Genomic DNA, 57,671 nt, shown 5'->3' on the forward strand with positions numbered 1-57,671 from the left:
TAGTTTTTCATGATGGCTTCCAATTTGTTAAACCGCTCATCCCACATTTCGCGGAATGGCTCGATAAAGTCTGCTATTTCTATCATTTTCTTTGCGTTGATGTGGTAGAAAACTTCCCTCCCGTTTTGCTCTTGTTTTAGCAATTCGCACTCGGTAAGTATTTGTAAGTGCTTTGAAACGGTTGGCCTGGCGGTGTCAAAATTTGAGGCAATTGCTCCTGCGGTGAGGGATTGCGAAGCAACCAATAACAAGATGGCCCTTCTTGTCGGATCGGCGATGGCTTGAAATACGTCTCTTCTTAAATTCATTATGTAGTTATTTGACTACAAATATACATGTAGTCATTTAACTACGCAAATTTTTATTCATTTTTTTTAGAGAACTAAAAATGCAGCCCCAGATTTCACACTGGAATAATCCGGAAACAGGGCTTGATATTGATAAAAAGACATCATTTAATGGCAAAAAAGCATTATATATTGACAAAAAAACATCATTAATATCCAGTCAAGTTTAGGAACTTGGCCCATTAAAATCATTAAAAATTAAGTATAAACGGTAACGCATGAATTGCAAAAGTTCTTTTTTCAGAGTTGTATTTCTCTTATTCATATTTGGTACAACGGGTTTCAGGCAGGTAATTGCACAAAGTAAGTCTATCCTAAGAATGGGTTCATTGAATACCGCCTCATTTGACCAGGGATGGTCATTCGCCCGTTACGGCTTACAGCCGGATGGAACAAGGAAAGCGGAACCCGAATCTATGGAAGCCCCGGCATATCATGATGCTACCTGGCAAAAACTGCGACTTCCGCACGACTGGGCCATTACCGGTCCATTCAGAATTGAACTGGAAGGCTCAACCGGTAAATTGCCCTGGAAAGGAATTGGTTGGTACCGAAAACATTTTAATGTACCGCAAACAGATGCAGGCAAGCAAATTTTCGTAGACTTTGATGGCGCAATGGCCAATGCAAAAATCTGGCTCAATGGAAAATATGTTGGCACATGGCCCTATGGCTACACTTCTTTCCGCATGGACCTGACGCCCTATATCCAGCCAGGAAAAGAAAATGTGCTGGCTGTTCGTCTTGATACAGAAAACTGGGATTCACGATGGTATCCCGGAGCAGGTATTTACCGTCATGTATGGTTGGTAAAAACAAATGCGGTGCATGTAGATCATTGGGGAACATACATTACCACACCAGAAATAACTGCTCAAAAAGCTGCAGTAAATATTGCCGTAACGGTAAACAATCAATCGAAAAAAAACGTCAGGGCTATCGTACGCACGACCTTATTTGAATTGGATGCTAACAATAAGCCAGTCACAAAAATAACAACCATGAAAGATGCTGTTATTGTCCTAAAAGCCGGCGAAAAGACAGTTACTGAATCAAGGACAAACATCAGCAATCCAAAACGTTGGGATATTGAAACGCCAAACCGGTATGTGGCACAAACAAATATCATTGTAAATGGCAAAATTATAGACACTTATCATACTCCTTTTGGCATACGTACCATAGAATTTACTGCCCGAAATGGCTTTTTATTAAATGGCAAACGACTGGAAATTCAGGGCACCTGTAATCACCATGACCTGGGCGCATTGGGCGCAGCGATGAACCTAAGTGCATTAAAACGCCAGTTAAAAATGCTGAAAGAAATGGGGTGTAATTCGTTGCGGACCTCACACAACCCGCCTGCACCAGAATTACTGGAGTTGGCTGATAAAATGGGATTTCTCGTTTGGGATGAGGCTTTTGATGCCTGGAAAAAAGGAAAACGTAAAAACGATTACAACAAATTGTTTGACGAATGGCATGATAAAGACCTTACCGCGTTAATCCGTCGTGACCGCAATCATCCTTCTGTTTTTATCTGGTCGATTGGCAATGAGGTAATGGAGCAACAGGATGTTCAACTCACCAAACATCTGGTAGACATTATGCACAGGGAAGATCCTACACGTCCGGTCTCTAATGGTTATAACGATCCGGATGGAGGTCGTAATTCAGGCGCTGCAGTAGCATTGGACATCATGGGTGTGAATTACTTCTTTAATCAGCAACCAAAATGGGATGCTGATCCCCGTTATGCCAACAAACCTACGCTTGGCAGCGAAACTTCTTCTTGTGTGACTTCCCGCGGAGAATATTTCTTTGGAGGAGAGGAATACAAGAACTGGCAGATTTCCTCTTATGATTATGCAAAACCAGGCTGGGGCTGTTCGCCTGATGAACAATTCAGAACACAAGCAAAATACCCACATTTGCTGGGTGAATATGTATGGACTGGTTTTGATTATCTGGGAGAACCAACACCCTATAACTCGGATGAAACCAATTTGCTTAATTTCAGAACAGATCCGAACAAACAAGCCGAACTGGAAAAACAACTGAAACTGATCTCTGAAAAAAGCCCGCCTTCAAGAAGCAGCTATTTTGGTATTATTGATTTAGCGGGATTTAAGAAGGACCGCTTTTATAGCTACCAGTCCCACTGGCGCCCTGATTTCCCGGTTGCACATATCTTTCCTCACTGGAACTGGCCGGAACGCATCGATTCCATCACCCCTGTGCATGTGTATACCTCAGGGGATGAAGCTGAATTGTTTTTGAATGGAAAAAGCCTCGGTCGTAAAACAAAAATTGCCGGTCAGGATTTCCGGCTGATTTGGGACCAGGTAAAATACAGCCCCGGCGAACTCAAAGTGGTTTGTTATAAAAATGGAAAGCAATGGGCAACAGATGTGGTAAAAACAACTGAAGAAATGGCAAAGCTTAAACTTTCCAACGATCGTTCTATGATTAAAGCCAATGAAGATGAGTTTTGCTTTGTTACGCTGAAAGTAACAGACAAAAATGGATTAATGGTACCGCGTTCCAATCCTGTGATACATTTTTCGGTTGAAGGAGATGGAGAAATCGTAGCAACAGATAACGGAGATGCCACCAGCTTTGTTTCTTTTCAAAGTCATGATCGTCCTGCATTTAACGGTATGGCATTGGTCATCGTAAAAGCGAAACAGGGTGCCAAAGGTACGATCACCGTTAAGGCCATGAGCAATGGTTTAACAGCAGCGAGTACCAGAATACAAGTTCAATAAACAAACTACATTAGAGAAGGCCCTGTCACAAAACGATGTGATAGGGCCTTTCTCATTTAGCACGAATTGTTCAAAGACGACTATTTTCGTTCAAACCCATCCAAATTAGTTCACAACATACAGACATACAAATAGTTAATATTATCGACTTATGTTTGTCGTGTAATAGTTCAGCGATGATTTAAATCTTCCTGTCGGCGGGAAAGGATAAAGAAAAGCAGCTTGCAAGCGAACTTACAATAAACAGAATTTTTAACATTTTAAATATTACCGTAATGGGAAAATATAAAAAAGGGATCCTCGGCCCTTTCCGCGGAATTATCGGAACTGTTGTGGGCAGTATCTGGAATGGGATGCAATACATGAGAAGTTTACCAGAAACAAGCAGTAATACCCCATCTACCGAACAGTTGAACATCAGGTTTCGCTTTAGTTTAATCGGATCCTTCGTAAAAGTAATGCAAAACCGCATTGCAGTGGGTTATCAATCCTTTAAAGATGGAATGACACCTGCCAATGTGGCAACTGGTTATCATCTGAAAAATGCAATAACAGGTATTGCACCGGATTATAAAATTGACTTCTCAAAAGTGATTTTGAGCGTAGGTAAGCTGAACGAAGCCAATAAGAGTAAAGCCGTTCCAGCTGCCAACGTAGAGATCAACTGTGAATGGGAAGCCAGCAGTTCAACCGAGTACAATGACAAGCTGGACCTGGCTACCATTGTAGTGTAGCATCCGGAACGAAATTTGATTTTGCCGGAGATGAGGTCCATTGCTGGATCTACTTTGTATCTCCAACAGGTAAAGCATTAAGTAACAGTAGTTATCTCGGAAAACACACTGTATTGTAATACCTCAAAAATCCCCTGCTAAAGCAGGGATTTTATTTCAGTTTTTAAACTTGGACGCGCAGCTTTGATTCTTATTATAATTTTACCGGGTACTCGAACTGATAGGTTCCCGAGCCAATATTGAACTGGAGATCCTTACCTTGACTGGAAATCTTAGCAAATCCTTTAACCGCGTTTAATACCTTTCCACTTTCAGTAACAACCGCATTGGCAGCACCCGGTAGTCTGACCTCTCCGCTCGTATTTGCAGGAATCACCACTTTCAATTTAAAAATCCCCTTTTCTATCTTCCAGTCGCTCACAGCCAGGCCATATAACGTTTCAAGTTCTGCCGCAGCATGGCTGATGTCTCCACCTGGCCTGGGTGAGATGATTATTTTTTTGTAGCCCGGTGCGGACTCATCGGTATCCAGACCTGCCATCACCCTATACATCCAGTCACCGATTGCACCATAAGCATAATGGTTAAACGAATTCATATCGGTAGTTTGGAAACTGCCGTCCTGTTTGATCCCATCCCAGCGCTCCCAAATGGTAGTTGCCCCCATTTTAACAGGGTACAACCAGGAAGGATAACTTTCCTGCAGCAAAAGCCGGTAAGCCACATCCGTACGACCGAAACGGCTCAACACATGACAAAGATAGGGAGTGCCCAAAAAGCCCGTTGTTAAATGGTTGCCGTAGCTTTCTATATTTCTGACCAGGAAATCTACCGCCTGGGCTCTTAAATTTTCCGGCAGCATATCAAAATTCAGGGCAAGAACATAGGCGGTCTGAGATCCTGATACCATCCGGCCATTGGGCGTAATGTATTCTTTCAGGAATGCCTTTTTAACGCGTTCCAATAATTCGGTATACTTCTCTTCGTCTGATTTTTTGCCCAGGACCTTTGCCGTATTCAGTAGTAGCTGAGTAGAGTGCGCATAAAAAGCCTGTGCAATCAGGTATTTATCGGTAATTGCCGAACGACCGTCATTGTCGTCATTCGGGCGGTAAAACAACCAGTCGCCAAAATGAAAACCTGTATTCCAAAGGTCATCTTTACTTTTACTGGTCATAAAATCAACCCAGCCCTTCATACTTGGATACTGCGTTTTTAAGATTTCTTTATCCCCATAGGCGATATACATATTCCATGGAATGATCGTCGCCACATCCCCCCAACCTGTTGAACCGGCATCGTTACTGCCAAGTACATTGGGCACGACAAAAGGGATACTTCCATTGCTCAGCTGGTCTGAAGCCACATCTTTCATCCATTTGGTAAAGAAACCGGCTACATCCATATTAAAAGCCGCAGTACGGAAAAAGACTTGCGCATCGCCCGTCCATCCCAGGCGTTCATCACGCTGAGGACAATCTGTCGGCACGTCCATAAAATTACCTTTCTGACCCCATTGGATATTGTGCTGTAATTGATTTAGCAAAGGATTTGAAGTATTAAATGTCCCTGTCGGAGCCATATCGGAATACACAGCGATCGCCTTAAAAGACGAAGGATCAATCTGAGTAAGATTGCCCGTTACCTTTACATAACGGAATCCCTGATAGGTAAAATGGGGTTCATAACTTTCCGGACCGCCCCCTTTAAAAATATATTTCACATGCTGTTTGGCATGTCTGAGATTGGCGTCGTAAAAATTGCCTGCTTTATCCAGCACTTCGCCGTGTTCCAGCTGAATCCAGGCGCCCGCTTTCGCAGTCAGCTTAAAGGAGACCCAGCCTACCAGATTTTGTCCAAAGTCGAGCACGGTCTCTCCTTTCGGTGTTTTGATGATTTTAACGACATTAAATTGTTCATGTTTTTGGGCAAGCGGACTGATGCTGCTCTCCAGCACGTCTTTATCCGACTGGATGGTCAGGGCTTTTTTCCAGCCTGCATCGTCATAATCCGGGTTTGTCCAATCTCCCTTTTCCAATCTCGCATCGTAAATTTCCCCATTGTACAAGTCTGAGAAAAGAATCGGTCCTGTACTGTATTTCCAGCTGTCGTCGCTATTGATCGTTTCCTTTGTCCCATTCGTATATTCAATCTCCAGTTGTACCAGAGCGCTCAGTCGCTTACCATAAAAGTCACGTCTGCGGTCAAAGGCCAGATACCCGCGGTACCATCCATCACCCAGGCTAAACCCTATGGCATTCTGCCCCTTGTTTAACAGGGAAGTCACGTCATAGCTTTGGTACAGCAGGCGTTTATGATAACTCGTCCATCCGGGGGCGAGCTGATCATTCCCGATCCGCTTTCCGTTTAAATGTGCCTCGTATAAACCATGTGCGGTGATATAAAGGACCGCAGATTTCACCTTTGCACCAGTAGCAAAGACCTTTCTAAAAAAAGGACTTGGGCCAGCAACTGTATCTGCAAGAGCAGTTGTGATCCATTGAGCAGACCATTCCGCAGCGCTCCGCAGACCAGTATGCCATGAATTGATGGCGCTCCATGCCGAGCTATTTTCCTGATTGTCTTTTATTCTTACCTGCCAGTAATAGCGGATACCGGATTTTAAAAGTGCCCCTCCATAACGCACAAAAACAGAAGCATCACTTTTCTGATTTCCGGTATCCCACACAACAGCTTTGCCGGCAGATAAGCCTGCAGAATCTGTACCTACCCTGATCTGATAGGCACTTTGCAACACATTACGCTGTGAAGAGATGACCTTCCAGCTCAAACGAGGTTCAGCGGCAGTGATCCCCATTGGGTTTTTACGATATTCCGTTCTTAAACCATTAACGCTTAACGGTTGTGCAAAACCTGGTAAATTAAGCATCGCGCAAAATAGTACAATTCCTATCCGGTAATTTCTCATAGCTGTTTGTTGAATATTTGGTGTTCAGGGTTCATTTCTTTTAAGGAAACAACCGAAGATAAACCAATGATTTACAGTCGGCAACCTGCACCATCCTGTACACAGTTTTATTGAATATCCTCCTAAAATAACGCAATATTCTCCGTTGATCCCGCAGATTTGACTCAATATTTCAGCATTTTGTCTCAATCTCTCTGAGATACTAAAAGCAATGTTATCTTTAATATATTTGAACAACGAGCCAAATAACTTTGAAAATAACCGCCTTCATTTTTTTGCTGCTATTCGCGGAAATCTTACACGCGCAACCCTATTATTTTAAACACTATCAGGTAGAAAACGGGCTGTCCAACAACAGTGTTTTTGCCAGTGTTCAGGATGATAAAGGTTTCATGTGGTTTGGTACAAAAGACGGGCTGAACAGGTTCGACGGCTATTCATTCAAAACGTATCGTCATGATCCGGCAGATCCGGAAAGTCTGGGAAATGACAAGATCTATTCCCTGCTGAGCGACAAAACTGCGGGGCTCTGGGTTGGTACAGACCTCGGGCTTTACCAGTACCATCCTGAAAAAGAAACCTTCAGCGCCGTAAAGGAGACCCTGCGCATTGGCATTCGCAGCATACACATTGACAAGACCGGTAACCTGTGGCTCCTTTCCAACAGCAAGGTCTATCGCTATAACCCGGTAAAAAAAGAGTTTTCAGGAGTGCCCATTGACGACTCGTTTGAGGTTGGTTCTATCTATTGTCAGTCGGACGGGGCAATTCTGATCACAAGTTCTGATGGTAAGATTGCAGTCTATAACCCGCTCAGCAGGTCTTTTAAGACCCGTTATCAAATGAATAAAAAAGGCGCTGTTAACATTGGCTGGGTGCCCGTATTTACAGAAACCAGGGACCATCAGCTTTTGCTTGGTTCCAGTAGTCAGGGCATCAAGCTGTTTAACCCTAAAACAAATGTATTAAAGGACCTCATTACCCAGAACAAGGATAAAACACACATTTATGTAAGAGACATCCAATCTATAAATGAAGATGAATTCTGGATCGGTACCGAGTCGGGACTATACATCTATAACCATCGGGATGGCCGTATTTCCCATCAGCAAAAACAGTACAGCAATCCTTACACCCTTTCAGACAATGCCATTTACTCGGTATGCAGGGACAGGGACGGGGGCATGTGGATGGGAACCTATTTTGGCGGGACAAACTATTACGCACCCTCCTCTTCTATTTTCAGTAAATACTTTCCGGAACAGCAGCAGCACGCCATCAGCGGAAGCGATGTCCGTGAAATCTGTAAAGATAAAAACGGCAACTTCTGGATTGGTACTGAGGATGCCGGCCTGAATAAACTGGATCCAAAAACAGGCCGCTTTACCTCCTTTTTCCCTACCGGAAACAAGACCACCATTGCACATTCCAATATTCATGGTTTAGTGATCGACGACAACCACCTGTGGATCGGGACCTTCGAGCATGGCCTGGATGTGATGGACATCAACACAGGCATCGTCATCAAACATTATATCCCCGGAAAAGGAAATTTATTAAGGTCCAGTTTTGTGCTGAGTATGTTTAAGACCAGGACCGGCGATATACTCCTGGCAACGACAGTAGGGCTCTATAAGTACAACCGCAAGAAAGATGACTTTGATCCGATTCCCGGCATTCCTTTTTATTTCTACAACAATATACTCGAAGATAGCGAAGGCAACATATGGGCCGGAACCTACGACAAAGGGCTTTTTCGCTTCAGGCTGGGCGAGAACAAGTATACTAATTTCGAACACGAACAAGGCAATCAAAACAGCCTGAGCAGCAATACCATCAACGGCATCTTTGAGGACAGCAGGAAGAACATCTGGATCGTCACCGATGGAGGTGGTTTATCCCTGCTGGACAAGAAAAAATCAAGCTTTAAATCTTACAATACCAACCAGGGGCTTCCGAGTAATTTTCTTTTCAGAATTCTGGAAGACCATGACCATAAACTCTGGATCAGCAGTACGCGGGGGCTGTTCCGCTTTGATCCGCAGACGGCTGAAGTGAAAACCTATACCAGGGCGGATGGCCTGCTCACCGATCAGTTCAATTACAATTCTTCGTATAAAGATACGGATGGCAGGATGTATTTCGGGAGCCTGAAGGGAATGATCAGTTTCCTCCCGGAGCAACTCAATACGACCTCTAAAACAGCCCCTGTATTTCTAACCGGTTTTCAGATTGACAATACAGAAAGTACGGATCCCACAGCGGATAAGATCCTGAGCAAATCTGTTCTTTATACAGATCAGATTACTTTAAAGCACAACCAATCTTCCTTTAGTATAGATTTCGCCGGACTCAGCTATGCTTCCCCGGTAACGACGGAGTACGCTTATAAGATGACCGGACTATACAACAGCTGGGAATACCTAAAGACCAACAGAAAGGTGTATTTTACCAAGCTTGCACCAGGGACCTATGTTTTTGAGGCCAAGGCGATGATTAACGGAAGCAACGAATGGAGTAAAAACAACATCAAATTACGCATCGTGATTCTGCCCCCTTTCTGGAAAACCTCATTGGCCTATGCGCTCTATTCCATTCTGTTTTTAGGGATAATTACAGCCGCAATCCTACAGTATCATCAAAGAACAGACCTTAAAAACAAAAGAAGGATGAAGCTCTTTGAGCATCAGAAAGAAAAGGAGATCTATCAGGCGAAGATTGAGTTTTTCACCAATGTAGCGCATGAGATCCGGACACCCCTCACACTGATCAAAGGGCCGATGGAAAAGATCATGAAACTTTCAAAAGAGGTCCCTGTCATTGAGAAGAATCTGAAAACGATGAACAGAAATACGGATCGTTTACTGAACCTCACCAATCAGTTGCTGGACTTCAGAAAAACAGAGGTTCAGGGCTATTCTTTAAATTTTGTGAAAGTCGACATCTCTGAACTTATCGAGGACATCAAAATGCAGTTTCAGGATGCTGCCGAAAGCAAACAGATCAGTTTTGAAACACAATTGCCTTCCGTACATTTTTTCGCTTATGTAGATACGGAGGCTTTATACAAGATCATGAGTAATCTGGTAGACAATGCCATCAAGTATGGTAAATCAAAAGTAAAGATCGTACTTAGTATAGATCCCGGGGAAGACCAGTTCAGCATTCAGACCTTTAACGACGGGCTTAAGATTGCCCCGGAGATAAAGAATAAAATTTTTGAGCCTTTTTTCAGGTCCAGGGAAACAGAAATGCAGCGGGGTACCGGCATTGGCCTATCCATATCCAGGTCACTGGCAGAGTTGCACCAGGGCCGCCTGTATCTGGAAGAAAGTGGCCCGGAAGGCAATGTATTTATAGCAGTATTCCCGATTCATCAGGCAATGGAATTTAATTTAGACGGAAAATGGAAAAAGAGATAACGATCTTACTCGTAGACGACAACGAAGAAATTTTAGAGTTCATCGCTGATGACCTGGGCGAAAAGTTTCAGATCCTCACGGCAACGAACGGCCTGGAAGCCCTTGCCATTTTGGAAACAGCGCTGGTCCATTTAATCATCAGCGACATCATGATGCCAGAAATGGATGGTTTTGAGTTTTGTATGAAGGTGAAGTCGAGCATTGAATTTAGCCATATCCCCTTAATTCTTTTGACAGCAAAGGATACCCTGGACTCCAAAATCCAGGGACTGGAACTGGGTGCCGATGTCTACGTTGAAAAACCGTTTTCTCCGGAGTTCCTGCAGGTACAGGTAAGCAGTCTGATCGCTAACAGGAATAAGATCAAAGCTTATTTCTCCAGCTCGCCACTGCTGCACCTGAAAGGAATTGCCCATTCCAAAGCGGACGAACAATTCCTGGAGAAGATCCAGTACATCATTGACAAAGACATCAGCAACCCTGATCTGGATGTGGAGCATCTGGCCAATCACATGAACATGAGCAGGCCTACTTTGTATAGAAAAATTAAATCTATTTCCAATCTCAGTCCCAATGAACTGATCAATATCTCCCGTTTAAAAAGGGGTGCAGAGCTCTTGCAACAGGGTGCCTTAAAGATCTACGAGATTTCCGAATTGGTTGGATACAGCTCTCAAACTCATTTTGGGAGAGTTTTCTCCAAGCAATTCGGAATGTCGCCTACTGAATATGCAAATCATAAATCATGACATCTGCTTTATTTACCCATGCCTGAACCAGCACCGCTGCTTAAAGAAAATGGCTGATCTGCTTCGGCCAGCCCTCTGCTCCGTTCCGGCTGGTCTGACATTTCCAGTTTTAAGACTCCACCTTTTAAAATGTCGCTGTGGCGGATAAAATTGGCGTCGTATTTCTTCCCGTTTAAGGTGGCAGATTTGATATATACATTTTTTGGGCTGTTCGCCGGCGCATCTATAATGAACTGTTTTCCGTTCTCCAGATTGATGGTCGTTTTCTTAAACACCGGACTGCCCATCACATACTGATCTGTACCGGGAGTGACACTATAGAATCCCAGGGCACTCAACACATACCATGAAGAGGTTTGGCCCTGATCTTCATCTCCGGGATAACCGTTTTCTGTTGCATCATAGAGTTTGCTCATCACATTCCTTGCATGAAACTGAGATTTCCAGGGTTGGCCCCCATAATTATAAAGATAAACCATATGCTGAATGGGTTGGTTGCCATGTGCATATTGCCCCATGTTTGCCATCACCATTTCCGTCATCTCATGAATCATTCCACCATAGGTACCTACATTCACGGTATTGGGTTCAGAAAACACAGAATCCAGTTTGGCCGTAAAGTTTTGCTTCCCCCCCATTAAACCGATCAGGCCATTGATGTCCTGAAAGACCGACCATTGATAATGCCAGGCATTCCCTTCCGTGTATGGGCCTCCCCATTCAAAAGGATCAAACTTTGGTGTCCATTGTCCTTCGGCATTCTTTCCCCTCATAAATTTTGTTGAAGGATCGTATACATTTTTATAATTGTACATCTGTCTTTCGAAAATTCCGGCATAAAAATCGTTTCCGGTCATTTTTGCCAGGGTCCATGCGCAATAATCATCATAGGCATATTCCAGCGTTTTTGCAGTCGCCTCTCGGTACTTAGGATAAGGCACATAGCCCAGTTCAAAGTATTCTTTCCAGCCATCTCTGCCATTTGCAGGACCCCATGGGCCCTTATTGGTGGCTTCATGTAAATAAGCGGTCAGGGCTTCTTTAGGGTCAAATGTACGGATGCCTTTTGCCCATGCATCTGCAAGCAGCGAAATCGCGTGGTTCCCGATCATGCTCCCGGCCTCACTTGGAAAAGACCAGGAGGGCAGCCAGCCACATTGTTTGTAAGCATCGATTAAAGCCTGCATGTAACGGCCATGCATCTCCGGATGCATGAGGGTATTTAAAGGGAACTGGGCACGGAAAGTATCCCAGAAACCGGTATCGGTAAACATATAGCCCGGATGCACTTTTCCATCATAGGGACTGAAATAATAAGGCTGTCCTTTTGCATCGAGTTCATAGAATTTCCTCGAGAAAATACTCGCCCTGAAAAAGCAGGAATAAAAGGTCGCTTTATCCGCTTCGCTTCCACCCTCCACCATCACTTTCGACAAGGATTTGTTCCATACTTCAGCCGCTTTGGCTTTGGTCTGTTCCAGATTTTTATCCCCGCCCAGTTCCCTGCTCAGGTTCAGCTCTGCCTGTTCCATGCTGATGTAAGAAGAGGCGGTTTTAACCTGAACCTTTGCCCCCTCTTTAAACTGAACATAGGCACCCTTGCCTATACCTTCTGCTTCCCGTTCATCTTTGTTAATGGTGTTATTTTTATTTTCCCAGGTACCGTAAGCGGTAAAGGGCTGGTCAAAACGGATGACAAAGAAACTCCTGAAACCTTCTTTGAATCCCTCGCCGTTGTTCACAAAACCGGTGATCTTGTTTTCCTTCGGATAAATTTTAACCCCGCTGATCCCGGTATATCCATCCAGAACCAGGAAGCTTTTCTTACCTGCCGGATAGCTGAACCGCAAATGAGCACCCCGTTCTGAAGGGGAGATCTCCGTACTGATCTGGTTTTCAAACTGAACTTTGTAGTAATTGGGTTTGGCAATTTCATTGCTATGGCTAAACTTCGTTTCCCTGTCATTTTCATTGACGACCAGATGGTCTGTCATGGGCATCAAAGAGAATACCGCATAGTCCCTGGACCAGGAACTGCATTGATGCGCCTGTTGAAATCCCCTGATTTTATCTTTAAAATACTGGTACTTCCAGCCATCTCCGTTTCTTCCGGTTTGAGGTGTCCAGGTGTGCATTCCAAAGGGCAAAGCGGTGGTGGGATAGGTATTTCCTCTGGTCAGTTCATGTTTTGAATTGGTTCCCTGCAAGGTATTTACATATTTTACGAGGTCGGCCTGTTGGGCCGAACCTCGCATACTTACCTGCAGGGAAATCAAAAAAATAATCAATCTGAGTTTCATTTGTTGTGCTGAAAATTTAGGGTAAAATGATCGTTCCCTGCTGATCCTCATCAGGGATTAAAGTATTTCTTTTCCTTTCCAGCACCATTGATCCGACAAAGCGGTAATCAATGGGAAATGCCGGATTCGAAATGTCGCTATATTGATATTCCAGCACAACGGTGGTATAGGTACGCTCCAGATAGGGCAGCACGCCATCCTTTTCTTTCTTGACAGAGAAAGTCCCGCGTTGCTGGCTAAATTTAATGGCCGGATTTTCCGAGCTTAAGGTAACGGTTTTATTGTCCGCATTAAAGGAAGCCTTGATCTTATATTCCCGGCGGTCCAGTGCTTCTTCTTCCGTTACCCCTGCAAAGAAAAAGACGGTTTTTTCATCTACCACATAAGCATTTCTGTTGGGTACTGTCAATGGTTTTTGCTCATTCTGAGGGCGGTTCCTGTCCCATACCTCGCCGGCAATGGAATACCGTCCCGAATAATCATTAAATGGAACGATCCGCATCAGGGATTTTTTATAGCCCCTGCCTGTAGCGATGGCCAATGACGAGGTGGAAATGATCTGCACAGGTAAAATGTACTTGTTGCTAAAATCCAAACCTGCCAATTTCAGGTTCAGGTTAAAAGAACCCATATTACTACCCGCCGGGATTGTGGCATTCATGGAGCTAAATTGATAATATTCTTTGGGAAGCTCATTGAAATACAAATCATTCCTCAACCTGAACCGTTCGAAATTAAGGTTTTTAAGGGTATCCACATCCGTATTTATCGTCACCGTTACATCGCCGCTGTTCTCTGTAGAGCCGCTCACAATGACCGGAACCTTAACCGGGATGGAACCACCTGTAGCATTATATTTCACATGGACTTCCACCACTCCGTTATTCACGAAAGACACCGATTTCCGGAACAGTTCTTCCTTCCACTCTTTATTACAGGAGCTGATGAGCATGCAGCCGATTAAGGCCAATATATATCCTCTTTTCATAAAATTTTAGTTAAAAGTAGTCCAACCTGGGTTTTGGGTCAATTTTCTGTTTTTTCTCAGTTCGCTATGGGAGATGGGCCATAAGTACATTTTATCGACAAAAATGGTGGGCAGGGAAGGGATTGGCACCGGCGTATCAAATAGCTCCCGCTGGCTTTCCGTCATGTTCATATTGCAGCCTACCACCGGGGTTGCTTCTTCTACCGGAGCATCTTTCCAGCGTCTAAGGTCAAAATAACGCTGCCCTTCCGCGAACAATTCAATCTGCCGCTCTCTTTTTAAAGTCTTTCTTAGCAGCTCCGGACTTCCATACACCTCATTTCCATAATCAGGCACACCGGCCCGGATGCGTACTTCGCTGATGTATTTACTCATTTCCAGCAGGTCTCTGCTTACGGTAATCGTCTCTGTGCCGGTATAGCTCGGGATGGAATAACTACCCGTCAGTTCGTTCAGGGCTTCGGCATAAATCAGTAAAATATCTGCATACCTCATTGCCGGCTCCACCTTTGGCACAATAAAACCGCCCTCCATATAGGAATCAATAGGGTTGTAATATTTCTTGATGCCCAAACCAGTCCTGATGTAGAAATCCGGTGAAGAAGCCTGTTTTCCATTGGAATGATCCCGATAGTAAAACACCTGTATGTGGCGGTCGTCCGGCCTCAAAGCACTGATGTTCTCCCAGATACTTCCATTATAGGCCACCGAAGCATAAAAACGGGGTTCTCTCTCGGCATACTGCAAAGAGACTTTGGCAGGTAATGGTAAATGAGAACTCGCATCGGTGGTATAGCCCTGGCGGCGGGGAGATGTGGCGATATTCGTTCCGTCGTTCATGTAATAGGCATCCGCTTGTTTCTGTGTGATGCCATGGGTATTCCATCCTTTCATAGAAAAGGGCATCTGGTGCAGGACCATTTGATCGATCCCTTCGCTGCTTTGTTCTGTAACCCTGGAAAAGATCAGTTCCGGGTTGTCTGAATAAGAAATGGCGCCATTGAACAACTGGCGGTAAGATTCAAAAGGATCGATATTTTTCCATCCCATCGGGAAGTTCTGATCAGAATACTTTGCATTGTAGGGAGGCACAATAGTTTTAGCCTGTCCTGGCCCCTGATCTGCAGCTTTAAAAGGAGCAGTGAAAAGGCGGTATACGTTCATATTGATCACATCCTTTGCCGCTGCTGCTGCCCTCGCCCATTTTTCATTGCTATACTGTTGTGACACCAGTTGCCTGCCTTCATGATCAACCAATCCGGCAAGCCCCAGGTTACCGTTAAATAAAGGACTGGCGGCAAAAAGATAAACTTTTGCCCTTGCTGCCAGCGCCGCACCTCTGGATGCACGTCCTTTATCGCGGTTGGTATTGGAGAGCGGGAGATATTTTGCAGCTTCCGCAAACTCGGAAGTGATGAATGCCACACATTCATCATAAGAGCTTCTCGGTCTTGCGATCTCCTGATAACTTTTGGTATAGTCTTCCCCTTCATCAGGCAACAGTGGAACCGGCCCATATTTCCTCAGCAGTAGCCAGTAATAATAAGCCCTGAGAAAACGTGCCTGTGCTTTCGTGTCGGCCACTTCATTGGCCGTCATTTCCTTGTTCAGGTCTATGTTATGGATAAAGATTGAAGCATTACGGATTCCCTCGTAGCAGGATCCCCAGCTCCCCTGTTCATCTCCTTCGGTATACTCTCCATTTTTAAAGGTTTTGTATTTATTACTCCGGTCGCCAAAGAACATGTCATCAGAGATGAAATTAAATGGGGTAAGCCCCTTACTGGCCACTTCTGCATTTGACCCCCTAAGGTTCGTATAGACATCGGCAAGCCACTGATTGGAATACACTTTACTCGTAAATACCTTGTCCAGGTTCAGGCGGTCATCTTTAAAATAATGTTCTGTGTTGAGGTATTTTTTGCATGCGCCCAATGACAGCAGTAAAGCTGCGAGCGTCACTATATAAATATATCTTTTCATAAGTTTATATTGTTCTTTAAAGGTGATGAAGCTATCCTGAGCGCATTGATAGCAATTGTAAGATGGTATGCTTTGGATGCTTTCATTTCTAAATTTTCTAGAAGTTTACATTTAGTCCCAGGGTGATTGTTTTCGAGATCGGATATTTCATCCCATCACCGCTCCCCAATTCCGGGTCCCAGATTTTCAGGCTGTCCCAAACGGCAAGGTTATAGCCCATAACATATACCCTGGCCTTATTGACATGAATGGAAGACATCAGTTTTGAAGGCAAGGTATAGCCCAGCTCCACATTTTTCAGTCGCAGGTAAGCACCATCTCTGAGCCAGTAGGTAGAGGTCCTGTAGTTGTTGCCGCTTCCACCATAACTTAGTCGCGGGTACTTGGCATTGGGATTTTCTGTTGCCGGGTTACCTGAAATCTCTTTCGAAATCCAGCGGTTTTTAGGATCGCCAAGGTCGGTCAGTACATTTCCCCAGGCGCCATCTGCGAAGGGATAAACACTTGGCCCATTAATGAAATAAGAAGAGCTTCCGGCACCTTGTAAATGAACGTTGATGTCAAAGCCTTTCCATACGACAGAAAAACCAAATCCATAGATCATGCTCGGCACCCTTGATGCCCCAATGGGCACCACATCGTCATCGTTGATGATCCCGTCGCCGTTCACATCTTTGTATTTGACATCGCCCGGCATGTATTCGCCAAACATCTGTTTAGGGCTGTTTCTGATTTCTTCATAAGATTGAAATAAACCTAAGTCGATCAGTCCCCTCGCCTGTTCATAACGGAATCCCTGTGTCATGCGATAAGGTAAGTTGTTGGCCTCTTCATCAAATTCCAGCACTTTATTTTTGGAGTAAGTGACCGTACCACGCAAAGTAAAATCGACTTTATTCATGCGTTTGAAAAAATTAAACTGTCCGTCGAAACCTCTGGACTCCATCTTTCCAACATTTGCCCAGGGCCTGCTTGGCACGCCTACCATTTCCGACAAATGGTCCCTTCTTTTGAAGATTTTCTCCCGGGTATCTTTAAACACATCTAACCTGAAAGAGAACAGGTTGCCCAGCACGTTCATGTCAACACCTAAATTGTGTTTTTTGGCTACTTCCCATGTCAGCTGATCAGATGCGACCTGGGCGTAATATAGTCCTGCGTAATAATTAGGGCTGATGCTCTCTCCGAAATTGTATCCTCCTCTTTCTTTGATCTCACTCAGGTAAGGAAAACGAATGGGACCAAAATTATCGTTGCCGACTTCCCCATAAGAATAACGCACTTTAAAAAGGTCCAGCCATTTTGCATTTTTCTTCAGAAAGGCTTCTTCAGAGATGTTCCATCCTACAGAAACAGCAGGGAAGAATCCAAACTGGTGTCCTGCTTTAAAGTTCTCTGAACCGGTATAACCGAAGTTAAACTCGGCCATATAGCGGTCGCGGTAACCATACATCAGTCGGCCGGATACGCCCATATTACGTCTGGCGATCCCCTTGATGATGTCTCCGCCAACGTTGGAGGTTTCCCTTTGTTCGCGTTGGTTGTACTTGATTAAAGCACCTATATTGTGTCTTTCATTGATTACGGTATTGTAGATCAGGTCAGTTTCAAGTACATTGATCCTTTCGCCCCAGGCATTTGATTCCTGGAACATCAGTCTTTCCGGCGTGATGCGTTTCATGATCAGGTTTCCATCTCTGTCCCTTCTCCGTTCTACATTGTATTGTTCCGGCCATTTTAAGCGGTTGATGTTATTGTCGTTATTGGTATCATAGGCAAAACGGCCAATTGCCTGCAAACCTTTGGTGATAAAATCCAGCTTTTGCTCCAGGGTAACATTGATCTCATTTTTATTTTTCCAAAACTCCCGGTATCCGGTTTGTGTGGCCATCACCCATGGATTGGTGCGGTCGCCGGTACCATATGCGGGAACCAGTCCATTGGAGTACAAAATCGGTGTGGATATCGGCGACTGCCCTATCAATGATTTCCAGATGTCAGCAGTGAGCCCCGGAAAATTCTGCTTTTCCAGAAATCCGGAAACACCGAGTTTCAACAGGGTGGTTTTGGTGATGTCCATATCGATATTGGCCCTGTAATTTGACCTCGTCATATTCGCATTGGTATTGTAGTCTTTCAATGACTGGTCTGATTTATACATCCCTCCTTCGTTGAAATAACTGCCCGACACATAATAGCGCACTGTTGATCCCCCACCGTCCAGGTTGACTGCGGCACGATAGGTATTGGCCCCATCGCGCAACATCACGTCCTGCCAGTTTACATTCGGATATAGATCAGGGTCAAGACCGCTTTTAAAAAGCTTCAGCTCGATGTCTGAATACATTGGTTCCTGGTTCCGGGTGGTCTTTGCCTCATTCACCAGGGCCGCATAGGTTGGTCCATCCACAAATTCGGGTGTCCTCGTCCGGGTCATGTAACCGAATTCGGATTTGCCATTGATGTTTATTTTCCCGGCATGTCCTTTCTTGGTGGTAATGAGCACCACTCCGTTTGCCCCTTTTGAACCATAAATTGCGGTTGCAGAAGCATCCTTAAGAATGGAAAAGGACTCGATATCCTCGACATTAATTTCATTAAATGCCCGTTCAAATCCGTCCACTAAAACCAGGGCGGCCGTATTGGCACCAAAGGTGGAAATTCCGCGGATCCAGAATTCGGACCTGTTGTTTCCCGGTTCTCCAGATCCCTGCATGGCGATCACACCGGCCACATTTCCGGCCAGTGCATTGGTGATATTCCCTGTTGGTGTGCGGAGGTCTTTCACGTTCACTGTGGTAATTGCTCCGGTTACCGTTACCTTTTTCTGGATTCCCGTACCGGTCACCACCACATCTGTCAGGACATTGGCTTCGCTCTCTTTTAGCAGGATTGAAATGACGGTTTTTCCTGCCACCTGAACTTCCTGTTTTTCGAAACCCAGATAAGAAAAAATCAGGGTGCTGTACATTCCGGTTTTGATTTTATATTTCCCGGTTTCGGTAGTCATTGTTCCCAATCCGGGACGGTCTTTTACGACTACCGTTACGCCCGGAATAGGTTTATTGTTGAGGTCTCTTACGGTTCCTGTGACCTCTATGTCGCCCTGCGCATAAGAGCCGATGCCGCAGAATAGCAGCAGTAATGTGATATAATATAGTTTCATTTTAAGGCGTTTTTAGGTTATTCGATGGAAATGGTTCGTATGCGACGGTTAACGAGATCAGCAACATAGAAGGTCCCTGTTGCAGAATCGTAGATGATCCCATAGGGCTGATCAAATTGTGCATCTCTAAGTGCCCCATCTGCATAACCTGCACTCCGTGGCCTGCCCGCAAAAGTGCTGACCACCCCCTCCGGGGTTATTTTACGGATACACTGGTTAAAAATATCGGCCACATAGAAATTGTCATTTTCATCGAATGCGCCCTGATGGGGCTGATCGAACCTGGCATCTGTTCCCACACCATCATTGTGCCCCGGACGTCCTCTGCCCCCCACAAAATGTACGGGAGCTTCCAGCTTTCTCGTCTGGCGGTTGTACCTTGATTTCAGGATGTAATTTTGATTGACCACAACGATATAGGCAAAATCCCCGCTTGGTGCGAACTGGATATTAAACTCCCAGTTATTGTCGTCCACCCGGAACAACAACTCCGAAGAATTGCCTTCTTTGTTCCATTTAAAGACCTCGCCTTTGACATAGCTGTTGTAAAAATAATCACCGGTCTGCGGGTGCGCAGCACCTCCATTGGTGGTTCTGTTATAAATCAGGGAGTTCCATTCGGTAAAACCGGTAGCGGGCGTCAAAGCAGCGGTGCTCAGGCCCCTTTCATCCCACTGGTCGTTGGTCACATATAAGGTATTCCAATCCGGGCTGAAGGAAAGTGTTCTGGGGCGGTCCATTCCTTTACCCGTCCTGAACAAGGTTTTCACCTGCTTCTTTGCCATATCGATGAAACGCAGTCCCCTGCGCTGTTCCAGCAGATAGATGTTTTTGTTCTGATCAAAGGTCATCCAGTAAGGTTCTTCAAACTGGGCTTTATCAAAAGGCCCGTCTACAATTGCAGTCCTTCCATCTTTATCTGTAAAGCCAACCAGGGTGCTTACCGCTGGTCTGAAAAGGTATTTGAATTGATTCTTTGAAATGCTTTCCTTCATCTGATCTCCCTTACCCACCTGTACTTTTACAAGGCCATTGTTGGCACGGGAAGGAACCAGCACGTACAACGCGGAATTACTGGCACCCACCAATGCAGCGCGCTTATTGTTGACAAACACTTTAATCATCGAGGTATCGTTTCCGAAATTGCTTCCTTCGATCAGCATTTGTGTCCCCACTCCTCCGCTGTCCGGGAGAAACCGCGTCATTTCAATGGGTTTATTCGGATCGTAGACCTGTTTGGTCTGTCCGGTTTCTTTCTTGCATCCCCAGAGGAAAAAAAGGAATGCAAGAAAAAAAATGCATATCCTGATATGCACTTTTAGGCAGGTAAAATTTTTATTCATAATTGTTTATTTGGTTAGTGATTTAGCTCGTCAACTGACGACCCATTCAAGCTCAGATTTTGTGCAATACAATCCCTGGCAACCCGAAAAAGGTCGTCGGTTAAACATTTAATAAAAACGTGCAGAAGCTTTTCTGCAGGAGTTAACGAAGGGTTAACCTGCTAAGTTGAGTTCCCGAAATAACAGTTGCTGTTCATGGTTTGGCTTGGTTTAATATATTGGGGTTATTCTTTTGAATTCAACTTAATTTTTCTCAACACAAGGGCTAAACTTCTTCCGTTTCATCACCTCATTTAAACAATTATGAATTGGAGCAGCTTTTCAGGGCTACTTCTTTGTATTGGTATTTCCTTCTTTATGCTGGTTCCATTTACTTTCCAGCAGTTTTATAAAATATCCGCCTACCACACTCCTTGCAGTAAAATTCTGACGAACCGCATCTTTTGTTTCATGCCAGTCGCTGATGGGCGAACGGGATGGTGTTTCTATGGCATATAAATAAATCGGATCTATAAAGGCATCGAAATCTGCGCGGTTGTCTGCCAGTACTGAAGTCCAGAGGACCCAATCCGATTTGGTATAGGATTTACGGCTGTCCAGGGGTAAGCCATATTTATTCTGTTTACCTAAATAATACTTCACTTCTTTATCATAAACCGTTTTAGTAAACAGTCCAAGATTTAGCAGTTTATCCCATACCAGATTATACTTCTGGCTCCATGTTCCTTTCTGACCGAAAGCCAGGCTATAATGATCGCCATCATCCGCCAGTTCCGCCCATTTCTTAGCCATTTCTTTCGCCATATTGGTATACTTTGCAGCGGTTTCTGTTTCTCCAAGTTGGGCTGCCATCCAGCCATAGGCACCCAGTGCAACAATCGCTTTTACGGATAGATTGGCATTTCTGTTCAGGTGTCCGGCAAAATCATCGGTACACAATTGATTTCCGGGATCAAATCCCTCTTTGCTCAGGTATTCCGCCCATGTAGTTAAGGTAGACCAGTGTTTTTTAGCATAAGCCGCATTGCCTTCTGCTTTGACCGTTGCCGCGGTAGTGATGATCATATTTCCCGATTCCTCTACCGGCATATCTTCTCCGTAAGTCTGTCCGTTTGCGACAGGATACGTTCCCAAATCATGGGCTGGATATGGCTTTTTCCATCTTCCACTTTCACTGTACTCGAATATTCCGTTCATCAGGCCTTTCACCAGTTCGGGGTTATAAGCCAGGAACAGCGGAGCAGATGGATAGGTGATATCTACGGTATGGATCGAGCCGTTGCTATAGTTCTCTTTCGACATAAACAGCAATTCTCCTTTTGGGCTCTTCACTAATTTATGCGCAGAAATGGCCTGTCTGTAAGCGATGACACATAAACCTGCGTATTTCTTTCCTCCGGACTGTACCGCAGCAGCATACATTTGGGCATCGAAAGCATTACATTTTTCGATGATCTGAGGGTATTCCTCCGCAGCTTGCTGCAGCAGGGAGCTAAAGGTTCTTGTGCCGCCATTGGTCCACCAGGCTTTCAGGTTTTCACCAAAGTATTGTATAGATTCCAGGTCCTCATAAGCCAGCATCACGAACTGCTGTTTGGTCTTATCGCCTACCTGACCAAAGTCCAGTAGGGTATTCAGGGCGTATTTTGTTCCTTTAGCTTTTCCAGTGTTTATTTCTCCGGCCTGAGCGGTATTTTTTTCTTTGGCATTATTTATTCCTTTATCAGTTTTCAGCCTCTTATTTCCCGATCGGAACAGTGCCGGACTGATGCTTGCTGCTGCAATAAACTGGGAGCTTTGTGCTGATTTCGGCACCGCTACATAGGCATATCCCCAATCTATACGCACATTGTCGCCGGTTTTTTGCAGGATCGGCTGGGCAGTTGTTCCGGCTTTTAAGACCGACAACCCCGGCACATTTACCGGTTCTGCTACAATTTCCTGAGTAGGTGTATTTACAGCGAGATCCGATGAGGCATTAAAAAGAATGCTGACCTGGTGTTTCCTTTTATCATTGGATTTAACCTGATAAGTAAGGTAAGAAACAGGCCTGGAAATGAGCTCCAGGTCATTCATCAGCAAAGGAGAAGTAAAAGTAAGTGCCAGATCAATACCTCCGCATTTAAATGAATAATCCGTCTGCGTCGCCTTGATCATCCGGCTGGTCTGCACTGCCTGGGCAATTTTGCCGTTATTTTCGGGATCATCTGTCACCAAACCTGCATCCAGCCACTGGCCGCCGCCGGTATTTTCAATATGAATGGCCAGGACATTATTTCCTTTTTTCAGGCTTTTCAGGGCCGCTCCTTTTATTGGAACATAATCGTATTTATGTTCGGTGAATCCTTTTTTACTCAGAATCTGCAGGCCGTTTAAATACACCTGAACATTGTCGTCATGACTGATCTTAAGGTATAAAACCTCCGGAATCCGGTCATTCAGCTGAAAACTTCTGATGGCCCAAAGCTGTTTGCTTTTCCACTCTGTGCCCGCCTGAGCCCAGAGATCGCCAAAAGGTGCAGCTCCTGATTTCCATGCAGAAGCATTAAAATCAAGCGCATGCCATTCCTGTTTTGGAGCGGTCTCTGTAAAGCGGAACTGATAGGCTTTTTCATCTGCAGCAGGCAATATGGTTTTATACACCTGCTCAGACTGTCCCATGAACCGGTACGTTTTGCCATCGACCTGGATCAATCCGTTCATTGCCTGTTCCGCACCCGTCCAGTGTGTGGTTGCCGATTGGTTCAACTGATCTGTATTTGACCAGATGCTGAAGTAAGGGTCATGTGTAATTAATGGATATGAGGGCGCTTTACTTTGCTGTGCCTGAGCAGACAACAGTCCAAGTCCTACACCAATATAGGTTAAAATTTGACGGATCATATTTCTAGGGAATCTTTTCAATGGTTATTTGGCTACTGAAAATTTATAAATAGACTGGCTCTGATAAGACGCCCCTTTTTTTAGTACCGTAGTTGGAAAGGACGGTTGATTTGGACTATCAGGGAAATGCTGGGTTTCCAAAGCAAAAGCAGTCCTGAAATCATCTTTATGATTTCCTTTCATGGTATTTTTACTTTGCATAAAGTTGCCGCTGTAAAACTGCAGCCCGGGCTGATCGGTATAAACGCTCATCACGATTCCGGTTTGATCACCGGTAACGATGGCCACCGCATCATCGGCCTGATGTGGATTTAACACGAAATTATGGTCATACCCCTTTCCGTTGTCCAATTGCAGATTCTTGACTTCAATATCCTTTCCTATCGTTTTGGCCTGGGTAAAATCAAAAGGCGTTTCCTTTACCCCTTCCAGCTTACCGGATGGAATTAAGGTCGAGTCGACAGGCGTATATTGATCTGCTTTGATTTGAACCAAATGGTTTAAGATGCTTCCGCTTTGCGATCCGTTGAGATTAAAAAAAGCATGGTTTGTTAAATTTACCACCGTGTTTTTATCGGTCGTCGCTTTGTAAGTGATTTTTAAGGCATTGTTGTCGGTTAAGGTATAGGTGACGGTCACATTGAGGTTTCCGGGAAAGCCTTCTTCCATATCTTTGGAGAAGTAACGCAATTCCAGGGTTTGTGCATCCAGTTGTGTCGCATCCCAAACGACATCCTGATAGCCTTTTTTTCCACCATGAAGCATATTCAGCCCATTATTGGTGAAAATCTGGTAAGTTTTACCATCCAGGGTAAAGCGTCCTTTGGCAATGCGGTTTCCGTAGCGGCCGATCGTTGCGCCAAAATAAGGCTCTGTAGATTTCTGATAGCCTTCAATGCTGTCAAATCCGGCTACGACATCGACCAGCTTACCTTCTTTATCCGGGACAAATAATCCAACCAGACGGCCACCAAAATTGCTGACCAATGCTTTGGATCCGGATTTATTTTTAAGGCTGAACAGGTGGACCGGTTTACCGTCTATTTCTTTCTCAAAGGCTTTAGCTGAAATACCGGTGGTATCTGAAACACCCTGAGCAGATTTTTGCGTGGTAGAATTACAGGCAACTGCGAAGAGCATTGCTCCTGCTGCCAGAGCTGGAATACTTTGTTTTAAATATGCTTTCATTACCTTTTATTTAACATATAATCCAATAATTTAATAGAATACCCGCCCACAACACTACGTGCCTGGAAACCGGATTGTTTTCCATTCGTTGTCTCATGCCAGTCGCTCAAAGGGACCCTGTCCTCTGTTTCGACGGCGAATTTATACACCGGGTTTACCAGTTTATCAAAATCGGCACGGTTCTCTGTCAGCGTTGCCGTCCAGATGATCCAGTCGGATTTGGTATAGGTCCGGCGACTGTCTAAAGGCAAACCAAATGCATTTTGTTTATTCAGGTAAAACTTAATTTCTTTCTGGTAAACGGCCTTAGGGAAAATGTCCAGATTCAATACCTTATCCCATACCAGGTTGTATTTCTGGCTCCAGGTATCTTTATGGTCAAAAGTCAGGGCGAAATGGTCTCCTGCATCTGCCATCTGAATCCATTTTTGCGCCATTTCTTTCGCCATATTTTTATATTTTTCTGCGATCTCCGTTTTACCCAATTGTTCAGCCAACATGCCGTAGCTGCCCAGGGCAACGATCGCTTTAACCGATAAATTGGTATTACGGGCCAGGTGACCTGCAAAATCATCTGTACAAAGCTGGTTGGCAGGATCAAATCCTTCTTTGCTCAGGTAATCGGCCCAGATGCTCAAGGTTTCCCAATGTTTTCTGGCATATTCTGCATTTCCTTCCACCTTCGCGATGGCTGCTGTTAAAATGATCATGTTTCCTGACTCTTCAACCGGCATATCTTCACCATAAGTTTGTCCGTTTGCCAAAGGATAGGTCCCCAGATCGTGCGCTGCAAAAGGCTTTTTCCAGCGGCCGCTTTCACTATAATAGAAGATTCCGTTTAACATGCCTTTCAGCAGGTCCGGATTGTAAGCAAGAAACAAAGGCGCAGAAGGATAAGTGACATCTACGGTATTGATCGATCCGTTACTGAAGTTTTCTTTGGAAAGGAACAGCAAATCGCCCTCCGGGCTTTTCACCAGTTTATGCGCGGAAATGGCTTGTCTGTATCCAAGTACACATAACTTCGCGTATTTTTCGCCTCCGGCTTCCACTGCAGTTTTGTACATCGCCGCATCAAAATCATCACATTTTTTCAGGATGGATTTGTATTGCATTGCTGCACTGCTCAATTCATTTTCAAAAGATTTGTCGCCATTGGTGTTCCAGTATGCTTTCAGATTTTTTCCAAAATATTGAACCGACTCCAGGTCATCATATCCCAGCATCAGGTATTGCTGTTTGGCGCTGCTCCCCACCTGTCCGAACGACAAAATGGTACTTAGGGACAATTTGGTCCCGGTAGCATTGGTTTGTCTCGCCGCTTTATTTGGTTTCACAAAGTCGTTAACTACATTTTTTAATGAAACAACATATTGGTTTGCCGAAGCTGAAGCAGGGGTTGCCACATAAAAATACCCCCAGTCTATCCTCAGGTCATCTCCGGATTTCTTCATGACCTGCTGGTCAACAGTACCTGCTTTCAGTACTGCCAGACCTTTTGCATTTGCTTTTTCCACTTTCACACGTTGTCCGGTGGTATTCACTGCAATGTTTGTGGAAGCATTAAAAAGTACCTCCACCTGATGTTGTTTTTTATCGTTGGCAAGAACCTGATAGGTCACATAAGAAATTGGTCTGGAGACCAGGTTCAGGTTGTCCATTAATAAGGGAGAGCAGAAGGTTAAGGAAAGGTCTACCCCTCCTGCTTTAAATTCATAACTGGTTTGTGTTGCGGTGATCTTAACCCGCTTTTGCTGCGCCAGGGCAATGTCCTTTACAGCTGCTGCGCTGGAAATTAATCCCGCATCAAGCCATGCATTGCCGATGGTATTTTTGATGTGAATAGCCAGCACATTTTTACCTTTTTTAAGGTTTTTCAATACGGCATCTTTTAGCGGAATATAAGAAAAACGGTTACTCGTCCATCCGATAAAGCTGTAGACCAGGTCGCCATTCAGGAAAACCTCCACATTATCATCGTGGTTTAGTTTTAGCGTGAGGTCTTTTAGTGCAGGGTTGCTCAGCTCAAAAGTTCTCCTAACCCAAAGTTCTTTTGAAGTCCATGCTGTACCTGCACCGTTGACCAGGTCGCCGAAGGGGGCGGCATTAGATTTCCATCCTGATGCATTAAAATCGATGCTGTTCCAATCTGCTGCCGGGGCAGATTCCGTATAACTGAACTGGTAATCTTCATCGTCTGATGTTGGCAGCACATTGGTATAAGGTTTTGAGGTTGCCCCTAAAAAACGGTAAGGGACACCATCCACTTTAATAATGCCTGTTAAGGGCTGTTCTGCACCCGTCCAGTGTTTGGTTTGGGATTTATTCAGCTGATCTGTGGCAGACCAGATGCTGAAATAAGGATCGTGTGTAATTAAAGGATATGAGGGTGCAATGCGTTCCTGAGCGGAAGCATTCCACAGCATAGCCGATAAACCTAAAGTTATCAATAAACGTTTCATATGTGTTTTGGTTGTGTGTTTCAATAAAAATTACGGAGTGACCAGGTACAATCTGTCGTTCGCCGCTTTCAGTTTTGCTTCCGGCAGTTTCAGGACCCTGTCGTAAGTCATGAGTCCATTCGTTTCCTGCTCTACGTCTGTTGTCTGTGTGTATACTGCTGCAGACAACCCCTTTTTGATCAAGCCTTCGATGCTCCGGATAAAGGAATCATACTTATCGAAAAGTTCGTTAGCAGTTTTGAAAGACTGGTATCCCCAATTGTCTTTTTCTTTCCAGGTATGTCCGGGTACCGGCAGGCCTAATCCGCCGAATTCTCCTAAAACAATGGCATGTGTAGGACCAAAAAGATCCGGTCTTGGCATCTTTGGCTCCGGATAATGGTGCAAATCCACAATATCTCCCGTGATCACATGATTGCCACCACTAGCACTGTTAACCAGTCGGGAAGGATCTTTTTCCTTAGTCCATTCTGCGATCTCTTTGGTTTTGAATTGTCCCCAGGCTTCGTTAAAAGGAGTCCAGACTACTATCGATGGGAAATTATGAAGGTCGTCCATGATTTTGCTCCATTCTTTGCGGTACATGGCTTCTGATTCCGGGCTCCGGTTTTTGTCCGTACCACCCATTGTGCCCAGGTTGGGTTCCCAATGGTTCCCAAGGTCGCCGCTAGGCATATCCTGCCATACCAGCATCCCGAGTTTATCACATTCGTAATACCATCTTGCCGGTTCTACTTTAATGTGTTTACGGATCATGTTAAAACCCATTTCTTTGGTCTTGATGATGTCAAAAGTCATCGCTTCTTCTGTAGGCGCGGTATATAAACCATCCGGCCACCAGCCCTGGTCTAAGGGACCATACTGAAAGACAAATTCATTGTTCAGCAGCATTCTCTGGATGCCGTTCTGATCTTTGGCCATGGAGGATTTACGCATGGCGAAATAGCTGCCGGCCTGATCGATGACCTTTCCTTTGCGTAACAATTCAATTTTCAGGTCATATAAGAAAGGGCTTTTTGCGGACCATAGTTTTGGGTTTTCTATGGATAGAGCAACCTGCTCAGTAAGTGCCGCTTCCTTTTGGGAAATTTGATTTTTCCCATCAAATGCAGTGATTCTAACCTGATCTCCAGGCTGAGCAGATTCCACATTTACGCTTACGGTAAGTGTTTTTGCATCGATATCCGGTGTCTGTTTGCTCGCTAGAATATGTGTTTTGGGTACTCCTTCCAGCCAAACCGTCTGCCAGATGCCGGTAACAGGTGTATACCAGATGCCTTCCGGTTTTCTTTGCTGCTTGCCCCTTGGCTGTGGTCCTTCATCCGTCGGGTCCCAGACCCTCACTTTAATTTCCTGTGTTCCTGTTTTTTTAAGCAGGCTGCTGATGTTAAAGCTAAAGGGATCAAAACCTCCTTCATGCCGACCGGCGCTTTTGCCGTTCACGAAGATTTCCGCCTGCCAGTCTACTGCACCAAAATGCAACAGCACTTCCTGATTTTTCATAGAAGCAGGAATGGTGATGTTATTTTTATACCATAATACACTATCCTTACCCACCGTTTTACCGACACCGGATAAGGCCGATTCTACGGCAAAAGGAACCAGGATACTCCCCTGATAACTGGTAGGTTCGTTTTGATTTTTAGGGGTAATCGCATAACTCCACAAACCATTCAGGTTTTTCCAGTTCTCTGAACGAACGAGTTGTGGACGCGGATATTCCGGCAATGGGGCTTTAGGGTTTACCTTAGCGGCCCATGAGGTTACAATTCTGTCTTTAATTAGCGCCCATTTTTTTTCCTGCGCATGTAATGAGGAGTAACTGAGCACAAAAAGCAGTGCAACAGATCGCATTTTGTTCATAAAATTTAATATTTGGTTTCAGGTCTTTAAAGCAATTAGAATCACCTTGTTTGATCAGTTCCAAATATTGGACTTTTAGCGTAAGGTCATTCTATAGTTTTGTATCATAATTTCTTCATTTCGTCTCTATTTAATTAACAATGAGCGGGTAAAAAAATAATCCTTAAGCTTTGTTAAAAAGTGTTTAACAAGGCTTAAGGATTAAGGCGGTCAATTCTGAAATACCGGAATCTGTTTTTTTGCGGGTAATGGCTTGTGTGTTACTTTCCCTGTTTTTCTATCTGTATCAAACGGGCATAGATTTCCATCATTGCTGCCTGATCGATCAGAGACTTCTCTTTATTCTTTCCCAGCAGGTGTTCGGCATCATTTTCTTCTTTCCAGATCCGCTGTGCCTCATTTCTAAAAATATCAATCCAGTCCTTATTCCTGTCAATTTGATACAATTCGATACAGCCTCTCAGCAATACGGCATTAAACCAATAATGTCCGGGCAAGCGATTGTCTTTAAAAAAATAAGCTTTTGATGCTTTCGCTATCTGTTGTGCTTCCTGTAAATACTTTTTATCTCTGGTGATGTCATACAATAAAGCATTGGCCTGAAGCATCGCACCAGCATTGTAAGTATAAAACTTACGGTCGATCTCTCCACCGGGAATTTTCACATTGTCATAGAAGAGGCCTTCCGGGGAGCGCAGTGTTTTATTGGTCCAGTCGTAGACCGCCAAAGCCGTTTCCAGATACTTCTTTTCTTTTGTAGCTTTATACAACTGCAAAGCCACCAATACCGCCGGTGCATTGGAACAGGTATTCTTGGTACTGAAATCGCCCTCCTTCCAATACAAACCTCCACCAGCTTTATTATCCATTCCGGTGATCATATAATCATAGACCATGATGGCGTTCTTCAGGTAATGTTGCTCCCTGGTCCGGTTATAGGCATCCAGATAAGCAATCGCAACCCATTGGTTATCGTCATAAAAACGGGAGCTTAGCCTTTCCGCAGTTACATAATCCTGATAAGCCACCGGTGCCTTTTCACTATAATACTGGTCAATGGCTTTCACTACAGGTTTGAGGTGTTGCTGTTTAGGATACAATACATCCATTTCATTGGCCGCCTGTACCAGTGCACAGAGTGGCCATAGCCAGGAATGTGGGTTCTCTTTTTGTACAGCTGCCGTGGTTTCAAAATACAGGCCTGTTTTTGTGTCTTTCAGCCGGAGGTTGATGTTCTTACTGATGGCTGAAACGTATTGCTCAAAGGTAGCTTTTTGGGCAGACTTTTCTTCATTTTTTGGTGCGGGCTTTTGAGCAGACTTTTGCGCGAAAGCAATTGGTGTCAGGGCTCCTGCCATGAACACCACAACGGTAAATATAATTTTTCTTCTATGCATCATTACTTCAAAATTCCGGCTGCACTGAATTGTGCGGCCGTTTCTATTAACATCATTCCGCTCAATTGCGTGGTCAGGTCTGTTTTGCTTTGCGGGGCTTTATTCCAGGCCGGACTGATCATCAATCCGGGTCTGCTGATCCCCTGCTTATACAAAGTCTGTGCATTATATTTCAGAAATTTAATCAGCTTCTCTTTCTCCGCTGCCGGAACGTCCGGTTCATTGACCAGTAAACTCAGGTAGCGAACCCATACCCCTTTAAACAAACCTCCGTCTCCCTGTCCTTCATCCTTCATCAATCCTCCCGGAGCCAACTCTACATCATTGATGCCCGCAATTGCTGTTTTAACCGCATCATCAAGGTAGGTTTTCTCTTTGGTTGTTTTATACAACTCCAATCCGGCACCGATAAACAAGCCCACATTATAGGTATACTTATTTTTCGAAATCACCCCCGTACCGTCGTAATTGATGCCATCCCAAACGGTAAAGGTAACCGGCTCCACTAAAGTGCTTTTAAGCCAGGTATACAATGTTTTGGCAGTTTGCAGGTCTTCCGCTTTATTCTGTAAGCGGTACAGACGGGCTGCCAGGATAATTGCGGGACCATTGGCCGGTGTATTTTTGAAGTTTGGTTTCCCTTTGCTCCATCCCATTCCTCCACCCTGTACATCGGTAATTCCCTTTTTCATATCCGTCCACAAAATATCTGTAGCCTGTACATAGGTTTCATCTTTAGTCGCATCGTAAGCCCTCAGGGCCGATAATGCCAGCCAGCCCATATCGTCATAAAAATCATTCGGAAAAACATTGCCATTTTGCAGTTTAATGCCATTTAGCAAAGCCTTCATTTTTGTCACATAGACCTGATCTTTAGTCCTTAGAAAGCCATCTGCAAAGATATCCAGCACATGCGCATTGGGCCAGTAATGAAAGGTCGTATTACCCTGATTGTCCTGTATCAGGTAATTTTCATTGGAGGACAGGTAAGTGCTATAAAGTTGTTTTTGCAAGGAATCTGCCAGTCCGCTGTAATTGTAATTCGTGACCACAATCTCCTCATTGTATAGCGGAAACACGTCCTTTTCGCATGAATTCAGCGACATGGAGCCGGCAAATGTGCCGGCTACCATGATCAGTTGGGTTAATCTTCTCATCTTATTTCACAGTAATGGTATGGATATAGGCTGAAGTGGCATTGAGTTTTAAATTCACATCCACCTTCTTATTGTCGGCAGCCTTGATGAATTTGAATGCAAAATCATATTGGGAATTGTTTACCGGGAAAATGTAAAAATACGGAGCCGGAGTATCGGCTGTAGGTGGTTGGTTATCGCTGTTGACGCTGCCCAGCCATTCCGTAGCACTGTTTCCATCTCCGTTTTTCACTTTTACCTGAAATTTATAACGTTCATCCCTGCCCCATGATTCCTGTTTAAAGGCTACCGGCGCATCTGTAGCGGCAAATTGTCCGTTGTTGGTGTAAGGAAGGTCGATGATCACCTTATTGTCGCCACTCAGGAATAAGCCAACTGAAGTAATTTCGGTATAAGTCACCGAAGCGCTGTTAAAATCGACTTTAATCCGGTAAACCTTTGTTCCCCCGGTAGCGGTAATCTGTCCCAGGTTTTTAAGGTTTCCATTCTCTGCAGAAAAAGTTTTGGGCGTACCGCTGTTGCGCTCTGCGAAATTATAGGTACCGTCTTTGATCCTGCTGTAGATCTCAAATACACCCGTCGCGGTTTTCTTAAACTGCCTGGCATTGGAGAGCTCGGTGCCTGTTTCAGTAGCCGATCCCGTTAAGTAAAGATCTGCCGGGATTTCCGAAAAGCCGGCCGGACGTTCCAATTCTATGGTCCTTACCTGTGCGGATTGCTGAACATTGATTCCCTTGGACGAACGCACCGTCCACTTGACCTTTCCGCTGCTGAGCGGTTCGATACCTCCGCTGGCTGCGATCTTATTCAATTCTGCATGAGAAAGACTGAGCTTATTGTATAAGCCATTCCCTTCCGAAGCATAGCTGAATAAAGGATTGGAAAAATCACCCGTCAGTTTATCAAAAACCACTTCGTATAACACGACGCCATTGTCTGCAGCCCTGGCCTGTTCCCATTGGAAATCCATGGTACCAGCTTTGGGATCTAATTTTACGAATACATTATTTACCGGAGCAAAAAGTGTGTTTACTGCGGAAACCTGAGTGTGGTCAAGGCCTTTATCTTTTTTACATCCTGTGATGACAGCGAAGATCAGCAGGCCTATGAAGGAAACTTTATATATGAAGTGTTGCATGTGATGTTGAATTAGTTAAGGTGAATAAATTACCAGCCCGGGTTTTGAGAAAGGTTCGCATTTAAAGCTCTTTCATCTCTTGGAACAGGCCATAAATAGTGTTTATTGACATCAAAGACCCTTTGATTTGCGCGGATATATCCTCCATCAATTGAAGCAGGCCCATATTTGGCACCATGCGCCCATCCGTTCAGCACCTGATCTGCGGTTTTCCATCTTCTGATATCGAAAATACGGAGTCCCTCCATGGCAAGTTCTGATCTCCTTTCTGCGCGAATGGCGGTCCGGAGTCCTGTTTGTCCCAGTCCCGCATTGAAATTAAGTGCTGCAGGATCTACAAATCCGGCCCTGTTGCGCAAAGCTGTTATCGTCTTAGCCCATACACTGCCATCCATTTGATTCAGTTCATTTTTCGCCTCTGCATACATCAGCAATACGTCGGCATAACGGATCAGAATCAGGTTTAATCCGGATACGAAATTCGCCAGCGAAGTCGGATCGTAATATTTACGCAGGTAATAGCCTGTTGGGGAACTCACTCCACCGGCCGCATATTCGTCCATCTTCTGACTCTGATCCGGATCTGTTCCGGGTTTGATATAAATCGTTTTGATGCTCCCATCCGGGTTCTTCCATTTGTAATTGTGGTAAACCAGGGTATAGGTCAGTCTGGGATCCCGGTTCGCATAAGGATTCTCCGCATCATAACCAGAACCGGCTTCAGTAATCGATTTGCCATTGCTCATCAGGTAATTGTCTACCAGTTCCTGTGTAGCCGACATCGCATTCAACCTTGCACCCACAGAGATAGGGGCAAAATCGAACAGGTTATTATAGGTTCTGTCTACCGGAACATACTGCAAATCCAGCAATACTTCTTTATTGTATTCGTTGGCCGGGAGAAAAAGACCCTCGTAAGAAGGAAATAAGCCATAGGTTCCATTGTTGCCATTCATGATGGCCTCACAGGTATTGGCCAGTTCCTGCCAGCGGCCTTCATACAGTAAGACCCTCGCTTTAAGCCCTAAAGCAGCCCCTTTACTAACTCTTCCTTTGTCTGCATCAGCGTATGCGGTATTTAAAGGCAGTACAGCGATGGCTTCATCCAATTCTTTAAGAATAAATTCCAGGACCTGCGCACGGGGCGTTCTTCCGATTTTAAGCGATTCTTCCAGGCTGATGTCTTTATCAAACAGTGGTACATCTCCATACCAGGTCATCAGTTGAAAATACTGGAACGCCCTGAGAAAACGGGTTTCCGCTTTCATTCTTGCTTTCAATACAGGATCCATTCCGGGGACCTTATCTACATTGTCCATAAAGAGATTACAGGTTTTAATTCCGGTATAATGATCGTTCCATTCATTTTTAATGCGTCCAAGCGAAGCATCATAGGTTCCCGCGGCAATAGAAGCCACACCTTCCCCATCACCCCTGCCGCTATAAGCGTTATCCGACAGTGCTTCATTCAGAAAAAACCGGTTGTTGTTGAACATCTGGGAATAGGCCGTGTTGAGGACACCATTCGCCTTTTCTTCGGTAGTCCAATAGTTGAGGTCCGTAAAACGATCTGCAGGCACGAGGTCCAGCTTCTTACAGGAAGAAAGGAGACCTCCCAGAAACAGTACGGATAAGCTTATTTTTATGATAAATAATTTCATATCGATTCGATTAAAAAGTAACATCAAGCCCCATTCCTACATATACAGGAGTCGGATAGGCTCTGGCGCTGTTGGCACCACTACTGGATAAATTATTGCTAAACTCCGTGTTCTCCGGATCCAGGAATTTCAGTTTGGAAAGCGTCAGCAGGTTTTGACCCGTCGCATAAATCCTCAGCTTCTGCATGCCCATCTTTTTAGCGAGTCCCGGAGATAAAGAATAGCCGACCTGTACATTTTTAAGCCTCGCATAAGCTGCATCGTATAAATAGGCATCCGATCCTCTTCTAAAATTATTGGTATTCGACTGACTGCCATTGGCGGCTAATCTTGGATATCGGGCATTGGGATTCACCGGTGTCCAATAATCCAGCTGGTGCTGATACATCACCTGTCCGTAGTTATAATGGAAGGGTTCTACCATCTCCCCGCGAATAAATGCGTTCCGTTTACCTACCCCCTGAATAAAGACACTTAAATCAAAGTTTTGATAACTCACTGCGTAAGTAATGCCAAAGGTGTACCTCGGAAAAGCATTCCCCAAAACAAAACGGTCCCTGTCGTTGATCACCCCATCTTTATTGACATCCACATAGCGAATATCTCCGGGAACGACCGTTAAACCTTCAGGTACCGGACCTCTGTTTACTTCGTCGATGTTCTGGAAGTATCCATCCGTTTTCAGTCCGACATAAGAGTTGTAAGGCAATCCTTCACGAATGATGTATTGCATCTCGTCTGAGCTGGAGATTTTCTCCCTCCCTTCGTACCCGAGCACCTTGTTTTTGGAGTCGCCGATGTTAAATCCGATCTGGTGTTTAAAATGTTCAGCGCTGATGTGATAGTTCACACTAATTTCCCAGCCCTTGTTCTGCATTTTGGCCGCATTAAAATCCGGCAATGAAGTTCCGAAGAGGCCCGGCACTGTTGGCGGCACAAGGATATCCCTGGTTATTTTATTAAAGTAGTCAAAAGAGACCGTCAGGTTATTTTTAAAGAAAGAAGCGTCAACACCAATGTTAAAAGTGGCTGCTCTTTCCCAGCGGATGTCGGGATTTGCAAAGGTAAAGCCTGTACCACTAACGGATTTATTACCGAAACTATACGCATTGGGGAAACTAAAATAGGTGGTCTGAAATTGATAATTACCTACATTCTGGTTCCCCAGAATCCCATAGGATCCCCTGATCTTCAGGTCACCAAAGCGGTTGCGGTAAGCCTGCATAAAATCTTCCTGACTCAAGCGGTATCCCGCAGAGATCGCCGGAAAAAATCCCCACCGGTTTTGTTTACTGAATTTGGAAGATCCATCCACCCTGAAATTGATTTCTGCGTAATACTTATCCTTATAGGCATAGTTTGCACGGCCAAATAATGAATTCAGGCTACTTTCCGAAGTCCGTTGATTGCTATTTGTGGAAGTTGCATTGATCACCGTTTCTGAAGTTGGGGTCCCCAACTCCGGATCCGTAAATTTCCTGTAAATGGCATTGCTTTTATTATCCGCAGATTCATTAGAAATCCCCACAAGGGCTGTCACCTGATGGTCTTTGTTAAAAGTTTTATTGAACTCAGCCATAAACTGAGTGTTGATGAACAGGTTCTTATCATTTACATCATCGGTATTCCGGTCTGAACCGGAAATGCCTTTTGGAAAATAGTTCACCTGCATTGTCCTTGCAAACAAATGGTTTGCCGTTAACGTTCCGCCAATTACTGCCCTTAATTTAAGGTAGTCTGTTGCGGCAAACTCGGCGTTCAGGCTTCCAAAAAGATTGTCATTGTCGTATTTACGGTACCCTCCATTTCTTAAAATCCCCAGAGGATTAAATTCCGACAGGACTTCATTGGTCAGGTATCTGCCCTGCTCATCCTGGAGTTTATAAATCGTAGGAACCCTTCCCGCATCTACAATTAGCGTAGAAGTACTGGAAGCATGATCTTTAATCTGAGATTTCACATAAGATAAGATCGAATTGAGTTTAAATTTACCATATTCATTATTTAGGTTAATCCGGTAGTTGTATCTTTTTAAGCCGTAATCAGGGCCAACGAGGTTACTCCGCTGATCTACATAGCCCATAGAAACAAGGTAGGTCGACTGGCTCGTTCCACCTGATACGCTGACATTGTGATTTTGTTGAAGGGAATTTTTCAGGATAGAATTTAAAAACCATTCCTCATCTCCCCTTTCCTGAAAGTCCCTGATCTGAGCCGCATTGTAAATGGGGGTCAAACCTGCATTTACATTGGCTTCATTTCTGAGAATGGCATTTTCATATCCTTTAACCGGCTTATACAAAATGTGCGGCACCTGTACCCCGGCCATACCATTTAAGACGATTTTCATTCCCGAATCCTTTTTCCCTTGTTTAGTGGTGATCAGGATCACCCCGTTGGAGGATCTGGAACCATAAATCGCTGCACTTCCCGCATCCTTTAATACAGAAACGCTTTCAATATCTGAGGGGTTCAGGAGGTTGATGTCGCCACCAACCAAACCGTCGATGACCACTAAAGGGCTATTGTCGCCCATGGTACCGACCCCTCTGATGTTCAGGTTCATTGCGCCTCCTGGTTCGGCATTACGCTGCTGAACGATCAGGTTGGGAGAAACGCCTTGCAAGGCCTGAGTTACATTCATGACCGGTTTTCCTTCAATCGCCGCAGCGTTAATCCGGTCCACCGCACCGGTCAGGCTCGATCTTTTCTGCGTTCCATAACCGACAACCACCACATCATTCAATGATTGAATATTTTCAATCAGGATGATGTTCAGTTCATTTTGGTTATTTACCGGCTTGTCCTGGCTCTCAAAGCCCAGGTAGCTGAATGATAATGTTCCGGAACCGTCAGGAAGACTGAGGTTAAAACGTCCGTTCTGATCGGTCACTGCTCCTATGTTCGTGCCTTTCAACCTGACATTAACGCCGGGCAATGGCGTACCTTTGGTATCACTTACTTTACCTTTCACCGGAAATACCACAGGATCACCGGTTTTTCCAGTTAAGGGTGTAATCGTGACGGTTTTTTTATTGATCTGATAGCTGAAGGGCTGCCCTTTCATACAGCTTTTTAATGCCTCTTCGATGGAAGCATCTTTTAGCGATAAGGAAACTGGCTTTGCGGTCTTTAGCAACTGTATCCCATAAAGGAAGTCATAACCACTCTGTTGCCTGATGGTCTGCAGGACTTCTTCCATTTGGGCATGCTCAAAATGGAGACTGATCTTCTGTGCGTAAGTCGATGCATTCACTTGTAAAACTGCAAGGAAAAATATAACACACACCAGTTTGATCATACGGATAATTTTGAGCTTTACACAGGAATCCCACCTGCTTGATGCAGTAAATTTTTTATACATTTGGTCGTTAAGTTTAATTTATATTTGGTTGTTCGCGCAATCTTTAAGTTATCTTACACAATTGATATGGACCATACTGCGGCAAACGGTATGGTCTTTTTTTGTCAGGATAACTGTAATCGTTTAGTCCATTACAATAATCCTCCTTCCTTCAATTTTATAATGAATCATTCCTGTTAATTCCAGTCCTTTCATCAATTCATGAATGTCTTTATCCATGGAATAGGTTCCACCAAACTGCTTATTGCTCAGGTTGCCACGGTATTCCACCTCAAGGTCATACCATCTGCTCACCTGCTTCATAATGTCTTCAATCGTATCACCAGTAAACATAAAATAACCGTTTTTCCAGGCTACAGACTTGTTTTTTACTGCAGTAGTAATTCGGATGTGTTGATTTTCTCTATTCAGATCTGCCTGCTGTCCAGGGTATAATAAGGTTTGTCTGTGATTGGCGGCCACTTTTACAGCGCCTTCCAGCAAGGTGGTTCTGATGATTTTTTCGTCGTCATAAGCCATGACGTTGAAATGGGTGCCCAATACTTCAATTTCCTGAAAAGCGGTTTTTACTTTGAAAGGCAGGCGTTCATTTCTGGCGACTTCAAAATAGGCTTCTCCATTTAGTTCTACCTTCCTGCTGTCCTTTGCAGTAAAGGAGACCGGGTAAGTCAGTTTAGAAGCTGCGTTTAACCAGACTTTAGTTCCGTCCGGCAAGAGGACCTGATAACGTCCGCCTTTGGGTGTTTCGATTGTATTGATCAGGGTCTGGTCTGAGGCCAGCTGGTCTTTGATGGAATATACCAGTTGACCGTCCCCGGTTTTACGGATCTCTACGCCGGCTTCTTTAGCCAGTTGTCCGCGCGAAGCATCGTTAAGTTCAATGCGTTTGCCATTCCCCAGTGTTAAGTAAGCTTTGTTTCCACCTGGAACAATCGTCACTTTTTTAGCAGTCTCATTTTCTTTAACAAGAAGATGGAGATGCGGATAAAGAAAGGTGCCAACGGCAATCAATACCAGCGCTGCAATGGCAATCTTAAAAATGAGTGGCCTTAGAGACAAGGTTGGTTTTGTACGAATCTGCTCAAATACCAATTGATCCAGTTTCAATTTGAGCTCCTGCTGTTGCCCCATTTCAGATGCTTCCCATTCCTCAGATTTCTGGTAGGCATGGAAATATCGGTTGTACAAAGCGAGCTCGTTATCAGTCGCCGTTCCATCCGACACTTTATGTATCAGCTGTTGGTATTCTTCCCTATTCATACTTGGTATATATGATGTAAGGCACTTGCCGGAACGTCAGCACCCACGCTGATTTAAAATATTTTTTTTTATTTTGATAAAACGTTTTTTCAATTCCTGCAAAAAAAGCTAAAGGCTCAGGAAGACAGAAAACTTACCGAGGTTGGTTTTCAGTTTTTTAATCGCTTTATTGATCTGGTTCTCCACTGTTTTTTCGGTGATTCCCAGTCGCTCTGCGATTTCCTTATTCGTTAGGTATTCCTGTCGGCTAAGCCGGAACACTTCTTTACAACGGTCGGGAAGTTCTTCTGTAAAATGGCGGATCATCGCACTCAGCTCTTTGACCTCTAATGCTTCATTCGGAAAAGCCGAATCCAGATCTACCTTAGGAATTCCTTCATAAAAAGAAGCACGTACTTTCCCACTCCTGATATAATTGGCGACTTTATATTTTACTGCGGTGAGTAAATACGCTTTAATGGAACTGAGCTCCAGTTTTTCCCGGTGTTCCCAAAACCAGATAAAGACCTCCTGTACCACATCCAAACTGCCTGCTTCTTCTCTAAGTACGTTATAGGCGGAACGATAGAGTACCGCCCAATGTCGCTCATAGATTTCTTCAAAGGCGGCCTGATTCCCCGATTTCATAGAGACGATCAATTCCTGATCCGTAAATACTTCGTATGAATTCATGATGGTTATCTTATGAGAATGTTTGTGACGGTCTGTACAATTTTAAATAATTATTTTCACATTTTACCGCGGAATTAATCCTGTTTGCCAATATATGGAATCTTACTGAGGGTAATTCCTTTACCGCCTATCCGGGGAACACCTTATTATCTACCAAATGACTTCTGCTGATTTTCGCTGAAATTCAATAGAGGAGTTAAGCGATTTGTATCAAAATTCTTCAGATCGTATCAATCTGTCGCTCTGCCATAAGATATCCGGTATTTTACAATAAACTTGTGCTGTAAACCAATATAAACAAGCATTTATAAAATTATGAGCGTCAGGAAATCTATGATTTTGGCCCTGGCTCTGGTTCCATCATGGCTGTTTGCCCGCCAGGAACCCGGCGGCCCCTACGTATTTAACCGAAGCCCACTATATGCTGCTGCTAATGTGCAATTGCCATTAGGCAGTATCAAAGCCAAAGGATGGTTGCTAAAGCAACTTGAACTGCAAAAAGATGGTGCTACAGGAAATGCGGAAGCACTTTATCCGGAAAGCGGGAACCTTGGAGCTGATTCCGACTGGCTGGGTGGAACCGGTGAAAGCTGGGAACGTGCTCCTTACTACGTAAAGGGACTTGTTGCGCTGGCTTATACACTGGGAGATCCGGGACTGAAAGCCAAATCAGAGAAGTGGATCAACCGGACCTTGGACCAGCAACGGCCTGATGGTTCATTCGGGCCAGTCAAAATGAAGGACTGGTGGCCGAGAATGCCCATGATGTATGCAATACAAAGTTATTATGAAGCTACGGGCGACAAGCGCGTGATTGATTTTTTCAGCAGGTACTTTAAATACCAGCTGGACAACCTGGATCAGCAACCTTTATCTGAATGGAGCAAATCCAGAACGGCAGACAATATAGAGATCGTCTTATGGCTGTACAACAGAACCGGAGAAAAATCGCTCCTGCAGCTGGCAGAAAAGTTAAAATCTCAGGCCTATCCATGGACAGATATCTTTACCGGCAATCAATTTTATCATTATGGAGATGATTTCCATCCCAAACATAGCGTTAGTGTAGGACAGGCACTTAAGTTTCCTGCAATCTACTCACAACTGAATAACAGCCCGTTTTACAGGGATGCTACTCAGAAAGGGATTGATCATTTGATAAGGGACCACGGGCAGTCGACAGGAATCGCTTCCGGTACCGAGTTTCTTGCGGGAAGAAGTTCCTTTCAGGGTACCGAAACCTGTACGGTAGTAGAATGGATGCAAAGTCTGGAAACCGCAGCCAGAATAATCCAGGATGTGAAGCTTGGAGACCGGCTTGAAAAAATAGCCTTCAATACCCTACCGGCACAGTTTAGCCGGGACATTAAATCTCATTTATATTACACGCAACCGAACCAGGTATATTGCAAACATGGCAATTCGGGCTTTGATGAAGACTATGATGGTGCTTTGCTGCTCAGCCCTTATTCCGGAATGGGTTGCTGCAGGTTCAATATGCATATGGGCTGGCCCTATTTTGTTAAAAACAGCTGGGTAGCAACACCGGATAAAGGCCTCGCAGTAATTGCCTATGCTCCGGTTGAACTGAGTGCTTTTGTAGCAGAAAGCGTCCCTGTAAAACTTCAGGTGATGACCAATTATCCGTTCGAAGAAGAGATCCGGATTAAGGTATTGTTAGAAAAGCCAAGCTCCTTTCCCTTAAAACTGCGCATTCCGGAATGGTGCAGGAATCCACAGATTTCCATTGATGGTAAAGTATTGCCAGGTGTTAAAACCGGTCAGATCTATACCATTAACAGGCCATGGAATACCAGTAACCTGGTGCTGATCAACTTTCCTATGGAAGTAAAACTCAGCAATCAGGTCAACAATTCGGTAACCGTAGAACGCGGACCAATTGTATACGGACTTAAAATGGATGCGAAATACAGCATCAGCAAAAAACATCCTGTTGAGGGCTTTTTCGACTATGAGGTTTCCCCATCCGCTGCCTGGAACTATGGATTGGTTTTAAGCGGCAGGGACCTAACCGGAACGATTAGAGTTCAGCGTACTGCCATGCCTGAAAATCCGTTTATACAGGCCGGCACTCCGGTTAAACTAAGGGTTACCGCAAAGAAAATACCTTCCTGGACTTCAGCATATAACCAGATGCATGCCCTTGAAGTGCCCCGCAGTCCTGTGGCTTCATCCGCAGAGACAGAGGAAATCATACTGACACCATTTGGATCAGAAAACATCAGGATCAGTAATTTCCCCGTCATTGGTGTTCCGGAAACCGCGGGAAAAATATATCAGGAAAATTTCAGTCAGGCCACGCTTAAAGACTGGCTTTTATATGGTGGCAGCTGGTTCATAAAAGATGGCGCCATCCATGCTGCGTCTAACAAAGGCTCCTGGGGACATGGCATCCATGGATCTAAGGCCATTGCCGCCAACACCCTTTTTGATGACCTCAGCTATGAAGCAACGGTCCAGCTGAACTCGAAAGGGGATGCCGGATTGATCTTTAGGGTTACAGATCATGTGATCGGAGCTGAGGCTTACAATGGCTACTATTTAGGCATCAACGCAGATTCCGGTCAGATCCAACTGGGCAAATCCTCCCGTCAAAAATGGGTGGTTCTTGCTACAGCACAACAAAAGCTGGAACTTGGCAAAGTTTATCAGGTTAGAATAGAGGCCAAAGGTGCTGAGATCAAAGTCTATTTTAACAAGGGGCTAAAACCTATATTTACGGTGACCGATGATGAGTTTAAAGTTGGATCGATTGGGGTAAGGGCTTATGATGCGCTGGCCAGTATTGATAACTTAAGGGCCAGATCACTCAAATGACAGCAGTCTTTTATCTATATTAGGAGGACCGATATTATACGCCTGAAAAATGAACGTTACTGCCTTCGCTACCTTTATTATTGTCACCTTTCTGGTTGCATTGATTTCCTGGTTTAAGACCCGAAGGCATAAAATAACCACCTCAGCAGGGCTTTTTTTGGCGAACCGCAAGCTCAGCTTTACGGCGGTTGGGACGGCCCTGTTTTTCACCAATATCAGTGCGGCAGAATTTGTAGGTAACAGCGAATCTGTATACCTTAACAACATGACGGTCATGGCCTGGGGAGTGAGTTCTGTATTCGCCATGCTGATTGTTTCTGAATTTGTGATCCCCGTTTATTTGAAGGGCGCCATGTCTACCACCCCTGATTTCCTGGAAAACAGGTATGATCCGCAAACCAAGAAACTCGTGTCTCTTGTTTTCCTGATCGGCTACATGGTTAACCTCTTGCCTATTGTCCTGTACACCGGTGCCATCGCCTTAAATGGCCTGTTTCATTTTTCAGACATCTGGGACATCAGTTATGGCAGCAGCATCTGGATCCTGGTTTGGTGCATTGGACTGATCGGGAGTTTGTACTCGATCCTCGGCGGACTAAAAGCGATCGTAATTTCGGACCTCGTTTTGGGCATCTGCATGTTCACCGGTGCTTTATTACTCGCCTACTTCGGACTGAGACACGTTGGGAACGGCGACTTCCAGCAGGGCATACACACCATCCTTTCTTCAAAAACGGAACATTTCAATTCCATAGGAACAGCGGCCGATGCCGTTCCATTCTCTACCATTTTCACGGGGATGATCTTAATGAACCTGTTTTACTGGGGCACGGAACAAGTCATCGTGCAACAGGCCCTGGCCTCTTCCAATCTTGAAGCCAGTCAGAAAGGTATAGCCCTGGCCTGCGCAGGAAAACTGCTTGGCCCCTTACTTTTTATTTTACCGGGAATTATTGCCGTACATATGTACAGCAACATGCAAAACACGACCGAAGTATTTTCCAGGGTGGTCAGTGACGTATCTCCGCCCATACTCAGCGGCTTTATTGCTGCCGTTATTTTTGGCGCGGCAATTACCTCCTACTCGCCGGGCCTGAACAGCGCAAGCACCCTGTTTATCTTAAACCTCTACAAGCCTTTTAAAGAAAAAAAAGGCATTCCGGTTACCGAAAAGAATTTGCTCAGGACCTCCAAACGGTTTGAAATGTTTGCTTCCTTACTGGCCATGCTCATTGCCCCGTTGTTTCTTTTTTCAAGCGATAGCTTTTACACCTTTATGCAGAAAATCAATGCCGCATTCAGTATCCCCATTTTCACCATTATGTTTGTGGGATTTGTCACCAAAAAGGTCCCGCCAATTGCGGCAAAAATAGGGCTGGCATTTTGCCTTACCGGATATATACTTACACAAATGGTATTTGATACCGGCATCCATTTTCTGCACGTACTTGCGATTCTTTTTGTCCTCACTTCGGCCATAATGCTGATCATCGGAAAACTATATCCTATGGAAAGGGCCTACATCGCGCAGGACAAGCCGATTGTTGACCTAAAGCCCTGGAAGAACCGCCATTGGGTAAATGGCCTCCTGTTGCTCATCATGATCCTTTTGTTCCTGCTCTTTTCCCCTCTTTATCTTGCCTCGGCCGGGTAATTACTTTGTGCTATCGGCCCATTGATCTGTCCGGAACGGGGATGCAGGAAGTCCGGAAGCATTGACCAGGTTACAAACCGGGTTATTGCCCCAGGCGTATCTTACCGCAACCGGATTAGTTACCTCAGTACTACTGACCACAATCTGATTTCCCTTTATTTCTGCTTTCGCCCAATGAAATTTCTGATCCGATCCGGCAATGGCAAAACCTTTCAACTCTGCACCATCACTGCTTTTTAAACCTTCGGCAGCAGTAAAGCTCAATTTAATAGTCCCGGATTCTGTTTTAGCAGATTGATATACAGGGCCTGTATAAGGAACATTAACCCCATAGGTTTTTGCAAGCGCAATAAAAGCCAGTCTTTTACCGACATCCTGTTTGTTTTTCGGATGGATATCTGCTGCATCACCTAGATCGATAGCCACCGCCATTCCGGTATTTGCCAGAGCAAGTGTTCCGCGTTGTGCATCTCTCAGTTCTGCCCATGCAGAAGCAGCTGGCGGAGTGGCATCAACCTGCATAAAGTTAGCCAGCTGCACAAAATAGAAAGGGAAATTTCCAAGTCCCCATTGTTTTCTCCAGTCTGTAATCATTGCAGGAAAAAGCGTACGGTATTGATTCGCGCGATCAGCATTGCTCTCCCCCTGATACCAGATCGCCCCTTTAATTGGAAATTGCAGGAAGGGATGAATCATAGCATTGTACAATACCGTCGTGCGGTTAGGACCATCATTTGAGGTTGGCGCTTTCGCAATATCTTTCAGGCTCATGCCCACTTTATAGTGCCATTCTCCATCCAGGGAAAAATGTGCTCCGCCTTCAGAAACAAGGGACATCCCCTCTTTATTGCCATATATTCCACCACCACCGGCACCATCAAAGACCCTAACAACCAATGCAAAGGTTCCTGCTTTTACTTTATCTCCCGGAATGGTATAGCTACGTGGTTTGTTGTAACCTTCCGTTTCTCCTATTTTTTGACCATCTAAAAACGTGATGTCATTGTCGTCAATAGTCCCCAGGTTAATGGTCAGTTCTTTTCCCTCCCAGGCCTGGGGAATGGTAATGTTTTTTCTAAACCAAACTACGCCGTCAAATTCGGGCATTCCTGCCTGTTCCCATACCGTTGGCAACGACATCGTTTTCCAGGAAGAAACATCCACTGAGTTGGCAACCCAGGCTGGTTTACCTGCAACCATACCTGCATCTTTTGCAAGCACCAACTGTTGCCAGCTGGACAGTTGCTGTTCAAAGCTGGAACCGCTTTTACCCTTTTCCACATTTTCAATTTTGTTGACCGCCTCCACAAAATCAGGCATTGTTTTAAGCGTGGCAGCACTGGTCCATGCTTCGGCAATCGTGCCACCCCATGAGGTATGGATTAATCCAATCGGGATTTTAGTTTTATTATAGATCTCTCTGGCAAAAAAATAAGCCACAGCCGAAAATTCAGGAACAAACTGAGGGATGCAAAGCTTCCATCCCGAATTGGCCACCTTAGCATCATCCAAAGGAACATTACTGGTCACATGATCCACCTGCAATATCCTGATCTCCGGATATCTGGCAGCTGCAATTTCCTGCTCATAATCGTTCACCTTTCCCCATCCTGCCAAAGGCATCTCCATATTAGATTGTCCGGAACAAACCCATACTTCACCAATCATGATATTCATTAAGATCAATGGATCCCCATCAGAGATCGTCATGGCATAAGGCCCTCCATAAGATGGGGTAGCCACCAGAATCTTCCAGTTTCCATGTTCGTCAGCTTTTGACGTATAATGCGCCCGGCTCCAGGTGGTACTGATGCTGATCGTTTTTCCCGGATCAGCTTTACCCCAAACCGCAGCCTTTGTCTTTTGCTGGAAAACCATGTAATCGCTAAATATAGCAGGCAGCTTTACTTTTGCATGAACAAAACTGCTGATACAAAGCATTACAGAAAATAGGGTAAGAGCTAAAAGCTTTTGCTGGGTTTTCTTTTGAAGATTCATGGTCATGATTGGTTGTTAACAGGGCTTAATTTACGGCTTCAATTTTTAAAACCACACTTGTTCTTGATGAATTTACATCGGGATTAAATCCTGCTTTCATCAGGAAGTCGCCGGTATAAGTTGTTTCCCCTTTAATGCTCGATTTGGTACCGGGATAAAGGTTTATTTCCTGGATCCTGTATTTCTTTGCAGGGTCAAGTCCCTTTAACAGAATAGGTGAACTGCTGTTTACCGCATATCTATAATTAACCAGGTAATTGAAGATAACTCCTGATGATTTGTTTTCATCAAGATAAAGCATGGAAGCGACGCTTGATTCTGTTGGGTTAGACAAGCGGTATTGATTTCCCTGCCAGATGATCCCTTTCAATGCATCGTAATTTTTTATCGCATCCCGGCAATATTTAAGTTCATCTGCACTAAGTTTGCTCACTACAATATCAAAACCCAGTTTACCCATCATGGCAACGTCTGTACGGAATTTTATCGGTTGTTTACCCCAGTCCGTCACATGGTTGGAAGTGGCGATTGCCGGATAAAAGTAGGAATATTCCCATTGCATAAAAATACGTTCCAGGGGATCTGTATTGTCACTCGGCCAGAATTCGGTGAAATACTGCAGTGCTGCGTAATCGACCCTGCCACCACCACCGGAGCAAAGCATCATCGGTACTTTAGGATATTTTGCCCTGATGCGTTCCAACACTTTGTATAAGCCTTTTACATATTCTATATAAAAATGATTCTGATTTTTGATCGTCGCCGAATGCGCATTATAAATTACCGCATTACAATCCCATTTAATATAGGCCAGATCGGGATTTTTGGTAAAAAGTCCATCCACCACACCATAAACAAAGTCCTGCACTTTTGGATTGCTGAGGTCCAGCGCCAGTTGGTTCCTGAAGTAATGCTCTTCTCTTTGCGGCTGTTTCACCACCCAGTCCGGATGTTTTTCGTACAATTCGCTTTTTGGATTCACCATTTCAGGCTCTATCCAGATTCCGAATTTCACCTGATTATTCTGCGCCTCTTTCACCAGGGAAGAGATGCCGTTTGGCAATTTCTTTTTATTTTCCTGCCAGTCGCCCAGTCCTGCCACATCACCATTACGGGGATATTTGTTGGCAAACCATCCATCATCCAGCAGGAAAAGATCTACCCCCAGTTTCTTAGTGTCTTTTAACAGACCGGCAAGCTTGCTTTCATTAAAATCGAAATAAGTGGCTTCCCAATTGTTTAAAAGCGTTAAGCGGGTTCCTTTTCCATCTAACAATTTATAGTTCCTCGCCCATTGCTGCAGGTTTCTGCTGGCCAGACCTTTTCCGGCTGCAGACAAAGTATATAAGAATACCGGCGTTACAAAAGCTTCATTTGGCTTTAAGGTATAGGTTGAAGCATAGTTGTTGATGCCGGAAACAATTCTGAGGTTGTCCTGAAAATCGACTTCCAGATCGGTGCGGAAATTACCGCTCCACTCCAATGAACCAAATAAAACAGTTCCTTCATCTTCTGTTGCAGGCTTCCCTAAGGAGACCATAAACACCGGTGGCTGAAATAAATTGGCTCTTGTACCCAATTTGCTGTCCAGCGTTTTTATGCCATGGGTAAGCTTCGATTCTTCTGCCTGCATCTCTTTGGCCCAATCTCCATGGTATTGATTTAACCAATAACCACCACTTTTTAGATACAGGTTTGCGGAAGCAAATTTATGTAAGGTCACCCCGCCTTTTTCCTGGTGCTGAATGGAGCTCCATTGTTCTACTACATCTTCTTTAAAATAAGTCTTGTAGTAAAGTGTGACTGAGAAATTGTACACCGGATCTTTTAAAACAATGCTGAGCAGGGAGACATTATTGTCAATTTGCTTTAAATCATGACTGACATACCTGAGGTCCAGGGAATTGTTGCCATCTGCATGCGTCACGCTGATGGCCGGTTCGACCAGATTCCTTGAACCGGATGAGGTATAGGCAGAATTGAGGACCCCTGTATAATCCGGGGTTTGCTTATATAAAGCCGGAACCTGTAAATATTCCTTGCTGCTTGTTAATTTCTTACCGAAATAAATGGTTCCCAGATGTTTACTGGTATCTGTCTGCAGGACCAGTGCATTATTTTGTGTTTCAATGGGGATGATCACTGATTGTGCCGCAGACCTGAGCGGAATGGAGGCAGAGCAAAGCAGTAGTAAACAGAAAGGGAGGAAAGTAGTATTCAATGGGACTTTAAACATTATCAAAGGTTTTATAGCTTATATAATTATTTCGTTATTTTAATCAGTGTGGCATCACCAGCAGGCAATACAAATTCGGCAGTGTTAAGCGAAGCCCCGGATTTATGGGTAAAAAGATCTTCCAGCTGGTATCCGCTAAAGGTATTTAAGCCAAGGGTGGCGGCGTTGATCACAAACTTCTTTTCTTTATCTCCATAATTGAAAATAGCCAGGTAACGTGTATGACCTGTTTGTTTAACAAACATTTCTGAGGCTTCTTTATCCGCTTCAAGGGGCTGGAAGGACTTTCCATCCTTAATGACGGTCAGCAATGCCTGGTTTTGGAACAGTTCTGCCGCGCGCGTGGTCCATGGGCCTTTCGCTGAAAAATCATCACCAACAATAAAAGAACCCGTCACAATTGCAGAAAGCGTTCTCGCACGGTTGGCCCCCATCTCTTCAGTTCCAAGCACCACATGGTCTGCATCCATATAATCATACAAATGGGTTTGCCACCAGCCATAACTAAGGCTGTTGAGCGTGTATTTCGTGTCTCTTATCGATTTAAAGGCATCGCAGGCAATCCTTCTCACATGAATGTACCTACCCGAGGCCATGGTTGGGGAAATGGCGGCATAGACCAGCATTTTACCATCCAGTTGTTTCAGCAAAAAAGACATTCCCTGGTCATAAGCCTGCATTCCTGTGCTCACTTTTGGATCATAAAAATGATCAGATTCTATGGCTGCATGTCCCAGGAAATCAATTTTAATCATTTCATAACCACATTCTTTGAGCTTCCCGATCACGAGGGCGATTCTTTGCTGAGTGCCCGGATGTGTTGGATCTAATGCCCTGGCACCATCGATATCATGATAACCCGAGCCTACTTTGGTCCAGAGTTCTCCAAATTTATAGTTCCCGCCTTCTGCCCTTCTATCGCCGCCCGACTTAAAGCCCCAGTCTGTAAAAGGAGCCCAGTAAATACCCGGTTTTAATCCCCGCTTTTTAACGTAATCTGCAAATTCTTTTAGCTTTGAATAATCCCCTTCCAGTCCGCCTTTCAGCATATTGTCCCAAAAGGAATCCAGGTCAACATATAAGGTGCCCTCACTTCTGAAAGCCTTCAGGCTGTCGGCAAAGAAATCCGTAACCTTAACAATTTTATCAAAGGAAATTTTCTCCTGCATCACGCCCCAGCTGTTCCATCCCAAAGGGGTTGGACGCTTCCATTTGAATACAATCGGGGGTTCTTCAGTTCGGTTAGCCTTTGCATACGCCTCCATACCCATTCTCCAGTCGTCAAATAAGCCATAAAATACCTTCGGAGATTTAACCACATTGCCCCTTAATGTACCATGAGCAATGGTATCCCTGGTGATGCTTTTTTCGGTAAAACCAGCCTGGATCCTGATAAAGGTATTGCCTGTGCTGTCGATACCGGTAAACGTACCTGTTTTCCAAACCCTATGGTTTACTGATCCGGAGATCAGGCCTTTGAATGAACTGTTGTCGTAAATAGCGGCGACCTCTGAACTGACCTGTTGCTCATTTTTCGACAACTGCTTTGAATTATAGCTGATAAAAGTATCGTTATCGAAAGGAACAAATACACTCCTTAGTGCTGTGATGCCATTCAAAACAGGAATAAGGCCCTGAACAGGAGTCATCTCATTGCTGCTGACACCCGCTCCTGAAACTTCGATTTCCACAAAAAAATAAGGCAGCTGATCGTAAGTATAAAAGATCTGCCTCATATCCGGCTTTCCGGCCGCACTAAGGTTAATGGTATGTCTTACCCCTTTTCCAAACTGATCTGAAATCTGAATACTCGTATAGTTCCTTGTTAAATAATCTTTTGAACTATAGACCTTTCCATTTTCTTTAAGGGTTGAAAATCCGCTTTTTAAGAACTCATCAGCATTCTGGTAGACATTAAAAGTTCCTGATTTCAGGTCGTAGACAATTTTCCCTGCCCTGCCAAATTTAAACGTAAGGGCATTGGCCTGGCTCAGAAAAAAGACCAGGAAGAACAAACATGCAAGTATTTTATTTTTCATTGTAATATATTTTTAGCAGCGATGAGGCTGTCATCAGCAGTCCATTGCTTTTTGTAAGCGGCATGCTGATGATGGTTTTATCAATTTGTGTGTATTGAAAAGATCTCCAGCAGAATATCTTTGTTTTTCATTGATTATCAATGGTTCTGTTCTGTTAAAGACGCTGAGCTAGCACCTCTTTTAGTTCGCCGTTTACTTTTATCTTTACTTTTTTGGCCATTGGCGATGCAATCCTGTAATTGATAATTTTGCCGTCTTTCCAGCTCATGTCAATACTGAAGTTGCCCCTGGCTTTAAAGCCTTTAATATTTCCGTACTTTTTCCAGGCATCTGGCAATGCAGGCAGAAGTTCGATAAAACCGTCGTGACTTTGCAAAAGCATTTCTGCAATACCGGCAGTGGCACCAAAATTACCATCAATTTGAAAAGGAGGTCCTGCCGACAAAAGATTGGGATACACCCCTCCCCCTGCACCGTAATTGATATCCGTCCTCAATGTTGGTTTTAAGATCTCCTTCAGTAGTTTAAATGCACGGTTCCCATCCTGTAGCCTCGCCCAGAACAGGAGCTTATAGGCTATCGTCCAGCTCGGGCCATCGTCGCCCCGCACTTCCAGCGTTTTCTTTGCTGCAGCGGCCAGTTCAGGGGTAGAAAACGGGCTGATCAGGGATGCCGGATATAAACCATATAAATGAGAAATATGCCGGTGCTGAAGATCCGTTTCTTTATAATCTTCCAGCCATTCCTGGATGCGTCCGTCTTTACTGATGACACCGGCAGGTGGCACAGATTTTAGCGTTTCCCTTAACTCCGCTCTAAATGTTGCGTCGGTATTTAACAGCGTCGAAGCTTTGATGACATTGCCAAAGAGTTCTCTTACAATCTGGTTGTCTATCGTTGGTCCCATAGAAATGGCAGCGGTTTTCCCATTGGGAAGATAAAACGAGTTTTCGGGAGATACGGAAGGTGAGGTAACCAGCCATCCTGATTTTGGATCTTTGATCTGCGCACTTTTGTAAAACTCCGCAGAGCCCTTTAATATCGGATAGATGCTTTTCAGGTATTTTAAATCCTGGCTAAACTCATAATGTTCCCACAGGTTGTTACAGAGCCATCCCGATCCGGCATTGGAAGCACCCCAGGAAGCACTTTCTCCCGGTTCCGTAAAGCCCCAGACATTGGTGATCACATGTGCAATCCAGCCATTCGCATTGTAATAGGCTTTGGCGGTTTTCTCACCCGGTTTTACCAGTCCCCTCACCAGTTCCGACAAGGGCAGGTTCAGTTCAGAAAGATTGGCAACTTCGACCGGCCAATGGTTCATCTGCACATTGACATCGAGGTGGTAATCACTGTTCCAGGGAGTATTTATTTCTTTGGCCCATAGGCCCTGAAGGTTAGGCGGAAGTAAGCCTACCCTGGTGCTGCTGATGCTGAGATACCTTCCAAACTGAAAGAATAAAGCCGCAAGAGAAGGGTCTGCATCAAAGTTTTTATAAAAGCCATCTAACCTAAGATTGGTCGGAAGCTTTGCCGACGCCCCTTCTCCAAGGTCGATGCTCAGTCTGTTAAAAAGCTTGCCATAATTGGCGATATGTGTGCTTCTTTGCAATTCATATGGCTTTTTAAGTGCGGCTGCAAGCACCTGTTTTGTTTTTTCCTTAAAAGGAAAACTTCTGAAATCTGTTGCTGCAGCAATGTAAATAGTCACTTCTGTGGCATCCTTAATGATCAGCGAATTTTGATCAGCGCTAAGCGTTCCACCTTTCAGTCTGGCACCAACCCTGGCCATGTACTGCATCCCTTTGCCATCAGTACCATTGTCCAGCTGCCCGGTCATCTGCAATTCATTTCCCGCTGTTTGTACTGCATATCGTTCGGGTCTGTTCATCCGGATGCTGAGGTTAAGCTGGCCAGGCTGATCAGCCGTTAACCGGATCACACTGACATCGTCATCAAAGCTGGTAAAGTAGGCTCTTTTATAGTTTACACCATTTACATTAAAACTGCAACTGGCCATCGCCTGTTCCAAAGACAACTCCCGCTGGTATTCTTTCACTTCGGGTTGTGCAGTGCCGGTTCCCTTGTAACTGAATTCCAGTTCCAAAGCGCCAAGGGTTTGATACTTTCCCCATTGCGGGCCACCGGAACCAGGGCCCTTGCAGACAAAATCCCTGTTGACCAGGTCCTGAGCTTCTTCATTTTTCCCTTCCAGAATGAGCTGTCTTATTTTAGGCAGGCTTTTATAAGCGTCATAATTATTGGCATCCTGCGGTCCACCAGACCAGAGGGTAATGTCGTTGAGGACTATTTTCTCTTTGGAAATGCCCCCATCGGGAGTCATCCCCAAACGACCATTTCCTAAGGGGAGTGTTTCCTCCCACTGGGCAGCCGGCTGACTATAGCGTAGCTTTAAATTTTTGTTCTGGCCAAAACCGAGTAAAGCAGCAGCGATACATCCGGTTGTGAGCAGGCATTTTTTGTTTAGGTTCATTGTTTCAATTTGTGTGTGTGGTTCAATATTTTTGTGGTTCAATAAAAAATCACCTATCGGTCAATTTAACGAATCGATAGGTGATCAGGCAACAATTATAAGGCGTATAACCTTAAACTTCTGATTTTCATATAATGATCTGTATTAAAAGACAGCACCATTCCCAGGGAAACTACAGTCGTCTGCTTTAACTCAAATTCAAAGCGGTTATTTTTAACTGCAGTACTGCCGAGTGCTGTTCCCAGGTCCGTTACATTTGGAATTCCCACTCCCGCAGCCGCTACGATATAGGCAGGTGGATTACCGTCGTAATTGTTATCAGACAGCTCACTGGTAAATGAATATCTGCCTGGTGGTAAGGTAATGGTCTGATAAATTTTGCCGTTAGTGATGGCACTGGAGCCCCAACCGGCTTCAATGTTTATGATTCCATCATTATCACTGGCGTATCCACCCATGCCATTGTGGTTCTTCATGGCGCTATTGGTTACCCAGTCGGCCAGGTCTCCCCATCTGTTATTGTCGTAAGCTGATCTCTTAAAAGGTACCATGTTATTTTTTAAATATATGGCACTTATTTCTCCTTTTAAAGAAAGTGTTTCATAGTTCGAGTAGAACTTATCTATGCTCAAAGGATCAGGTTTATTAATGATCCGGTACTCGATCGGATTACTTTTAAACTTAGGCAGGGTCACGACCTGATCTCTAAGCTGGGCAACAACTACGGTATCATGAATGGAATTGTCCATGTGTTTGTAGCGGATCTGCATCCCAACCGTACCACTTGCAGCGCTAATGTCCTGGAATTTAAGTTTTGCTTCCCCCTGGGTATTAAATTCGGTACTTAGAATTGCCCTGTTGTTCAGTGCCGAACGGTAACGTTCACCGTAAACATTTCCCACCACATTCATAGGTACAGAAACATGACCTTCTGAGTCGTAAGTGCGAACCTCAAAGCTCAGCGGGCCTTCCTCCAGGTTAGCAATCACGTAGTTCACACTGTCTACTCCACCTGTACGTTTAACCGATACCTCAACAGAATCAAGTTTGCTGTTCCAGAATACCCTGAACCGGACCACCTTTGGATCCGGATTTAAAGCACCTGATACTTTAACCCGGCCATTTCCGGACAGGATTCTTAAAGAATCAATTTTAGCAGGATAAACGACTTCACCATGCTCTGTAAATTTTTTATACTCATCTTTTTTCTGGCATGCAGAGAACATTAAAGCAAGCCCCAGTATTCCGATGATGTTATTTATATTTTTCATATTTTCTATGCTAAAATCAATTAATATACGCCCCAGATAGACACCTGAGCTATTTCCATAAAATAACTGCTTCGCCAGTTCTTCAGATTTTTGATCCTTAAATATTTGAATTTAGGTGCATCTTCAGGAAAATCAAATGACCAGCCTGCTTTGCCATAGGCTTCATCCGCACCGGTATCGGTACCAAGCGGTGACCCGGAAGGTTTTAGCACGTTACAGGTCATCAGTTTGGTCCAGCTCGCCCAGCTTCCATCCTGACTTGGATTATTGGATCCCCAGACCTCAAAATCTTTAAGATTTCCTTTATCATAATAACCCGCTTCTCTTCTTGGATAGATCACAATCCTGCTCAGCTTTGCTTCCCTGCCTATGCTAAAGCTTACCGTTTGCGGACTCCCTGCACTTTCCTGAGTATACATACAAGGCCACTGCCCATAGTCTGTTCTTTTATCCCAGATCAGGTTCAAAGTGGTGTTGTACATGTACTCAGCATCTCCTGCCAGCCTTACTTCCTGAAAAAGATCTTTGTTCAACAGGTTCTCTTCGAGTGGTGTCAGGTCAATCAACAAGGTATCAGAACGGTTTAGCCACCTGTCGCGCACATAAAAAGCGAATTTCCCCCGCTTTGGTTTCAGCCCTCTGATGCTTGCGCTGATCACAGAATCCTGCGTGTATACATTCTCCAGATTGGCCCAGTCTCCGTTACCTAAAGAGTCCAGTAAAGGCACAATCGCCACTGTTGCTTTGTACTTGTTAATTGCATTTACCCTAACCCCGCCAAACGTAGCACTGGCCTTTAAGGCATTAAATATCAGCCTAAACGGAGCAATCAAAGGGGTAACGGTAACAGCAACCGGTTCAGAAGCTTTTTCACTTTTGTTTACTGCATATAATTTGATTTCATGCGGATTGGTATCTGCAAATCCATCTACAATCAACGTATTGGTATAGCCTGAAGCCAGTACCTCTCTTTGCTGTCCGCTGGCGATGCTGTACACTGCTTTAACATACAACAGGTCTTTATTATCCGGCAGGTTATAGCTGATTTTTGCCTGGCCATTCTGGTTTTCCACACGCACATTGCTCACTTGTCCAGGTGCAGTTTTACTGTTTTCCAAAATCCCGTTGATCTCTGCTTTGTTGCAGGAAACCAGTACAAACAGTATATGCAAAATACCGAGTGTCATATATTTATTTCTTTTCATTTTAAAATCAATTTGAGGTGTATCGTCATTTAATTACCATCCCGGGTTTTGAACCAGGTTCGGATTGACCAGTAAATTGTTCTCTCTGATCGGCCATAAATAGTCCCTTGGCGCGATGAAACGCTGCGTGTAAATATTAGTCAGCCTGTAAAATAACTCCGGATGGTCTTTATCCTGATCCCTGTCCCAGCCTGTGATATTTTTATTCAGCTCCTGCGCTGCCAGTTTCCAGCGGCGAAGATCCCAGAACCTGCTCCCTTCAAAAGACATTTCAATGTTACGTTCCCTTCGGATGATGGACTGCAGGCCCAGCTGAGTACCCGGCTTGCCTGGATTAACCGAATATTTGCTCCATGAATCCACAACGCCTTCCAATCCGGCACGTTCCCTTACTTTGTCCAGGTAGGTATATACTTCGGAAGAGGGGCCATCCGCTTCGTTTAAAGCTTCGGCGTACATTAGATAAAGATCCGCCAGCCTGATCATTGGAAAAGGATACTCTTCGATGTGATTGCTGTTCCCTTCTTTAAAAGCGAATTTCCAGTTGACCAGTTTTTTGGGGTAATAGGTCGTCACGGTAATCGATAAACCGCTGCCGTACTGTCCAAGTTTAAGCTGGGCAGAAAAAGCATTGTCATCACTCCTGTTGCTTTCCATATACCACTTACCGCCATCAAATCCCAGGTCTGCATAAAACCTCGGCTCTCTGTCGAAATTGATCCTTGCCGTCTGGTAATTTTCAACGATGTAATAGCGTTCGCTGCTTGTTCCGGTACGCAGTTGTGCTTTATTGGAGAAATCCAGTGTTTTATCTTCATCTATTGGAACACCATTTTTAGTATAAAACTGCTCCACAATTTTCATTGGCGGGGCCAGCGTTCCATGTACACTGTTGTTCCCGGAGAAAGAGGGATCAATATGGGCCATAGAAGAATACTGTAACTGCCATGTCCTTGAATTGGGGTTCCCCCAGATGATTTCCGTATTCCATTTCTCTGTCACCGCATTTCTAATGCTCATTTCTCTCATGGTCGTGCTGGAAAGCGGGAAGGTAGTACCAGGAAAAGTATACAGCTTAATTCCCGCAGTTTCCGAAGCGACAATTGCCTCCTTAGCGGCATTCGCAGCCTTTTTCCATTTATCGGTACTTACCGTCTGATTGAACAGCAGCTGTCCGTCAGGGTTCTTAAAATTGGTATAATCCTTATTGCCATTAAACAGCGGACTTGCTGCGTACAGCAACACTTTAGCCTTTATGCTCAAAGCGATTGGTTTGGTAATGTGACCGAGATCTGTTGCCGGAATCATCACATTGTTTGGCAGTTTTGCGGCAGCCTGATCCAGTAATTTCACGATATAGTTTACCACAGAATCAACCGGCTGGCGTTTCACCTTGGTTTGTTCAATCGGGGCATTTACCGGAAGGTTCACATCAACAACCGGGATTGGCCCATAATGTCTGAAAAGCAGAAAATGGTAATAGGCTTTCAAAAATTCAACTTCTCCAATCCAGCGGTTGCGTTCATCAATACTCATGTCACGCACCTTGCTCAGGTCACGTACATTTTCCAGGAAAATATTGCAGTCACGAATGGCATTGAACATCCCTCCATCCCAGTAATTGACCAAAGGGTTTACGACACTCTGGTTTCCCCTGGCCATCGCCCAGTTTGTGGCATTGATACTTCTCGAAGGGAAGTCCAGCCAGAATTCATCTCCGCCCATATAGGCTATATTTTGGGTAGGTTCCCCATCGTTTGGCAGGTAAGAATAACAGGTAGCCAGGTATTTGATCGCTTCATTGCGCATGGTAAAAGCATTGTCTAATGTGGGCACGTTGTCTGGCACTACATCAAGGAAGCTTTTTTTACAGGCATTCAGGCTAAATAAAAGCACTAAAACCGGTATGATATATATTTTCGTTTTCATGATTTATCTTTAATTAAAATCCAACATTCAGACCTATATTGTATACTGCCTGAACAGGATATCCAAGACCTTTCGATCCCATTTCCGGATCCCATAATTTAAAGGGGCTGAACACAGCGAGGTTGGAACCATTTAAGTACAATCTTAAACTGGAGAGCCTAAAACGGCTCAATGCTTTTTTCGGCAAATTGTAACCAATTTCAACAGACTTTAAGCGCAGGAAGCTGCCATCA

General features: G+C 44.5%; 32 protein-coding genes (2 of these 32 running past the window's edge). 6 read left to right on the forward strand and 26 right to left on the reverse strand.

What is annotated here, in order from left to right:
* Positions 1–308, reverse strand: partial view of an ArsR/SmtB family transcription factor gene (locus tag DBR43_RS04945; protein ID WP_124578472.1) — the 5' portion only. The gene continues 13 nt to the left of window position 1, outside the view; only the first 308 of its 321 coding nucleotides appear in the window; it begins with the start codon at positions 306–308; its stop codon lies beyond the left edge, outside the window.
* A 257-nt stretch (positions 309–565) separates the two neighbouring features.
* Here DBR43_RS04945 and galB point away from each other — a divergent pair, with 257 nt between their 5' ends.
* Positions 566–3,115 (forward strand): beta-galactosidase GalB, encoded by a 2,550-nt coding sequence (gene galB, locus DBR43_RS04950; RefSeq protein ID WP_124578475.1) that lies wholly within the window; start codon positions 566–568, stop codon positions 3,113–3,115.
* 275 nt (positions 3,116–3,390) lie between these two features.
* Entirely contained in the window at positions 3,391–3,849 is a 459-nt protein-coding gene (locus DBR43_RS04955) for a DUF6266 family protein (RefSeq protein ID WP_124578477.1), read from the forward strand.
* 193 nt (positions 3,850–4,042) lie between these two features.
* On the opposite strand, the gene DBR43_RS04960 is transcribed toward DBR43_RS04955, so the two are convergent.
* On the reverse strand, positions 4,043–6,739 hold the full coding sequence (locus tag DBR43_RS04960; protein ID WP_124580449.1) for a glycoside hydrolase family 78 protein: 2,697 nt from the start codon (positions 6,737–6,739) through the stop codon (positions 4,043–4,045).
* Positions 6,740–7,053: 314 nt separating this feature from the next.
* Between DBR43_RS04960 and DBR43_RS04965 the strand changes: the two genes are divergently transcribed.
* Together DBR43_RS04965 and DBR43_RS04970 are read left to right on the forward strand one after the other, a co-directional pair.
* Complete coding sequence (locus tag DBR43_RS04965) at positions 7,054–10,200, forward strand: two-component regulator propeller domain-containing protein (protein WP_233602867.1); 3,147 nt, start codon at positions 7,054–7,056, stop codon at positions 10,198–10,200.
* Entirely contained in the window at positions 10,185–10,949 is a 765-nt protein-coding gene (locus DBR43_RS04970) for a response regulator (RefSeq protein WP_124578481.1), read from the forward strand. Before DBR43_RS04965 ends, DBR43_RS04970 begins: the two co-directional genes overlap by 16 nt.
* 8 nt (positions 10,950–10,957) lie before the next feature.
* Here the strand turns inward: DBR43_RS04970 and DBR43_RS04975 are convergent, their stop codons facing one another.
* The 16 genes from DBR43_RS04975 to DBR43_RS05050 all read right to left on the reverse strand — a co-directional run bounded on the left by DBR43_RS04975 (position 10,958) and on the right by DBR43_RS05050 (position 39,774).
* Entirely contained in the window at positions 10,958–13,249 is a 2,292-nt protein-coding gene (locus DBR43_RS04975; protein ID WP_124578483.1) for a GH92 family glycosyl hydrolase, read from the reverse strand.
* A 16-nt stretch (positions 13,250–13,265) separates the two neighbouring features.
* Positions 13,266–14,237, reverse strand: a complete 972-nt coding sequence (locus tag DBR43_RS04980; protein WP_124578485.1) for a DUF4973 domain-containing protein — start codon at positions 14,235–14,237, stop codon at positions 13,266–13,268.
* Positions 14,238–14,243: 6 nt separating this feature from the next.
* A complete protein-coding gene (locus DBR43_RS04985; RefSeq protein ID WP_124578486.1) occupies positions 14,244–16,220 on the reverse strand; it encodes a RagB/SusD family nutrient uptake outer membrane protein in 1,977 nt (658 codons plus the stop codon).
* Positions 16,221–16,317: 97 nt separating this feature from the next.
* Positions 16,318–19,386 (reverse strand): SusC/RagA family TonB-linked outer membrane protein, encoded by a 3,069-nt coding sequence (locus DBR43_RS04990; protein ID WP_124578488.1) that lies wholly within the window; start codon positions 19,384–19,386, stop codon positions 16,318–16,320.
* Between the two features lie 17 nt (positions 19,387–19,403).
* Positions 19,404–20,591 carry an IPT/TIG domain-containing protein gene (locus DBR43_RS04995; protein ID WP_158622430.1) on the reverse strand — a complete coding sequence of 396 codons (1,188 nt, stop codon included), beginning with the start codon at positions 20,589–20,591 and terminating at the stop codon, positions 19,404–19,406.
* A gap of 465 nt (positions 20,592–21,056) precedes the next feature.
* Positions 21,057–23,612 carry a glutaminase family protein gene (locus DBR43_RS05000; RefSeq protein WP_124578492.1) on the reverse strand — a complete coding sequence of 852 codons (2,556 nt, stop codon included), beginning with the start codon at positions 23,610–23,612 and terminating at the stop codon, positions 21,057–21,059.
* Between the two features lie 24 nt (positions 23,613–23,636).
* On the reverse strand, positions 23,637–24,800 hold the full coding sequence (locus DBR43_RS05005; RefSeq protein ID WP_124578494.1) for an aldose epimerase family protein: 1,164 nt from the start codon (positions 24,798–24,800) through the stop codon (positions 23,637–23,639).
* Positions 24,800–27,262 carry a glutaminase family protein gene (locus DBR43_RS05010; RefSeq protein ID WP_124578496.1) on the reverse strand — a complete coding sequence of 821 codons (2,463 nt, stop codon included), beginning with the start codon at positions 27,260–27,262 and terminating at the stop codon, positions 24,800–24,802. The genes DBR43_RS05005 and DBR43_RS05010 overlap by 1 nt, the downstream gene beginning before the upstream one ends.
* 30 nt (positions 27,263–27,292) lie before the next feature.
* The gene (locus DBR43_RS05015) at positions 27,293–29,125 is read right to left on the reverse strand and encodes a glycoside hydrolase family 2 protein (protein WP_124578498.1); all 1,833 of its coding nucleotides are present in this window, start codon (positions 29,123–29,125) and stop codon (positions 27,293–27,295) included.
* Positions 29,126–29,385: 260 nt separating this feature from the next.
* A complete protein-coding gene (locus tag DBR43_RS05020; RefSeq protein WP_233602868.1) occupies positions 29,386–30,525 on the reverse strand; it encodes a glycoside hydrolase family 76 protein in 1,140 nt (379 codons plus the stop codon).
* The gene (locus tag DBR43_RS05025; RefSeq protein WP_124578500.1) at positions 30,525–31,679 is read right to left on the reverse strand and encodes a glycoside hydrolase family 76 protein; all 1,155 of its coding nucleotides are present in this window, start codon (positions 31,677–31,679) and stop codon (positions 30,525–30,527) included. The genes DBR43_RS05020 and DBR43_RS05025 overlap by 1 nt, the downstream gene beginning before the upstream one ends.
* Position 31,680: 1 nt before the next feature.
* Complete coding sequence (locus DBR43_RS05030; protein WP_124578502.1) at positions 31,681–32,817, reverse strand: SusE domain-containing protein; 1,137 nt, start codon at positions 32,815–32,817, stop codon at positions 31,681–31,683.
* A 29-nt stretch (positions 32,818–32,846) separates the two neighbouring features.
* Positions 32,847–34,478, reverse strand: a complete 1,632-nt coding sequence (locus DBR43_RS05035) for a RagB/SusD family nutrient uptake outer membrane protein (protein ID WP_124578504.1) — start codon at positions 34,476–34,478, stop codon at positions 32,847–32,849.
* A gap of 10 nt (positions 34,479–34,488) precedes the next feature.
* A complete protein-coding gene (locus DBR43_RS05040) occupies positions 34,489–37,842 on the reverse strand; it encodes a TonB-dependent receptor (RefSeq protein WP_124578506.1) in 3,354 nt (1,117 codons plus the stop codon).
* Between the two features lie 123 nt (positions 37,843–37,965).
* Positions 37,966–39,102 (reverse strand): FecR family protein, encoded by a 1,137-nt coding sequence (locus DBR43_RS05045; RefSeq protein WP_124578508.1) that lies wholly within the window; start codon positions 39,100–39,102, stop codon positions 37,966–37,968.
* A gap of 108 nt (positions 39,103–39,210) precedes the next feature.
* Positions 39,211–39,774 carry an RNA polymerase sigma-70 factor gene (locus DBR43_RS05050; protein ID WP_124578511.1) on the reverse strand — a complete coding sequence of 188 codons (564 nt, stop codon included), beginning with the start codon at positions 39,772–39,774 and terminating at the stop codon, positions 39,211–39,213.
* A gap of 315 nt (positions 39,775–40,089) precedes the next feature.
* Here DBR43_RS05050 and DBR43_RS05055 point away from each other — a divergent pair, with 315 nt between their 5' ends.
* On the forward strand, positions 40,090–42,612 hold the full coding sequence (locus tag DBR43_RS05055) for a beta-L-arabinofuranosidase domain-containing protein (protein WP_124578513.1): 2,523 nt from the start codon (positions 40,090–40,092) through the stop codon (positions 42,610–42,612).
* 49 nt (positions 42,613–42,661) lie between these two features.
* Complete coding sequence (locus tag DBR43_RS05060) at positions 42,662–44,266, forward strand: solute:sodium symporter family transporter (protein ID WP_124578515.1); 1,605 nt, start codon at positions 42,662–42,664, stop codon at positions 44,264–44,266.
* On the opposite strand, the gene DBR43_RS05065 is transcribed toward DBR43_RS05060, so the two are convergent.
* The 8 genes from DBR43_RS05065 to DBR43_RS05100 all read right to left on the reverse strand — a co-directional run.
* The gene (locus tag DBR43_RS05065; protein WP_233602870.1) at positions 44,267–46,270 is read right to left on the reverse strand and encodes a sialate O-acetylesterase; all 2,004 of its coding nucleotides are present in this window, start codon (positions 46,268–46,270) and stop codon (positions 44,267–44,269) included.
* A gap of 19 nt (positions 46,271–46,289) precedes the next feature.
* Entirely contained in the window at positions 46,290–48,500 is a 2,211-nt protein-coding gene (locus DBR43_RS05070) for an alpha-galactosidase (RefSeq protein ID WP_124578517.1), read from the reverse strand.
* 26 nt (positions 48,501–48,526) lie between these two features.
* Positions 48,527–50,539: an alpha-galactosidase gene (locus DBR43_RS05075; protein WP_124578519.1), complete on the reverse strand. Its 2,013-nt coding sequence runs from the start codon at positions 50,537–50,539 to the stop codon at positions 48,527–48,529.
* A gap of 154 nt (positions 50,540–50,693) precedes the next feature.
* Entirely contained in the window at positions 50,694–53,033 is a 2,340-nt protein-coding gene (locus DBR43_RS05080; RefSeq protein ID WP_124578520.1) for a glycosyl hydrolase family 95 catalytic domain-containing protein, read from the reverse strand.
* Positions 53,034–53,128: 95 nt separating this feature from the next.
* Positions 53,129–54,304, reverse strand: coding sequence for a DUF4998 domain-containing protein (locus tag DBR43_RS05085; protein ID WP_124578522.1), 1,176 nt, complete (start codon positions 54,302–54,304; stop codon positions 53,129–53,131).
* 20 nt (positions 54,305–54,324) lie between these two features.
* Entirely contained in the window at positions 54,325–55,509 is a 1,185-nt protein-coding gene (locus DBR43_RS05090) for a DUF5000 domain-containing lipoprotein (protein ID WP_124578524.1), read from the reverse strand.
* Positions 55,510–55,542: 33 nt separating this feature from the next.
* Entirely contained in the window at positions 55,543–57,438 is a 1,896-nt protein-coding gene (locus tag DBR43_RS05095) for a RagB/SusD family nutrient uptake outer membrane protein (RefSeq protein ID WP_124578526.1), read from the reverse strand.
* Between the two features lie 13 nt (positions 57,439–57,451).
* On the reverse strand, positions 57,452–57,671 hold the end of the coding sequence (locus DBR43_RS05100) for a SusC/RagA family TonB-linked outer membrane protein (protein ID WP_199756957.1). It continues 2,972 nt past the right edge of the window; 220 of the gene's 3,192 nt are visible here — the last part of the coding sequence; its start codon lies beyond the right edge, outside the window; it ends in the stop codon at positions 57,452–57,454.

The sequence above is a fragment of the Pedobacter sp. KBW06 genome (genome assembly GCF_003852525.1).
GTDB lineage: Bacteria > Bacteroidota > Bacteroidia > Sphingobacteriales > Sphingobacteriaceae > Pedobacter.

Coding starts and splice junctions, on each gene's coding strand:
- DBR43_RS05070 (WP_124578517.1), bottom strand. CDS start 48,500: ATGTTTAAAGTCCCATTGAATACTACTTTCCTCCCTTTCTGTTTACTA.
- DBR43_RS05015 (WP_124578498.1), bottom strand. CDS start 29,125: ATGAACAAAATGCGATCTGTTGCACTGCTTTTTGTGCTCAGTTACTCC.
- DBR43_RS05010 (WP_124578496.1), bottom strand. CDS start 27,262: ATGAAACGTTTATTGATAACTTTAGGTTTATCGGCTATGCTGTGGAAT.
- DBR43_RS05060 (WP_124578515.1), top strand. CDS start 42,662: ATGAACGTTACTGCCTTCGCTACCTTTATTATTGTCACCTTTCTGGTT.
- DBR43_RS05040 (WP_124578506.1), bottom strand. CDS start 37,842: ATGTATAAAAAATTTACTGCATCAAGCAGGTGGGATTCCTGTGTAAAG.
- DBR43_RS05020 (WP_233602868.1), bottom strand. CDS start 30,525: ATGATGCATAGAAGAAAAATTATATTTACCGTTGTGGTGTTCATGGCA.
- DBR43_RS05075 (WP_124578519.1), bottom strand. CDS start 50,539: ATGAAAAATAAAATACTTGCATGTTTGTTCTTCCTGGTCTTTTTTCTG.
- DBR43_RS04955 (WP_124578477.1), top strand. CDS start 3,391: ATGGGAAAATATAAAAAAGGGATCCTCGGCCCTTTCCGCGGAATTATC.
- DBR43_RS04970 (WP_124578481.1), top strand. CDS start 10,185: ATGGAAAAAGAGATAACGATCTTACTCGTAGACGACAACGAAGAAATT.
- DBR43_RS05090 (WP_124578524.1), bottom strand. CDS start 55,509: ATGAAAAGAAATAAATATATGACACTCGGTATTTTGCATATACTGTTT.
- DBR43_RS04960 (WP_124580449.1), bottom strand. CDS start 6,739: ATGCTTAATTTACCAGGTTTTGCACAACCGTTAAGCGTTAATGGTTTA.
- DBR43_RS05030 (WP_124578502.1), bottom strand. CDS start 32,817: ATGCAACACTTCATATATAAAGTTTCCTTCATAGGCCTGCTGATCTTC.
- DBR43_RS05005 (WP_124578494.1), bottom strand. CDS start 24,800: ATGAAAGCATATTTAAAACAAAGTATTCCAGCTCTGGCAGCAGGAGCA.
- DBR43_RS04980 (WP_124578485.1), bottom strand. CDS start 14,237: ATGAAAAGAGGATATATATTGGCCTTAATCGGCTGCATGCTCATCAGC.
- DBR43_RS05095 (WP_124578526.1), bottom strand. CDS start 57,438: ATGAAAACGAAAATATATATCATACCGGTTTTAGTGCTTTTATTTAGC.
- DBR43_RS05035 (WP_124578504.1), bottom strand. CDS start 34,478: ATGAAATTATTTATCATAAAAATAAGCTTATCCGTACTGTTTCTGGGA.
- galB (WP_124578475.1), top strand. CDS start 566: ATGAATTGCAAAAGTTCTTTTTTCAGAGTTGTATTTCTCTTATTCATA.
- DBR43_RS04985 (WP_124578486.1), bottom strand. CDS start 16,220: ATGAAAAGATATATTTATATAGTGACGCTCGCAGCTTTACTGCTGTCA.
- DBR43_RS05085 (WP_124578522.1), bottom strand. CDS start 54,304: ATGAAAAATATAAATAACATCATCGGAATACTGGGGCTTGCTTTAATG.
- DBR43_RS04975 (WP_124578483.1), bottom strand. CDS start 13,249: ATGAAACTCAGATTGATTATTTTTTTGATTTCCCTGCAGGTAAGTATG.
- DBR43_RS04990 (WP_124578488.1), bottom strand. CDS start 19,386: ATGAAACTATATTATATCACATTACTGCTGCTATTCTGCGGCATCGGC.
- DBR43_RS04995 (WP_158622430.1), bottom strand. CDS start 20,591: ATGACGCGGTTTCTCCCGGACAGCGGAGGAGTGGGGACACAAATGCTG.
- DBR43_RS05000 (WP_124578492.1), bottom strand. CDS start 23,612: ATGATCCGTCAAATTTTAACCTATATTGGTGTAGGACTTGGACTGTTG.
- DBR43_RS05065 (WP_233602870.1), bottom strand. CDS start 46,270: ATGACCATGAATCTTCAAAAGAAAACCCAGCAAAAGCTTTTAGCTCTT.
- DBR43_RS05050 (WP_124578511.1), bottom strand. CDS start 39,774: ATGAATTCATACGAAGTATTTACGGATCAGGAATTGATCGTCTCTATG.
- DBR43_RS05080 (WP_124578520.1), bottom strand. CDS start 53,033: ATGAACCTAAACAAAAAATGCCTGCTCACAACCGGATGTATCGCTGCT.
- DBR43_RS05055 (WP_124578513.1), top strand. CDS start 40,090: ATGAGCGTCAGGAAATCTATGATTTTGGCCCTGGCTCTGGTTCCATCA.
- DBR43_RS05025 (WP_124578500.1), bottom strand. CDS start 31,679: ATGAGAAGATTAACCCAACTGATCATGGTAGCCGGCACATTTGCCGGC.
- DBR43_RS05045 (WP_124578508.1), bottom strand. CDS start 39,102: ATGAATAGGGAAGAATACCAACAGCTGATACATAAAGTGTCGGATGGA.